Origin of the sequence: Parapedobacter luteus, from assembly GCF_900168055.1 — a bacterium.
Lineage (GTDB): Bacteria > Bacteroidota > Bacteroidia > Sphingobacteriales > Sphingobacteriaceae > Parapedobacter > Parapedobacter luteus.
Genome location: NZ_FUYS01000002.1, coordinates 462,259 through 519,153 on the forward strand (window position 1 = coordinate 462,259; position 56,895 = coordinate 519,153).

At 48.3% G+C, this 56,895-nt stretch carries 57 protein-coding genes and 3 tRNA genes (2 of these 60 cut by a window edge); 33 read left to right on the forward strand and 27 right to left on the reverse strand.

Annotation, left to right across the window (positions count from 1 at the left end; genetic code table 11):
• Positions 1-401, forward strand: partial view of a sulfatase family protein gene (locus B5X72_RS05180; RefSeq protein WP_079715761.1) — the final stretch only. The gene continues 1,036 nt to the left of window position 1, outside the view; the window shows 401 of its 1,437 coding nt (coding positions 1,037-1,437); its start codon lies off the left edge, out of view; it ends in the stop codon at positions 399-401.
• Positions 402-534: 133 nt separating this feature from the next.
• Here the strand turns inward: B5X72_RS05180 and B5X72_RS05185 are convergent, their stop codons facing one another.
• On the reverse strand, positions 535-1,125 hold the full coding sequence (locus B5X72_RS05185; RefSeq protein WP_139378544.1) for a hypothetical protein: 591 nt from the start codon (positions 1,123-1,125) through the stop codon (positions 535-537).
• Positions 1,126-1,363: 238 nt separating this feature from the next.
• Positions 1,364-2,605, reverse strand: coding sequence for a metallophosphoesterase (locus B5X72_RS05190; RefSeq protein ID WP_079715763.1), 1,242 nt, complete (start codon positions 2,603-2,605; stop codon positions 1,364-1,366).
• 108 nt (positions 2,606-2,713) lie between these two features.
• Between B5X72_RS05190 and B5X72_RS05195 the strand changes: the two genes are divergently transcribed.
• Positions 2,714-3,601 carry a DUF4886 domain-containing protein gene (locus B5X72_RS05195; RefSeq protein WP_079716024.1) on the forward strand — a complete coding sequence of 296 codons (888 nt, stop codon included), beginning with the start codon at positions 2,714-2,716 and terminating at the stop codon, positions 3,599-3,601.
• On the opposite strand, the gene B5X72_RS05200 is transcribed toward B5X72_RS05195, so the two are convergent.
• From B5X72_RS05200 to surE, 4 genes are all read right to left on the reverse strand, one after another.
• Positions 3,570-4,997: an alanine/glycine:cation symporter family protein gene (locus tag B5X72_RS05200; protein ID WP_079715764.1), complete on the reverse strand. Its 1,428-nt coding sequence runs from the start codon at positions 4,995-4,997 to the stop codon at positions 3,570-3,572. The two genes, B5X72_RS05195 and B5X72_RS05200, sit on opposite strands and share 32 nt — an antisense overlap.
• 354 nt (positions 4,998-5,351) lie before the next feature.
• Entirely contained in the window at positions 5,352-6,665 is a 1,314-nt protein-coding gene (locus tag B5X72_RS05210; protein WP_079715766.1) for a DUF389 domain-containing protein, read from the reverse strand.
• Between the two features lie 51 nt (positions 6,666-6,716).
• Positions 6,717-7,283: a YqgE/AlgH family protein gene (locus B5X72_RS05215; RefSeq protein WP_079715767.1), complete on the reverse strand. Its 567-nt coding sequence runs from the start codon at positions 7,281-7,283 to the stop codon at positions 6,717-6,719.
• A gap of 52 nt (positions 7,284-7,335) precedes the next feature.
• Positions 7,336-8,076, reverse strand: coding sequence for a 5'/3'-nucleotidase SurE (gene surE / locus B5X72_RS05220; RefSeq protein WP_079715768.1), 741 nt, complete (start codon positions 8,074-8,076; stop codon positions 7,336-7,338).
• A 110-nt stretch (positions 8,077-8,186) separates the two neighbouring features.
• Between surE and B5X72_RS05225 the strand changes: the two genes are divergently transcribed.
• Complete coding sequence (locus tag B5X72_RS05225) at positions 8,187-9,101, forward strand: diacylglycerol/lipid kinase family protein (RefSeq protein ID WP_079715769.1); 915 nt, start codon at positions 8,187-8,189, stop codon at positions 9,099-9,101.
• On the opposite strand, the gene B5X72_RS05230 is transcribed toward B5X72_RS05225, so the two are convergent.
• On the reverse strand, positions 9,098-9,724 hold the full coding sequence (locus B5X72_RS05230) for an HAD family hydrolase (protein WP_079715770.1): 627 nt from the start codon (positions 9,722-9,724) through the stop codon (positions 9,098-9,100). The two genes, B5X72_RS05225 and B5X72_RS05230, sit on opposite strands and share 4 nt — an antisense overlap.
• A 65-nt stretch (positions 9,725-9,789) precedes the next feature.
• On the opposite strand from B5X72_RS05230, the gene B5X72_RS05235 reads away from it, so the two are divergent.
• The 9 genes from B5X72_RS05235 (at position 9,790) to B5X72_RS05280 (ending at position 15,928) form a co-directional block, all read left to right on the forward strand.
• Positions 9,790-9,863, forward strand: a tRNA-Ile gene (locus B5X72_RS05235).
• Positions 9,864-10,075: 212 nt separating this feature from the next.
• Entirely contained in the window at positions 10,076-11,173 is a 1,098-nt protein-coding gene (locus B5X72_RS05240; RefSeq protein WP_079715771.1) for a helix-turn-helix domain-containing protein, read from the forward strand.
• A 286-nt stretch (positions 11,174-11,459) separates the two neighbouring features.
• Complete coding sequence (locus B5X72_RS05250; protein ID WP_139378545.1) at positions 11,460-11,831, forward strand: hypothetical protein; 372 nt, start codon at positions 11,460-11,462, stop codon at positions 11,829-11,831.
• Between the two features lie 105 nt (positions 11,832-11,936).
• Positions 11,937-12,713, forward strand: a complete 777-nt coding sequence (locus B5X72_RS05255) for an SDR family NAD(P)-dependent oxidoreductase (RefSeq protein WP_079716025.1) — start codon at positions 11,937-11,939, stop codon at positions 12,711-12,713.
• 139 nt (positions 12,714-12,852) lie between these two features.
• Complete coding sequence (gene rpsU / locus B5X72_RS05260) at positions 12,853-13,044, forward strand: 30S ribosomal protein S21 (RefSeq protein WP_079715774.1); 192 nt, start codon at positions 12,853-12,855, stop codon at positions 13,042-13,044.
• 93 nt (positions 13,045-13,137) lie between these two features.
• The gene (locus B5X72_RS05265) at positions 13,138-14,019 is read left to right on the forward strand and encodes a tyrosine-type recombinase/integrase (RefSeq protein ID WP_079715775.1); all 882 of its coding nucleotides are present in this window, start codon (positions 13,138-13,140) and stop codon (positions 14,017-14,019) included.
• Positions 14,020-14,034: 15 nt separating this feature from the next.
• Positions 14,035-14,382 carry a ribosome hibernation-promoting factor, HPF/YfiA family gene (gene hpf, locus B5X72_RS05270; RefSeq protein ID WP_079715776.1) on the forward strand — a complete coding sequence of 116 codons (348 nt, stop codon included), beginning with the start codon at positions 14,035-14,037 and terminating at the stop codon, positions 14,380-14,382.
• Between the two features lie 99 nt (positions 14,383-14,481).
• Positions 14,482-15,408, forward strand: coding sequence for a helix-hairpin-helix domain-containing protein (locus B5X72_RS05275; RefSeq protein WP_079715777.1), 927 nt, complete (start codon positions 14,482-14,484; stop codon positions 15,406-15,408).
• The gene (locus B5X72_RS05280; RefSeq protein ID WP_079715778.1) at positions 15,401-15,928 is read left to right on the forward strand and encodes an adenine phosphoribosyltransferase; all 528 of its coding nucleotides are present in this window, start codon (positions 15,401-15,403) and stop codon (positions 15,926-15,928) included. The genes B5X72_RS05275 and B5X72_RS05280 overlap by 8 nt, the downstream gene beginning before the upstream one ends.
• Here B5X72_RS05280 and B5X72_RS05285 read toward each other — a convergent pair whose 3' ends face one another.
• Both B5X72_RS05285 and B5X72_RS05290 read right to left on the reverse strand, forming a co-directional pair.
• Positions 15,929-16,858 carry a DUF6263 family protein gene (locus B5X72_RS05285; RefSeq protein WP_079715779.1) on the reverse strand — a complete coding sequence of 310 codons (930 nt, stop codon included), beginning with the start codon at positions 16,856-16,858 and terminating at the stop codon, positions 15,929-15,931.
• 86 nt (positions 16,859-16,944) lie between these two features.
• Positions 16,945-17,487, reverse strand: a complete 543-nt coding sequence (locus B5X72_RS05290; RefSeq protein WP_079715780.1) for an AAA family ATPase — start codon at positions 17,485-17,487, stop codon at positions 16,945-16,947.
• A gap of 279 nt (positions 17,488-17,766) precedes the next feature.
• On the opposite strand from B5X72_RS05290, the gene B5X72_RS05300 reads away from it, so the two are divergent.
• Both B5X72_RS05300 and B5X72_RS05305 read left to right on the forward strand, forming a co-directional pair.
• Positions 17,767-18,921: an acyl-CoA dehydrogenase family protein gene (locus tag B5X72_RS05300; RefSeq protein ID WP_394332950.1), complete on the forward strand. Its 1,155-nt coding sequence runs from the start codon at positions 17,767-17,769 to the stop codon at positions 18,919-18,921.
• A gap of 86 nt (positions 18,922-19,007) precedes the next feature.
• Positions 19,008-19,787, forward strand: a complete 780-nt coding sequence (locus tag B5X72_RS05305; RefSeq protein WP_079715783.1) for a TerC family protein — start codon at positions 19,008-19,010, stop codon at positions 19,785-19,787.
• Here the strand turns inward: B5X72_RS05305 and B5X72_RS20740 are convergent.
• Positions 19,774-19,917, reverse strand: coding sequence for a hypothetical protein (locus tag B5X72_RS20740; RefSeq protein WP_176146105.1), 144 nt, complete (start codon positions 19,915-19,917; stop codon positions 19,774-19,776). The genes B5X72_RS05305 and B5X72_RS20740 overlap by 14 nt on opposite strands.
• 100 nt (positions 19,918-20,017) lie before the next feature.
• Here B5X72_RS20740 and B5X72_RS05310 point away from each other — a divergent pair, with 100 nt between their 5' ends.
• Together B5X72_RS05310 and B5X72_RS05315 are read left to right on the forward strand one after the other, a co-directional pair.
• Positions 20,018-21,133, forward strand: a complete 1,116-nt coding sequence (locus B5X72_RS05310) for a M42 family metallopeptidase (RefSeq protein WP_079715784.1) — start codon at positions 20,018-20,020, stop codon at positions 21,131-21,133.
• Positions 21,134-21,249: 116 nt separating this feature from the next.
• The gene (locus tag B5X72_RS05315; protein WP_079716026.1) at positions 21,250-21,558 is read left to right on the forward strand and encodes a DUF3467 domain-containing protein; all 309 of its coding nucleotides are present in this window, start codon (positions 21,250-21,252) and stop codon (positions 21,556-21,558) included.
• Here the strand turns inward: B5X72_RS05315 and B5X72_RS20745 are convergent.
• Together B5X72_RS20745 and B5X72_RS05320 are read right to left on the reverse strand one after the other, a co-directional pair.
• Positions 21,555-21,710, reverse strand: coding sequence for a DUF5670 family protein (locus B5X72_RS20745; RefSeq protein WP_176146106.1), 156 nt, complete (start codon positions 21,708-21,710; stop codon positions 21,555-21,557). The two genes, B5X72_RS05315 and B5X72_RS20745, sit on opposite strands and share 4 nt — an antisense overlap.
• A gap of 342 nt (positions 21,711-22,052) precedes the next feature.
• Positions 22,053-22,140, reverse strand: a tRNA-Ser gene (locus tag B5X72_RS05320).
• A gap of 168 nt (positions 22,141-22,308) precedes the next feature.
• Between B5X72_RS05320 and B5X72_RS05325 the strand changes: the two genes are divergently transcribed.
• From B5X72_RS05325 to B5X72_RS05350, 6 genes are all read left to right on the forward strand, one after another.
• Positions 22,309-22,385, forward strand: a tRNA-Arg gene (locus B5X72_RS05325).
• Between the two features lie 97 nt (positions 22,386-22,482).
• Positions 22,483-23,490 carry an NAD(P)H-dependent glycerol-3-phosphate dehydrogenase gene (locus B5X72_RS05330; protein ID WP_079715785.1) on the forward strand — a complete coding sequence of 336 codons (1,008 nt, stop codon included), beginning with the start codon at positions 22,483-22,485 and terminating at the stop codon, positions 23,488-23,490.
• Positions 23,491-23,494: 4 nt separating this feature from the next.
• A complete protein-coding gene (gene ggt, locus B5X72_RS05335; protein ID WP_079715786.1) occupies positions 23,495-25,195 on the forward strand; it encodes a gamma-glutamyltransferase in 1,701 nt (566 codons plus the stop codon).
• An 8-nt stretch (positions 25,196-25,203) separates the two neighbouring features.
• Positions 25,204-26,106: an oxygen-dependent coproporphyrinogen oxidase gene (hemF, locus tag B5X72_RS05340; RefSeq protein WP_079716027.1), complete on the forward strand. Its 903-nt coding sequence runs from the start codon at positions 25,204-25,206 to the stop codon at positions 26,104-26,106.
• Between the two features lie 28 nt (positions 26,107-26,134).
• On the forward strand, positions 26,135-27,379 hold the full coding sequence (locus B5X72_RS05345; RefSeq protein ID WP_079715787.1) for a M16 family metallopeptidase: 1,245 nt from the start codon (positions 26,135-26,137) through the stop codon (positions 27,377-27,379).
• Positions 27,372-28,658, forward strand: coding sequence for a M16 family metallopeptidase (locus B5X72_RS05350; protein WP_079715788.1), 1,287 nt, complete (start codon positions 27,372-27,374; stop codon positions 28,656-28,658). Before B5X72_RS05345 ends, B5X72_RS05350 begins: the two co-directional genes overlap by 8 nt.
• 28 nt (positions 28,659-28,686) lie before the next feature.
• On the opposite strand, the gene B5X72_RS05355 is transcribed toward B5X72_RS05350, so the two are convergent.
• From B5X72_RS05355 to B5X72_RS05370, 4 genes are all read right to left on the reverse strand, one after another.
• On the reverse strand, positions 28,687-29,964 hold the full coding sequence (locus B5X72_RS05355; RefSeq protein ID WP_079715789.1) for an anthranilate synthase component I family protein: 1,278 nt from the start codon (positions 29,962-29,964) through the stop codon (positions 28,687-28,689).
• 15 nt (positions 29,965-29,979) lie between these two features.
• The gene (locus tag B5X72_RS05360; protein ID WP_079715790.1) at positions 29,980-31,254 is read right to left on the reverse strand and encodes an adenylosuccinate synthase; all 1,275 of its coding nucleotides are present in this window, start codon (positions 31,252-31,254) and stop codon (positions 29,980-29,982) included.
• Between the two features lie 202 nt (positions 31,255-31,456).
• Positions 31,457-31,966 (reverse strand): Fur family transcriptional regulator, encoded by a 510-nt coding sequence (locus B5X72_RS05365; RefSeq protein ID WP_079715791.1) that lies wholly within the window; start codon positions 31,964-31,966, stop codon positions 31,457-31,459.
• Positions 31,967-32,029: 63 nt separating this feature from the next.
• Positions 32,030-34,237, reverse strand: coding sequence for a RelA/SpoT family protein (locus tag B5X72_RS05370; protein WP_079715792.1), 2,208 nt, complete (start codon positions 34,235-34,237; stop codon positions 32,030-32,032).
• A gap of 110 nt (positions 34,238-34,347) precedes the next feature.
• Between B5X72_RS05370 and B5X72_RS05375 the strand changes: the two genes are divergently transcribed.
• Both B5X72_RS05375 and bshB1 read left to right on the forward strand, forming a co-directional pair.
• Entirely contained in the window at positions 34,348-34,998 is a 651-nt protein-coding gene (locus tag B5X72_RS05375; RefSeq protein WP_245826834.1) for a DUF4294 domain-containing protein, read from the forward strand.
• Positions 34,999-35,121: 123 nt separating this feature from the next.
• Positions 35,122-35,856 (forward strand): bacillithiol biosynthesis deacetylase BshB1, encoded by a 735-nt coding sequence (gene bshB1, locus B5X72_RS05380; protein WP_079715794.1) that lies wholly within the window; start codon positions 35,122-35,124, stop codon positions 35,854-35,856.
• Positions 35,857-35,920: 64 nt separating this feature from the next.
• Here the strand turns inward: bshB1 and B5X72_RS05385 are convergent, their stop codons facing one another.
• From B5X72_RS05385 to B5X72_RS05395, 3 genes are all read right to left on the reverse strand, one after another.
• The gene (locus B5X72_RS05385) at positions 35,921-36,247 is read right to left on the reverse strand and encodes a HesB/IscA family protein (protein ID WP_079715795.1); all 327 of its coding nucleotides are present in this window, start codon (positions 36,245-36,247) and stop codon (positions 35,921-35,923) included.
• 93 nt (positions 36,248-36,340) lie between these two features.
• Positions 36,341-37,351 (reverse strand): cytochrome d ubiquinol oxidase subunit II, encoded by a 1,011-nt coding sequence (locus B5X72_RS05390; RefSeq protein ID WP_079716028.1) that lies wholly within the window; start codon positions 37,349-37,351, stop codon positions 36,341-36,343.
• 16 nt (positions 37,352-37,367) lie between these two features.
• Positions 37,368-38,699, reverse strand: a complete 1,332-nt coding sequence (locus B5X72_RS05395; protein WP_079715796.1) for a cytochrome ubiquinol oxidase subunit I — start codon at positions 38,697-38,699, stop codon at positions 37,368-37,370.
• Between the two features lie 327 nt (positions 38,700-39,026).
• Between B5X72_RS05395 and B5X72_RS05400 the strand changes: the two genes are divergently transcribed.
• From B5X72_RS05400 to B5X72_RS05410, 3 genes are all read left to right on the forward strand, one after another.
• Positions 39,027-40,205 (forward strand): sensor histidine kinase, encoded by a 1,179-nt coding sequence (locus B5X72_RS05400; RefSeq protein ID WP_176146107.1) that lies wholly within the window; start codon positions 39,027-39,029, stop codon positions 40,203-40,205.
• A 90-nt stretch (positions 40,206-40,295) separates the two neighbouring features.
• Entirely contained in the window at positions 40,296-43,526 is a 3,231-nt protein-coding gene (locus B5X72_RS05405) for a S41 family peptidase (RefSeq protein WP_139378547.1), read from the forward strand.
• Position 43,527: 1 nt separating this feature from the next.
• The gene (locus tag B5X72_RS05410; protein WP_079716029.1) at positions 43,528-44,391 is read left to right on the forward strand and encodes an aminotransferase class IV; all 864 of its coding nucleotides are present in this window, start codon (positions 43,528-43,530) and stop codon (positions 44,389-44,391) included.
• 16 nt (positions 44,392-44,407) lie between these two features.
• Here B5X72_RS05410 and B5X72_RS05415 read toward each other — a convergent pair whose 3' ends face one another.
• From B5X72_RS05415 to B5X72_RS05435, 5 genes are read right to left on the reverse strand one after another with little or no spacing between them, the layout of a single operon-like run.
• Positions 44,408-45,559, reverse strand: a complete 1,152-nt coding sequence (locus B5X72_RS05415; protein ID WP_079715799.1) for a DmpA family aminopeptidase — start codon at positions 45,557-45,559, stop codon at positions 44,408-44,410.
• Positions 45,541-46,155, reverse strand: a complete 615-nt coding sequence (locus B5X72_RS05420; RefSeq protein WP_079715800.1) for a thioredoxin family protein — start codon at positions 46,153-46,155, stop codon at positions 45,541-45,543. The genes B5X72_RS05415 and B5X72_RS05420 overlap by 19 nt, the downstream gene beginning before the upstream one ends.
• A 3-nt stretch (positions 46,156-46,158) precedes the next feature.
• Entirely contained in the window at positions 46,159-46,656 is a 498-nt protein-coding gene (locus tag B5X72_RS05425; RefSeq protein ID WP_079715801.1) for a TlpA disulfide reductase family protein, read from the reverse strand.
• 56 nt (positions 46,657-46,712) lie between these two features.
• Complete coding sequence (locus B5X72_RS05430) at positions 46,713-47,330, reverse strand: C40 family peptidase (protein WP_245826840.1); 618 nt, start codon at positions 47,328-47,330, stop codon at positions 46,713-46,715.
• Entirely contained in the window at positions 47,327-48,340 is a 1,014-nt protein-coding gene (locus B5X72_RS05435) for an isoaspartyl peptidase/L-asparaginase family protein (RefSeq protein WP_079715802.1), read from the reverse strand. Before B5X72_RS05435 ends, B5X72_RS05430 begins: the two co-directional genes overlap by 4 nt.
• A 129-nt stretch (positions 48,341-48,469) precedes the next feature.
• On the opposite strand from B5X72_RS05435, the gene yihA reads away from it, so the two are divergent.
• The 5 genes from yihA to cmk all read left to right on the forward strand — a co-directional run bounded on the left by yihA (position 48,470) and on the right by cmk (position 53,506).
• Complete coding sequence (gene yihA, locus B5X72_RS05440) at positions 48,470-49,087, forward strand: ribosome biogenesis GTP-binding protein YihA/YsxC (protein WP_079715803.1); 618 nt, start codon at positions 48,470-48,472, stop codon at positions 49,085-49,087.
• A gap of 7 nt (positions 49,088-49,094) precedes the next feature.
• The gene (locus B5X72_RS05445; RefSeq protein ID WP_079715804.1) at positions 49,095-49,943 is read left to right on the forward strand and encodes a UbiA-like polyprenyltransferase; all 849 of its coding nucleotides are present in this window, start codon (positions 49,095-49,097) and stop codon (positions 49,941-49,943) included.
• Positions 49,944-50,037: 94 nt separating this feature from the next.
• On the forward strand, positions 50,038-52,368 hold the full coding sequence (gene topA / locus B5X72_RS05450; RefSeq protein WP_079715805.1) for a type I DNA topoisomerase: 2,331 nt from the start codon (positions 50,038-50,040) through the stop codon (positions 52,366-52,368).
• Between the two features lie 55 nt (positions 52,369-52,423).
• The gene (locus tag B5X72_RS05455; RefSeq protein ID WP_079715806.1) at positions 52,424-52,837 is read left to right on the forward strand and encodes a hypothetical protein; all 414 of its coding nucleotides are present in this window, start codon (positions 52,424-52,426) and stop codon (positions 52,835-52,837) included.
• 6 nt (positions 52,838-52,843) lie between these two features.
• Positions 52,844-53,506: a (d)CMP kinase gene (gene cmk, locus B5X72_RS05460; RefSeq protein WP_079715807.1), complete on the forward strand. Its 663-nt coding sequence runs from the start codon at positions 52,844-52,846 to the stop codon at positions 53,504-53,506.
• A 56-nt stretch (positions 53,507-53,562) separates the two neighbouring features.
• Here cmk and B5X72_RS05465 read toward each other — a convergent pair whose 3' ends face one another.
• From B5X72_RS05465 to B5X72_RS05475, 3 genes are all read right to left on the reverse strand, one after another.
• Positions 53,563-54,768, reverse strand: a complete 1,206-nt coding sequence (locus tag B5X72_RS05465) for a pyridoxal phosphate-dependent aminotransferase (RefSeq protein WP_079715808.1) — start codon at positions 54,766-54,768, stop codon at positions 53,563-53,565.
• A 110-nt stretch (positions 54,769-54,878) separates the two neighbouring features.
• Positions 54,879-55,262 (reverse strand): DUF1573 domain-containing protein, encoded by a 384-nt coding sequence (locus tag B5X72_RS05470; protein ID WP_079716031.1) that lies wholly within the window; start codon positions 55,260-55,262, stop codon positions 54,879-54,881.
• A 143-nt stretch (positions 55,263-55,405) separates the two neighbouring features.
• Positions 55,406-56,029, reverse strand: coding sequence for a 7-carboxy-7-deazaguanine synthase QueE (locus tag B5X72_RS05475; protein ID WP_079715809.1), 624 nt, complete (start codon positions 56,027-56,029; stop codon positions 55,406-55,408).
• Positions 56,030-56,235: 206 nt separating this feature from the next.
• On the opposite strand from B5X72_RS05475, the gene thrS reads away from it, so the two are divergent.
• A protein-coding gene (thrS, locus tag B5X72_RS05480) for a threonine--tRNA ligase (RefSeq protein ID WP_079715810.1) crosses the window boundary here: on the forward strand, positions 56,236-56,895 show its beginning. Its footprint extends 1,266 nt past the window's final position; 660 of the gene's 1,926 nt are visible here — the first part of the coding sequence; the start codon lies at positions 56,236-56,238; the stop codon falls past the right edge of the window.

Below are 56,895 nucleotides of genomic sequence, written 5' to 3' on the forward strand. Positions count from 1 at the left end.
GATCGCCGATGCGTATGCTGCGAACGCAGCGGTATAAATACATCCTGAACTTGGCTCCCCAGGTGCGCTACCATACGCACATGGACCTGGCTGATGACCACGATGGGGGCCGGGAATACTGGCCTTCATGGCGCCGCGAATCCTTTCGCGACCCGCATGCTGCCTCGGTACTCTGGCGATACCACAACCGGCCGAAAGAAGAACTGTACGATGTGCTGAATGATCCTTTCGAACAGCATAACCTTGCTGAGGATGAGCAGTACATGGCATTGATGGAAGTATTCAGGAAAGAGATGGCGGCATGGCGGAAGCGGCAGGGCGATGGCGAGACGGGGCCGGAAGAAGCAGTGGCGAAGCCCAGGAAACCGGGCGAACCGCCGATAGCACCTTATGTGTTTTGAATCTGCAACGGTATTGATGCGGCATCGGCAAGCGGCTGCCCGATATTCCTGATCTGACAATGCCCCACGCATCAGGTGGGGCATTGTGCGGCGTCGGTATGACGCCTATGGATGTCCGGGCCTTGGCAACGGATTATCGGGTGGCGATAATGGTTTTGTGCGTATCTGACAGCAACATATCGGCACGCTTGATGGATTCGTGGATGTACTGTTCAACCTCGGTGAGCATGGGCAGCGTCTTTGCAAGGCTGGCATGGGCTTCTTTCGTTTTCTTGAGCGCTTTGGCCTCGCGTTTGAGTTCCTTCTTCAACTGGGTCTGCAGCACTGCGATGTGGCGTGCTTCCTGGGCGGTCCGTTGCTCATGGGCGCGGGCGTATCGCACCTTGATTTCGGCGATGGCTTTTTGGCTTTCCTCCACGCGGATGCCGTTGTCGATGTCTTGCTGGTATACGCCTACAAAAAAGGCTTCATCGCGCGCCAGGTCGGCGTGGCTGCCTGTCTGGTTTTGGATGCGCTGTACTGCTAAGTCGTATTGCTGCCATAGAACGCTGACGTTGCGCTCATGGAAGGCGACCTGTGATTTGAAAGCTTCCAACCGCTTGGTGAGTTCGCTGACCTCGTTTGTAATGGGATGGATGGCCACGGGTTTGTCGGCAGCATGGGCAAAGCATGTGGTTCCTGCATTTGCTGTGGCAAAAAGTGTGATGATGGCTAATGTTTTCATGATGTTGTTTTTTTGATTATCAATTTTTATTTTCTCTCCTGATTTTGCCGGCTTCTGTACCGCCGGGTGTTTTCCCCGGCTTGGCATCGCCGTACTGTGCCAATACATGATATTTCTGTACCAAAATCACAATGTGTTGATATTCAGTAAAATAAATTTTGTTATAAATGGAGGGCTGTTCGATAACGGACAATCGATTGTCCGCTTGCGTACGGAATCGGGCAATACGATCGTGGTATCAGGCTTCCACCAGTTCCAGCAAGGCTATCTCTGGTGGCATCCCCAGTCGGCCAAGGTAGCCCAGAAAGCCGAATCCGCGGTTGACGTAAAGGTATTGTGACCCCCGTTGGTAAAGCCCAGCCCATTGTTTGTAAAAATATTGCACTGGACTCCACCTGAGCCACTTCGACTCGATGCCGAATTGCATGCCGTGCGTATGCCCGCTGAGGGTAAGCGCGATTTGCGGATAAGCGCCGACCACCTCGGCTTCCCAATGGGAGGGATCATGGCTGAGGAGGATGACCGGCGGCTCGCCTGATATCCCCGAAAGGGCTTTGGCGAGGTTCCCATAGCGGGAAAAGGCGGCCCGGCCGCTCCAGTTTTCGACTCCGGCGACGACGAGTGCATCGCCATTTTTCTTGATGGTCACGGATTCATTCAAGAGCACCCGCCAGCCGGCCAAACGCTGGTAATGCAGCAACGTCTGGAGGTTGTGCTGCTTGGCACTGAGCGATGGCCAGCGGACGTAATCGCCGTAGTCGTGATTGCCCAAGACGGAAAAGACGCCCAAAGGCGCGCGGAGTCTGGCGAAAATGTCGAGGTAGGGCTTAAACTCAGCTGCCCGGTTGTTAACCAGGTCACCGGAGAAGAGGATGAGATCGGGCCGCAGTGCCATGACCATATCGACTCCCTTGCTGACCGCGTCAGGATTGTCAAAACTCCCCGAGTGGATATCGGACAGCTGCACAATCCGCAGCCCATGGAATGCTTTCGGAAGACCGCGGATGGGTATTTTCACAGTTCGTACCTGATAACGGTAACGCCGGGATACGCCATACAGCAAACCGATGGTCAGCATGCCGCCGGATAGCATGGCCAATTGGCCGGCAATGGGACTGCGCGATAGGTTGGTGGTCCCGCTGGAAGGCGTAGCGGACCAGGCAGTTTGCAACACCACCCATACGGCCCTCACGCCAACGAGCAGATCACTCATGAACATCACCGATGCCATGACGATCTGCCCGAGAAGCACGGCAATTAGCGCATGTACGGTGTGCTTGAGGGCAGCGCTGGGCCAGCCGATGGACGACCAGCGGCTGAACATCACCGGGCTGACCAATGCTCCTGCACTGACCAACAGGTAGGCGGCTATCAGCACATGCCGGGTGGGCACATCCATGTCCTTCAGCCCCGTGTATACAGCGGTGAAGGCGTAGTATACCGTGCCTGCAAAAAATACCAGGAAATAAAATATCCGCATGCTGTTTGTCCCAAAGCCATAAATATCGGAAATAGAATCCGTAACCCGCTAAACAGGAGAGATTGTTTTACTTTTTTGAATATGCGCGGATTTTTGTTATCATTGGTGATGCGAAAAGTTAATCGGGCGATGTTATTGTTGGTCATGGCCGTGGCCTGTAGCGTCCATGCATGGGCCATGAATGCAGCCGATACGTTGAGAGTATTGGCTATCGGCAACAGTTTTTCGGAAGACGCTGTAGAACAATATTTATATGAACTGGCCGCGGCCGCCGGTAAGCCGGTAGTGATCGGCAATATGTACATCGGTGGGGCGCCGCTGTCACTCCATTGGGAAAATGCGCAAGGCGACAAGGATGCGTACAGCTACCGGAAAATCGATGCCAACGGAAAGAAACACACGCGCGAACAGGTGAGCATACGTACTGCACTGCGTGACGAGCCGTGGGACTACGTGTCCCTGCAACAGGCAAGTCCGCTCTCCGGCCGCTTTGACTCCTATGCGCAGCCTATCCATGCGCTGCACCGGTATATCGACAGTGTGTCCGAAGGCACGGTGAAATATAGCTGGCATCAGACCTGGGCATACGCACCGTCTTCGACACACGAGGGCTTTGCTGCCTACGGCAAAAACCAACAGACGATGTACCGCGCTATCATGGAGGCTTCCCGAAAGGCACAGGCGCTTATTCCGTTTGACTTGCTGATACCCAGTGGAACGGCTATCCAGAATGCGCGCATGACTTTCCTGGGCGATGATCTGACACGGGATGGCTACCATCTTGACCTGCATATCGGGCGGTTTATTGCGGCATGCACGTGGTTTGAAGCGTTATTCGGCCAGCAGGCTCCGGTGGACCGCTACCGTCCTGAACAGGTGACCCAGCAGGAGGCTGATGTGGCAGGTGAGGCAGCCCATGCCGCTATCCTGCAGCCGTTTGCCGTGTCGGCAATCGCTGCTTCCACTACTTCTCATTCCAATGCTCGGCACCGGTAATGCCGTGTTCTGCCGCGTTAAATACGGGATCCTTGCCGGCTTTTTTCTGCTTACGGTAGTCTTTCAACGCCTGTAAAGCGGGCTTGCGAAGCAATAGAATTGCGATAAGGTTGAGCCACGCCATGAGACCTACGCCGATATCGCCCAGTGTCCAGGCTGCTTCGGCGGTTTTCACGGTGCCGTAGTACGTGGCAAATAAAATGAGTACGCGTAGCACCCAAATTGCCCACCGATGGCGCCCTTTGCTATCCAGGTAGCTCAAATTGGTCTCGGCCATGTAGTAATAGGCCATGATGGTGGTAAAAGCAAAAAACAGCAGCGCAATAGCCACAGCAGGCCCGCCGATGGTAGGGAAATGCGCTGCAATAGCATGCTGAGTATATGCAGGGCCGATTTCTACGCCGGGAAGGTTTTCGACAAGGTATCCGCCATCGGGATGCTGGACATTGTATTGGCCTGTGAAAAGAATCATGAAAGCCGTCGCTGTGCAGACAAATAGGGTATCCACATATACGGAAAATGCCTGCACAAGCCCCTGCTTGGCCGGGTGGCTTACCTCCGCTGCCGCCGCCGCGTGGGGTGCTGTGCCTTGTCCGGCTTCATTGGAATAAATGCCCCGCTTGACGCCCCATGCGACCGCCGCACCGATAACTGCGGCAAATGCGGGTTCAAGGTTGAATGCGGATTCTACAATCAACAGGAGTACATCAGGCACCTGCCTGAAATGAAAGGCAATGATGATGAGCGCAAGTAGGATATATCCGCCGGCCATGAACGGTACTACAACTTCAGCTACTTTGGCGATACGCTTGACCCCGCCGATAATGATCAATCCGAGCAGCAGCACCAACGCTATGCCCGTGTATTCCACGGGAATGGAAAATGCCGTAAGGCTGCTTAATGCGATGCTGTTGCTTTGCACGCTGGGAAGAAATAAAGCGGTGCTTAATATCGTGGCCACGGCGAATACGATGGCATACCACTTGACGCCAAGCCCTTTTTCAATATAGAAAGCAGGCCCGCCGCGGTATTGGCCGTCTTTTACCTCTTTATAGATTTGTCCAAGGGTTGCTTCGACATAAGCGGATGCACTGCCAAGGAATGCAATGATCCACATCCAGAAGACTGCGCCGGGCCCGCCCATGGCGATAGCGGTGGCGACGCCGGCGATGTTGCCGGTGCCAATCCGCCCCGACAGCGCGATGGCGAAGGCCTGGAATGAAGAAACTCCTTTTGTTGATGACCCGCCAGTAATCAGAAGCTTGACCATGTCTTTGAAATACCTGACTTGCACAAATCCCGTGGCAAAAGAAAAATAGACGCCTGCTGCCAGGCATAATAGTACTAAAGCATTGCTCCAAATAACGTTATTGATGGCGTTTATCGCTTGTTCCATGTATGGTAAGGTTTGTATCTTGTTGTTGTTTATCTTATCTGCATGAAGTTAGGTAGACCGTTGTACCGGATGTCTTAACGGGGGCGTACCGGCAAGCTTTCCATGCTCCCGTCGAAAAATCGGCAGGTGCCGAAATACTGGACCGTAGATGCCTGCCGACACGGGCAAAGCCGTGGCATTAAACATGGAAAGAATGGTACATCCAATAAAATTACTGATTAAATTCGGCAAAGGGATTGCTGACATCCCGCAAATCTATAGTTTTTTGCAAGAAATATTGTCCTTTGTCCTGTTTTTTTTACGGCAAGTTTGTATTGCACAGCCCATGCAACATCAACCGGGCGTAAACGGAGGTTAGTCGATATAAATTTTTACAGAATCGGTAGCCAATCGTGAGCGAAGCCAGTTTTCAAGCTTGGGTTGGTTGTTAATTGTTCTTTTTCTGTCAGACGTTTCCAGGAAAAGCGTCAGGTAGTTGCGTGAACGCAGCGAATCGTCATAGACCACTTGGTCGGCAGTGCCGCACGCAATAATTTCTGGGAATAGGGGCTTCAACTCCTGCAGCAATTGCCGGCCTAAATGTTGCCGCTGGACGACGCTGTCTTGCGCGTGCAGGGCTTTGGCCAGATCAGCCCGTAAGCGATTGATCTCAGACTGCTGGGTATTGAGCGCCAACAGGTTTTCGCTGGCCTCTTCATCGGCTAATGAGAAGCCTTGCTGGATGATGATGTTTTCCTCATCAAGGCCATAATGCCTTGCCTTTGCAATGACTTCTTGCTTGGTGTGCTCAGGGATAAGACGGCCGCCATAGATGAGGCGTATGCCCCGCTTAACCGGATCGATCTCGGACTTCAACAGGTAATCGCCTTCGATATAGGTTTCGTTGCGGATGTAAGCGTTGGCTTGCTGCGTAAATCGCTCCTGTTTGACTAATAGGTAGCCGAAATATAGACTGGGAAGGATGGTGACGGTAGCAATAACGCTGACCCACCGGTTGGCAATCTTCTTCGTGCTTTCATCGACACCGTGCCAAATGGGATAGTTCAGAAAGCGGACGGTCATCAGCGTCGCTACTGCAATGAATACCGTATTAATGGTAAATAGGTAAAATGCACCGAAAAAATAATTCCACGTGCCGGTGGCCAGCCCGTATCCTGCTGTGCACAGTGGCGGCATCAACGCCGTGGCAATGGCCACTCCGGGTATGACGTTGCCTTTTTGTTTGCTTGAGAGTGCCACGATACCTGCCAGCCCGCCCACCAGCGCGATGATGACGTCATAGATGTTGGGCTGCGTGCGGGCAAGCAACTCCGAGTGGGCTTCGCTGAGTGGCGTGGCCAGGAAATAAAGCGTGGAGGCGGCCAGACTGGATCCGACGGCAAAGCCGAAATTGGTCAACGACCTACGTAACAGCCGGAAATCATAGGTGGCCAAGCTGTAGCCGACGCCTAAAATAGGCCCCATTAACGGGGAAATTAACATGGCTCCGATGATTACCGCGGTGGAGTTTACGTTTAGCCCAACGCAGGCAATGACGATGGCAAAGATGAGAATCCAGAGATTGGTTCCTTTGAAATAGATCCCTTTCTCGACGGTGTCGTGTATGATATCAAAATCTTCCTGTTCGGATTTTATATTGAATTTCTCCGAGAGCCGTTGAATATTCATGGCTCGAAGATACGATTTTTTTGATATCAGGGCTTACGGGCAGCCCCGTATCTAGTTCCACATCGGGTTTTGCGGGAAATTGGCGACGTGCGCATACTTGGGTCCAAGGGAGACAATAGCTTCCTTCCAAAGGTTTTCGCCGTCGTTGCCCAATGTAATGTCGGGATGATAGTGGTTGCTGATAACCCATGCATTCTCTTTCAGCTCGTCGTCCAGTTGGCCGGGGCTCCATCCTGAGTAGCCGATAAAAAACTTAATTTCATCTTGCTGTATGTCGCCATTGCGGATAAGGATTTGCAGGCTTTCGAAATTGCCCCCCCAATAGATGCCGTTGCCCAAACCTATACCGCTGTGCAGCTTGTCGTAGCACTTGTGGATAAAATGAATACTTTCCTGGGCTACCGGACCTCCGAAAAACAGCGGGAAATCTGCTTCGGGAAAACCGTCCATGACATCTTTAAGCTGTACGGAGGCAGGCTGATTGAGCACATAACCGATGGTTCCATCTTCGGCGTTGTGTTCGCACAGCAGGATGACGGCCCGCTGAAAATTGGGATCGAGCATAAAAGGCTCTGATATCAGCAAACTGGCTATCTGGGGTATGTTTTTGTTGAACATGGCTAATCTGTTTATGATACTGTAAATGTAGTGAAAAAAGTTTTATCTAAATTTACGGCCATGTGTTTGTTGCCACCAATTTGGTCAATTTGTTTTCGTCTGTGAGATCGAGCCGCAATGGCGTTACGGAAACAAATCCATTCTCTACCGCCCACCTATCGGTGCCTTTTTCGGCCGGTTCCAGCGGACTTACCGTAAACCAATAATGCTTCCGACCCATGGGATCTTTGCCGGGCTCGATTTTACCATCGTAAAGCCTTACGGATTGCCTCGTCCAGCGGATGCCTGTGGGCTCCGGCGGATAGTTTACGTTGTACAGGGCGATTTCCGTGGGATCTTGAAGCAGCCGGTCCAGCGTTTTTTCGACATAGGGAGTGAGGAGCTCAAAGTTTGGCTCGGTATTGCCTACCGGGGTGCTTAGCGCGATACCTTTTTTGCCGAGTAGCACGGCTTGTTTTGCGGCTGCCAATGTGCCTGAATGCCACATGGAATTGCCGAGATTCGGGCCCATGTTGATGCCGGACAGTACTACTTGGATATTGTTGCGCAAATGCGTGCCCAACGCTACGCAGTCGGCCGGTGTGCCGTTGACACGGTATGCCTCTATACCCGGGAAATCAATGGGAGACTTTTTGTAGGACAACGGTCGGGAATGGGTCACAGCGTGGCCCATAGACGACTGCTCGACATCGGGAGCCACGACGACCACTTCCCCGAATTTGGCCGCAATCTTTGCCAATGTGTTGATACCCGGACTGTAAATGCCATCATCGTTGGTCACTAAAATACGCATAAGTAATTGAATTAATAAGCACCAAAGTGGTGCGATATGAACGTTGCTATGTTACAAACAAGTCTTCGCGATTTTTTGTTTTGTCCAAAAATGAGAAGGAACTATCGAACATGGAAGTTAGCAGACATGCACACTTGTTGCATAACCCCAAGGCTGGGGACGGGGATCATATGAAAGAAGAATTGATGCAGACGATAGTGTCCTGTGGATTTACCTGCCAATACAGCTCCACCAAGGAAAAGCAATGGGGGCGCTTGAAGGCTAAGACGGCGCTGGTGGTCATTGCCGGGGGTGACGGTACGGTACGGCAGGTGATGAAGCGCTTACTTGCGCGCCGGCTATTGGACAAACGTTTGACCGTGGCCATCTTGCCTGCCGGTACGGCAAATAATTTTGCAAAGACATTAGGGGCTTCCTCGGCATTGGCAGGCCTGAGCCGCACAATTGCCGAGTGGAATGTGAAGAAAATCGATGTGGGGGCGATAAGCAACGTGCCTGATGCTAATTTTTTCCTGGAAGGTGCCGGGATGGGGATTTTTCCCAAACTGATCAAGGAAATGAAGGAAACCGACCACAACGAAGTGGAGACGGCGGACGACGAATTGGATGTGGCGTTGGACAAGTTAATCGAAATAACGGAGCGATACACGCCGAAATGGGCGAGAATCACCGTCGATGGTGTACTATATGAAGGTGATTACCTCCTCGTGGAAGTGTTGAACATCAAGTCCGTCGGGCCCAACCTGGAGCTTGCGCCCCAAGCGGATCCTACGGACGGGAAGTTTCAGGTCGCTTTGTTGAAGGAAGCTGATCGGGATGCATTCCTTAAGTACCTGCACGCCTTGAAAAAGCCAACCAGTAAAAAACGTTTGAACCTGCCCCTGCAATTGATAGAAGCCCGTCAGGAAATCACGATTACCGCTGACAACCGGTTGATCCATGTCGATGACGAGCTGATAGCGATAAAGCGCCGCCGTCTCATCAAAGTGGAGGTAAGACCCGGTATTATCGATGTGATTGTTTAGCGCATTCGGCTCAAAAATGCAGGTAGCGTGTCGCCCGGCAAGAGCAGGTGCGTCTGGATCCCAAGCGCCTTGGCGGTGTCGATGTGCTGCGGGCTGTCATCGATGAAAAGCGTTTGTGCTGGCAACAGGCCATGGGTTTGTAGCACAAATTCGAAAATTTTTTTGTCTGGCTTGCGCATCCCAAGCAAGTGGGAGTAATAGTCTTTTTCGAAAAATGCCGAATTGTCTGTAAGTCCAAATTCGCGTTTGAGATAAGCCATAATCCAGCGATAATGGATCTCGTTGTTGTTGCTCAACAAAAATGTGCGGTATTGTTTTTTTAGTTCAAGAAGCAATTCGTGATGACCGGGCCGTACACCAAGGAGCAGACTATTCCATGCGGCATCTATTGCTTCATCTGGCAAGGTTTCGTTTCGGGCAGCTTTTCGGATCTCATGACGGAACTGCGCGGCCGTGATAATGCCCTTGTCAAACGCGTCAAAAAGCGCATGCTGTGCTCTATGGCCATAAAATTCATCGACATCTTTGATGCCCAAATCAATAAAAGATTGCCTTAATACAGCGAAGTCAATATCAAACAATACGTTGCCGTAATCCAGGATGATGTTCTTAATATTTTGCATAAAAATTTCGCGATGTATATGCAAATATGTAAATTTGCACCCGCAAAACAATAATGATTTGTACTGCGCCTATAGCTCAGTTGGTTAGAGTAGAAGACTCATAATCTTTTGGTCCCTGGTTCGAGCCCAGGTGGGCGCACTAGACAAAAATGGCTTTTTTCGTAAGGAAAAAGCCATTTTTTGTTTACTGGCAACGGTGGGATGGGATTCACTTGGCATTTTTGTTGAATGCGAGCAGTGGGTTTGATTTTGCATAGTACAATTAGCTGTATCGGGAATGAAAAGGACAAAATCGGATAGGTGAGCGAGTTGTTATTTGGCGATGTCCCTTTTTAGTGTAACTTTAGGATTATGGACACAGATTTTTTTATCACCGTATTGATAGTCGGAGGACTACTATTGTTATCGTTTCTACATTTAACGAACGTCACCTCTGTTAATCGGCGAGCTAACCTATTGTTTGGTATTTTTACATTTCAATGGTCGACTTTTTGGCTTGATGAGCTCTTGTTTGCAGAATACCTCAACACGACAAATGCCGTGTTCGTCATATTCAGGTTGTTCCAGTTTTTAGTTCCTATATCGTTTATCTTAAGTGTTAAGTTTTATACCGAACCGGATACGAGGTTGGCTTGGAGACACGCGTGGATAGCTGTTGCGCCTGTGGTATTTTTAGTGTTTCTTTTATCTCCGGAAAGCATCAAAACGGAATCGTTCGAGCTCAGTGCTATCATGTTTTTCTTAGGACATTCCATTTTTTATACGATATGGGCTCACATAAAAATTTTAAAACACCAACGCATTATTAAGTCCATTCATTCTTATACTGAAAATATAGATTTGCGTTGGATTAAATACATTACGTATTCTTTTATCGGGTCAGCGATTGTGGTTGCGGCATACAACTTTTTAACGAAAGCGGAACCACTGAATATTTACATCAATCTGTTTTTTGTTGCGGTTGTTTACCTGGTCGCATTTTACTCGCTTCGACAAAAGGAGATATTTCCCCGGGGAATGGAGCTTTCTGACGTGGTCAGCGGAAATACGCTTATCGAGAAAGCGCAAGATGCGCCTAAGACCAAGGTGGTAGAAGACTCGGAATTGTACATACTGAAGGAGCGGTTGCTCCAGCTGATGGAAAATGAACAACCCTATCTGAATAGCGAGTTGAACCTGGTTAAGTTGGCCGGGCAAACGGGTTTATCTACTCACCAGCTTTCTTACGTAATAAACACGGCATTTGGGGAGAATTTCTTCAATTTCATTAATAGATACAGGGTCCGTAAAGCTAAGGAATTGTTGAAGAACCCAGCGTATGATCGTTTCAATATCTTGGTGATCGGGTATGAATCAGGGTTTAATTCGAAGACATCTTTCAACACCACGTTCAAAAAAATGACAGATTATACGCCCTCAGAATATAGAAGGAAGCGTATTCAGACCTGATTATGTATCGAATCAAACGGAGCTTGGTATATTCAAAATGCTATTTTTTTCATTCTTAGACCTTGCCTGGTCGATAGCCACGAGGGCAAGATGCTTTTCGTTCGTCTTTATAAGTGCGGACGTGTAAGTGTTTGTTTTGTAGTACTTTATTTGTTTGATGAAAGGTTGTTCGACTTGATAATGGAGGGCGTTTAACACGCGCTTTGCTTTTAGTTTTGTTGCGGAAATTAAAATGTACTGGGCTTGACTGATGAGCAAAGCATTCACAAAACAAAACGTAGCTATAATGACTGATTTCGTTAAAGGTTCGATTTCAATTGGAGCAGATGTGACTATCATTCAACAGGTACTAATCCAATACAAATACATTAAAGAATGGGAAAAGGGATTTGATTCATTTAAGGAACTTCATGTTTCTGACGGATTGAAATCAATTGTGCATTGGGATATCGAACATGATATAGACTATGTCTTTAGCCTGGCAGAAAATAAAAACGGCGTTTCGTTGGAAATTATGGTAGGTGACTTAACTCGGCGTCACGGCGAAAAATACAAGTTGGATGAGATAAAATACTACGTTGATACCGTCCTATGCCGTATCAAAGGGTTGTCCGAAAGTCTACATATTGATTTACGGCATCGCTCGGAGGCTCGGTAGGGGCTAAGCCATATCTTCACCCTATCACGTGATAAACAATTCTCCGAGCGTTATCAGGGTTTTGCGAATGGGCCACTTTTGACCACAAGAATGATACTTCAGATGATGGAAGGAAAATATGCTGTAATTACGGGTTCAAGTCAGGGATTGGGCAAATCCTTTGCCTACGAATTGGCAAAGAACGGTTGGAATCTGATCTTGATCAGTCTGCCGGATGAGAATCTACAAACGATAAGCAAGCGTCTCCATAGCCTTTTTGGCATACGTGCGTTTTATTATGAAACCGACTTGGCCATAAAGGAAAACGTGATGGCGGCGTCTGATTGGATAAACGGGAATTTCGATGTCCAAATGTTGATCAATAATGCCGGGATCGGTGGTACCAAACGGTTTGATGAAGCCTCTTCCGCATATATAGAAAAAATTATTCAACTTAACGTACTTGCCACCACATTACTCACGCATCAGCTTTTGCCGAATTTAAAACGGCAAGAAAAATCATACGTGTTGAATGTTTCAAGTCTTGCGGCATTTTCGCCCATTGCCTACAAAACGGTGTACCCGGCATCGAAAGCGTTTATCCATTCTTTTTCCCGCGGGCTTTACCAAGAGCTTAAAGATACCAGCGTTTTCGTTAGCGTGGTAAACCCGGGTCCTATGCGTACTAACCCCGACGCGACTAAACGAATCAACGAGCAAGGAATCTTCGCGAATTTAACCGCGCTGGATCCGGACAGGCTGGCTCGCTACTGCATTCGTCAACTAACGAAAAGAGACACGGTGATCATGGTTAATCCCTTAAGCTGGCTGTTTCTGAAAATCTTGCCAGTTTGGATTCGGCTACCTTTATTATCAAATAAAATAAAAAAGGAACTGCGATAACATGTCGCTGTTATGTTTCGGGATGCATGCGCATTCGGCACATCGATTGGGATACCTATGCAGTTTTATTTTATATTTCAAATAATTATACTACCTTTGCAATCCACAAATTTTCGTACGAAAGGAGGTATAACAGGACATGATTATAGTAAATGTAAAAGAAGGTGAATCACTTGATAGGGCGTTGAAGCGTTTTAAGAAGAAGTTTGAAAAGACCGGTGTGTTGCGCGAACTGCGGGCCCGTCAAGCTTATGAAAAAAAATCTGTTGCCCGCCGTACGCAAATAAAAAAGGCTATTTACAAGCAGAGCCTTAACCAAGATACCATCTAAGGATTTTTATCCGGTATAGATAAAAAGCAATTTATTTGCAACATCAGAAAACTATCTGTATATTCAGCATGTAGAATATAAGGGTAGTTTTCGATGTTTATAGACCGTTTTGCCAAATTCCTCCGCTATGAAAAGCGCTATTCGGCGCATACACTTACTGCATATGACCATGAGGTCAATCGTTATATCGAATACCTCGGCGAAGCGGGCATCGACGTCAATGCGGTGACCAACCGCCAGGCAAGGACTTATTTGGCTAACCTGCTGGAAAGTGGCCAGAGCCCGGTAAGCGTCAACAGAAGCCTTTCCGCGCTTCGCACGTATTACAGATTCCTGATGCGCGAAGGGCTGGCATTGCAAAACCCTTTTACATTGATAAAGGCACTTAAAACGCCCAAGAAACTACCCGTAGTAGTCGATAAGGAAAAGCTATCGGCACTGCTGGATGCGGAAGGCGTATTCGCCGATACCTTTGAAGGGCTCCGTGATAAGGTCGTCATGGAACTGCTGTTTGGTACGGGAATCCGGCTTGCTGAGCTGTTGCAAATCTGCGAAGGACATATCGACTTCTACAACAGGAATGTCCTTATCTTTGGTAAACGGAACAAGGAACGGCTCGTTCCGCTCAACCAAACATTAGGTACATTACTTCAACATTACATTGACGTAAAAAAAACGCAACGTTTTGATAACATTTCATCCCGTCTGATCGTTACTAAAGAAGGGAAGGATGCTTATCCCAAATTGATCTATGACATCGTAACGCATTACCTCAGCGCTATATCTTCGCAACAAAAAAGGAGTCCACATGTATTACGGCATACATTTGCCACCGCGCTGCTTGACAACGGAGCGGATTTAAATGCAATTAAAGAACTATTGGGACACGCGGGGTTAGCTGCTACGCAAGTATATACACACAATTCAGTAGAACGCCTTAAATCGATTTATAAACAAGCCCATCCAAAGGCTTAAAAAAAAGGAGGAAATATGAATATTATTGTGCAATCTATCCGGTTTGATGCAGACAGGAAGTTAATCAAATTTATCCAAAAAAAGGTAAACAAGTTGGACCTGTTCTTTGATCAGATTATTGACGGGGAGTGCTACCTGAAATTGGAGAATGTGGAAGACGAAGCCAATAAAATTACGGAGTTCAAGCTCAATATCCCCGGTAGCCAATTGTTCGCTAAAGCACAGGCGAAATCCTTCGAAGAGGCCACTGACTTGGCTGTGGAATCGCTGCGTAGGCAGATTAATAAACATAAGACTAAAACGCGGACCAAAGCGAGTAATCACAAGGCATTGCTGTCTTTGATCGATGAGCGAGTGGCATAAAATACGTCGCGTATATCAAAAAGCCCGGTAAATCAGCGAATTTGCCGGGCTTTTTTATTGTTTTTGCTATCTTGCGGTGCTGGAACCTTACACGTTGTCATGTCGAGCTGGTTTGAAAAGTTTTTTGCTTTCAGTCGTAGCGAATTAAGGGGAATAGGTGTACTTGCCGTGCTGCTTCTGGCCATGGGAGTAGGCGCGCATATATACCGTAGCAGGGAGGTCCGGGAAAATGAGACGTTTCCGGCTTATATAGACACGATTGAGCGTTTTTTGGCGTCGGTAGATAGGCGCACCGAAACGGACAGCCCGGCTGAAACGGCTTCGTCCGAAATTGCATATCAGCTGGCGGAAGTAGACTACTTTCCGTTCGATCCCAATGGTTTGGCTGTGGTAGCATGGAAACGATTGGGGCTTTCCGACAGGCAGATACGCATGATCAAGAACTACGAAGCGAAGGGCGGCCGATTTCGTAAAAAAGAAGACCTGAAAAAAATCTATGCCATCAGTGAATCGGACTATGCCCGCCTTGAGCCGTATATCCATATCCGGCCCGCGACTGCTGAGCGGCCTGCGACTGCCGGGCGGCCTGCCATACCCATTGAAAAAACCGCCCCGGAAGCGCTGTACCTCGACTTGAATACGGCCGATTCACTGGCATTGCAGGCATTGCCGGGCATCGGGCCGGTGTACGCCTCGCGCATTGTGCGGTTTCGGGACAGACTGGGTGGTTTTCATCAGGTCTCGCAGCTCATGGACGTTTATGGGTTTGACACACTCCGGTTTGACGGACTGAAAGACCACGTTTTTGTGGACACCGCGAAAGTGGCTAAAATAGCGCTTAACATGGCGGACTATGCACAGCTGAGCAGTCATCCCCTGATCGGGGCTAAGCTGGCAAACCTCATTGTCCAATACAGAAAGCAGCATGGACCTTATCGCACGCTCACGGATTTATTAGATATTGCCATTATTGATGAAGAGATTTTCCGTAAAATTGTACCTTATTTAACCATAGCTAATGATTGACCAACGACTGAAATCTGTCGTACGCGACGTATATGACTTTCCTCAACCGGGGATTGTCTTTAAAGATATCACCCCAATCCTCAAAGACCCGGCGCTCTGCAAGGCAATAGTGGATGCGTTTGAAGCGCGATTGCAAGCGGATACAATTGATGTGGTAGCCGGTATTGAAAGCCGGGGCTTCCTGTTTGGGCTGATGCTGGCCCAGCGGTTGGGAAAGCCGTTTGTGCCTATCCGAAAGCAAGGGAAGCTGCCATACCGTACTGTTGCACAGTCATATGCCCTTGAATACGGGGAGGCAACGATTGAGGTCCATGAAGATGCTTTCAATGCCGGCGCCCGGATACTCATTCACGATGACCTGCTGGCCACAGGCGGCACGGTGGCGGCGACTAGCCAGCTCGTACAGCGGCTTGGTGGACTTGTCGCGGGTTATGCGTTTATCATCAGCCTCGATTTCCTTAAGGGTAAGGAACGGTTGGCTGATTACAGTACGCAGGTTGTCTCCTTGGCGGCGTATTAGCTATAATTTTTTACCCGTAATCGTGATGTCTGAAACAATGGACATCGGTATCTGCATGCCCTGTATTTCGATGTCGCCACCGATATCTTGTTTGAGGTTGGTCTGTATCGGGAGTCCGGACTCGACATCTACTTGCAAGGTGCCTTCTTGTGTGCCCTTCAGTTTGAACTCGGCGCCTTGCAACATGGGATTGCCGCCGTTTTGCAGCTTTGAAAAATTCATCTGACCGGCTACCGTCAGGGTAGCCACGTTGCCTTCGGTCTTGGAGAGGACAAACGTGGAGGTTGCTTCGGATTGCATCATGCCGGCAATAGGGCCTGTGAATGCTTTGACCCAGCTGTCGCCGATTTCCACTTGGTTGGCTGGATAAATATTAGTCATCTGATTCATGCTGAGAATCATGGAAGAATCGCCAAAGCTTTGCTTCAGCAGTTCGGCCTGCTGCCCACCGGCCGCATCGATGATGTCGGCCAGACCTTCCACTTTTTCTACGTTTCCTTCTTCATTGATGTACATCTGAAAAGACTTACCGACGAGATTGGAGATTGCGCTTAATTCGTTTGAACTTGCTTCAGGGTTTTCGGAATCAAATGTGATTCTTTGCATGCCAGCGACGTCTGTATCCATTTTTATCCTGCTGAAGGTCACGTTGATGGCAGTGATGCCATTTTGTACCGACTGGATATCATAGATGTATTCGGAAAGGATATCCTGTGTGGTGGCCATCTGCTGGCCCATGAAGCTTTGTGTAATGTTTTGCTTGGTTGCTGACGAAAAAAAATACTGCTCGCCTGGCTTGAGATTGAATTTTAATGTCAATGCCCGGTTATCCGGCAGCACATCTTCTTTTTGGGGTAATGGTAGATCGGAGGATCCCTTGGCAGTGGTAAAAAAGGCTACCAATAAGCCTAATGCGACAGCATGTTTCATAATGTGTTCTTTTTAATGATATGCGTTTCCCTCAAAGGTATACTTTATGAAGGTTCGTTGTGTTTATTTTTTTAAAAAATACCGGGTCACCCCTTTATATGGCTTAACACAAATTCCTTCCGTTTGTCAATAGCGCCTTTGGGCACATCTACCACGTCATAACCGTATTGATGATAGGTTTTTTTCATCCGATAATAGGTATATTCGGCTTCTTTCCATGATTGTTTCCGTTCTTTATCCGTTTTATAAATTTCCGGCCAAGGCGGTAGCATAAACACCACCTTGTTGTATCGGCAGGAAAGGGCCGCTTTCATTAGGGATGCGTCAATGGTATAACCAATCATCGTTGCATAACAGATGGCATCGAAAACACTTCGGTCGAAAAAAATGCTGCCGGTGTGGTTCTCGACCGCTTGCTTATAATCTCGGATGGCGGCTTCCAGCATCAGATTTGTATATTTTTCCTTGTTTTTCCAAGGTAAGCCGTCGCCGTTAATTGCCATTTGCTGCTGGATAATGATTCTCGCTGCTTCCGGAACCGCCGGATATCCTGCATTTTCCAATGCCTGCACCAGTGTGGTTTTTCCGACTCCAGGTCCTCCGGTTATCACATAAAAACTGAGACGCATATGGTGATTTCTTTTTTTAATTTTATCTTGTAAAGTTAGCGGTTTGCAGTTGCAAAACTATGTCCTTTCGGCGTGCCGTTTGCCCTTGCCGTTTTTTTTCTGAAAAATATATCATGGTCGGGCCATGTCATAAACCATCTCGGTAATCCAGTGGATAAAAAATTCATACCAGAAACTATTTTATTCTATATTATACCGTATTTTCTTTGGTTTGCTTTTCTTTTTAGATTGTTTATCATTGTGCAAAACCCATTATGATAACGCATTAAACCAATGAATATGCATAGACAATCCGCAATGCACGAAGAAGAAAACCGTGAAATGGTACGCCAGATGGTGCGCGAATTTGTGGCGAAACACATCCAACCGCATATGATGGAGTGGGATGAAGGACAGTATTTTCCTGTGGACACCTTTAAAGCAATGGGCGAGCTCGGCGTCATGGGGACCCTGGTGCCCGTTGAGTACGGAGGCGCAGGCTTAGGCTACCATGAATATGTAGACATTATTGTGGAGATAGCGAAGGTCTGCGGGGGCATAGGCCTTTCGTTCGCGGCGCATAACTCGCTGTGCACCGGGCACATCATGACCTTTGGCAACGATAGTCAAAAGCAGCGTTGGCTGCCCAAGCTGGCAGCAGGCGAATGGCTAGGCGCATGGGCACTGACCGAGGCCAATACTGGGTCGGACGCCCTGCGCATGGGGACGACGGCGGTGCTGGATGGAGATGAATATGTGATAAATGGATCAAAAAACTGGATAACACATGGCCAAAGCGGCGACATTGCCGTGGTTATGGTACGTACCGGCGAAAAGGACCGGTCGCATGGCATTTCTGCGCTTGTGGTAGAGAAAGGTACACCGGGTTATAGTTCGGGAAAAAAGGAGAATAAGCTGGGTATGCGAGCGTCGGAAACCACGGAACTCATTTTTGATAATTGCCGGGTACCACGGGAAAACCTACTCGGTACGGAAGGGGAAGGCTTCAGGCAAGCCATGTCGGTGCTGGACGGCGGACGCATTTCCATTGCGGCATTAGCCTTGGGCATTGCTAAAGGTGCATGGGAAGCTGCCGCCAAGTATGCAAAGGAACGCCATCAATTCGGCCAGCCGATAGCGAATTTCCAGGGTATATCTTTCAAACTGGCGGATATGGCCACGGATATCGAAGCGGCAGAGCTGCTCATCAGGAAGGCTTGCGAACTGAAAAATCAGGGCAGGGAGGTGACCAAAAACTCGGCAATGGCAAAGTACTATGCATCGGAGGTGGCTGTACGCTGTGCGACGGAAGCTGTGCAGATCTTCGGCGGATACGGGTATACCAAGGATTTTCCAGTGGAAAAATTCTACCGGGACGCCAAGTTGTGCACCATCGGCGAAGGTACTTCGGAAATCCAGAAACTAATCATTGCACGTGAAGTGCTGAAAGCTTGAGGCCGGGCCAACCGAATATCAAAAAAAATGGAAGACTGCATCGGCAATGAAAAACAATGCGTACGTTTGCATGTTAATTGGTTAATATGGAATGGCTCTTAAACCCGGAGGTCTGGATATCCCTCCTGACCCTTACCGTATTGGAAATCGTCCTCGGTATTGATAATATCGTTTTTATCTCGATTTTAAGTGGTAAACTGCCGGGTGAGCAGCAGCAGAAAGCCCGCCAGCTGGGCCTTTTTCTTGCACTGATCATGCGGGTGGGGCTGTTGTTTTCGATAAAGTGGATCATGTCATTGACGGAACCATTCCTGACCATCGGTGAGTGGCTGGGCATTCAAAACGGCAATATCAATCATTACCTGAACCTCTCGGGGCGGGATCTGATCTTATTGCTTGGCGGTTTGTTTTTGATTTATAAGGCGACGTCCGAAATACATACCAAATTGGAAGGCGAGGAGCACCGCCATGAACTGAAAGGGAAACCCGTCACGTTTGGCAATGTGATTGCCCAGATTGTCGTTTTGGACATTGTGTTTTCTTTGGATTCGGTCATTACAGCCGTTGGGATGGTCGATCGGATAGAAGTCATGATTGCAGCAGTAATTATAGCAGTGGGGGTTATGATGCTTTCCGCTGCATCGATCAGCCGTTTTGTAAACCAGCATCCAACAGTAAAGATGCTTGCGCTGGCGTTCCTGCTGTTGATAGGGGTGTCACTAACGGCGGAAGCTTTTGAACAGCACATACCGAAGGGATACATCTATTTCGCAATGGCATTCTCCGTGCTGGTAGAGTTCCTCAACCTTCGGGCCCAGAAAAAAAATACGAAACCCGCTGCACCAGGAGAAATCAAAGTGAATTGATGAGCACCCAATAACGGTATCCCAAAATCGCACGTTGGGCTTTGGTAAGCATAGCAGGATCCTTGCCTGCGTATTTGGGCAGCAATGCGTTGTTGAGCTTGACAAGCAACTTGAATAAGCTTTTTTTCATACCTCAGAACTTTGTATTTTGATTTGTGTCGCCATGGCCATAATAATTTCCTAAATTTGGCGGCGGCTAATTTATCCGTAACATAAAAACCAACTATAGTATGGCTAAAGCAAAAAAAGAACCAAAACAACATACCGCGGTCGTCACGCCTAAATCGTTGAATTTTTTTGAGCAGTATATCAATAATCCATCGCCTACTGGTTTTGAATGGGAGGGCCAGCGCCTGTGGCTGGATTATCTGAGGCCTTACGTCGACGAGACATTTACGGATCATTACGGGACAGCGGTGGGGGTGATTAATCCCAACGCGGATTTTAAGGTGGTTATCGAAGCACATGCCGATGAGATATCGTGGTTTGTCAACTACATTACGAAAGAGGGGCTGATCTATGTCATCCGCAACGGCGGCTCAGATCACCAGATTGCGCCGTCGAAGCGGGTAAATATCCATACGGATAAGGGAGTGGTGAAGGCTGTATTCGGGTGGCCCGCTATCCATACGCGATCGGGCGAAAAGGAAGAAAGCCCGACATTGAAAAATATCTTTTTGGACTGCGGCTGTGCCAGCAAGGAAGAGGTGGAAGCGCTTGGAATACATGTGGGCTGTGTGGTGACCTATGAAGATCAGTTCATGGTGTTGAATGACCGCTACTATGTGGGGCGAGCATTGGATAACAGGGCGGGGGGCTTTATGATCGCAGAAGTGGCCCGCTTGCTGAAGGAAAACAAAAAGGAACTTCCCTTCGGCTTGTACATCGTTAATTCGGTGCAGGAAGAAATTGGCTTGCGTGGAGCGGAAATGATTGCCCATCGGATCAAGCCTAACCTGGCTATCATCACGGATGTGACCCACGATACCCAAACACCCATGATCAATAAGGTCACGCAAGGCGATCTCGCATGTGGTAACGGCCCCGTGGTTTCCTATGCGCCTTCCGTACAGATAAACTTCAATAGGCTCCTGATCGACACAGCGATGAAGAAAAACATTCCTTTCCAACGGCAGGCCTCTTCACGGTGGACAGGCACAGATACGGATGCGTTTGCGTATTCAAATGAAGGGGTACCTTCGGTATTGGTGTCGCTGCCGCTACGCTATATGCATACGACCGTAGAAATGATTCATAAAGAAGACGTAGACAACGTCATCCGCCTGATTTACGAGACGTTGCTGTCCATCAAATCAGCACATGATTTCCGTACCTTCGCACAATAACGAACCGTCGGCTTCGCGGAAAACAGGCTGAAGCCGATGGTTTCTCGTTTTTCATGCATTATTGGAAAATTCTTCGCACTTTTGTCTAAAGCTACATTATAAACGATGGCATGAGCATGGTAGAAAAGAACGAAAACCAATTGAATATAGAGCTTACGGAGGACATAGCGGAAGGGATTTATTCCAACTTGGCTATCATAACCCATTCCAACACGGAATTTGTAATCGATTTTATCCGCGTTATGCCGGGCATTCCGAAGGCCAAAGTGAAGTCCAGGATAATCTTGACGCCGGAACATGCCAAAAGGCTATTGCGTGCACTTGATGACAATATTGCCAAATATGAATCTGTCAATGGCAATATCGATGCGCATGACGACCCGCCCTTTCCGATGAATTTCGGGGGGCCTACGGCTCAGGCCTAAGTCCGCTTGGGCTTGCTGAAAATAGCCATGATAAACGCGATGGCGGCCAGTATGATGACAATATTAAACAGGCCCTTCAACGCGTATAAAAATATGCCTATTCCCCAGACAGCCAGCAGAATGAGTGCTAATATAAAAAGGAATCCTCTCATACGGTGTTTTTTTCAATACAACGGTTTATGTGCGGATTTGTTTGAATAATGAATTAAATAAAGGATGACGGGGGGGAAGAACGTTCCCTTTTTTGGAGCCATTTCGACCTTTGTGCCCAAACTGGTATCCCGCTTGTTGCAGACAGGCGCACAAATTCCTTTGTAGCGGAGAGTGAGGGATTACCTTCATCTCGTTTCGGTGATCCCTTGGAGGGGGGGCTGCTCAAGCAAATGAAGCCATTCGCTTCGCTCATTCCTTTTTCCGTTTATCGCTGCATCGCACAAGCAAGCTTGGCTTGCCTGCAAACGAAAAAACCCCGCTATTGCGGGGCTTCATTTGCTTGGCGGAGAGTGAGGGATTCGAACCCCCGGTCCGGTTAAGGACAACGGTTTTCAAGACCGCCGCATTCGACCACTCTGCCAACTCTCCGCCGCAAAAGTACAAACTCTACCACATTTTGCAAATTCAATTATGCTTTTTTTGTTAAGCCTAACATTTTCAGTTGAATATTTTTTACGGACCCCAGAAAAAGGGAATGGGAATGAATATTGTTTTTTATATGGACAATTTTAGCTAAGTTTGCAGCGAAAAAAGGGAGCGCCCATAGCTCAGTTGGATAGAGCAACGGTTTTCTAAACCGTCGGTCTTAGGTTCGAATCCTAATGGGCGTACCAAGAGCCTCTTGATGTTCAAATTGAGGGGCTTTTTTGTTAGCTTACCATGCAAAAGCTAACTTACCAATTGGGTGATAGGTATCGTGAAATATAGGTTATGAACGTGATTAAGCAAACAGTTGGAATGGTGGGCAGCGGCAGCTGGGCGACAGCGATCGTAAAAATGCTGGAAGACAATAATGCGAATAAATCCGTGTTTTGGTGGGTGCGCAACCGCGAGACGGCTGATTACATCCGCCGGTTCAGGCATAATCCGAACTATTTGAGCGCGGTGACCATAAAAATCCCTAAACGTCATATTCATACCGATGTACGTTTGGTGTTTGACCATGCCGATATCATTATCCTTAACACCCCCGCGGCGTTTTTAAAGGCTGCGCTGGCTCAGGTCCCCCCCGAGGCTTTTCGGAATAAAATAATTGTATCTGCGATTAAAGGCATCATACCGGATGAAAACCAAATCGTGGGCGACTATCTTCAGGAACATTACCAGATACCTATCGAAAATATCGCGGTCATCAGTGGGCCTTGCCACGCAGAGGAAGTATCGCTGGAGAAGCTATCGTACCTGACCGTGGCATCGAAAAACACGGATGTGGCTGCATTGGTGGCCTCTTTGATTGGTACCCGTTACATCAAAACCAACGTTTCCGACGATATATACGGGACGGAGTATGCTGCGGTATTGAAAAACATTTACGCTGTCGCTGGAGGAATGTGCCATGGCGTGGGGTTCGGGGATAATTTTCAGGCAGTCTTGGTCTCCAATGCTATTAGGGAAATGGCTTATTTTGTGGATACCGTTCATCCGATTGAGCGTGATATCAAGGAATCTGCCTATTTGGGCGATTTGCTGGTGACGGCCTATTCGCAGTTTAGCCGCAATCGTACATTTGGAAATATGATTGGCAAGGGCTATTCGGTCAGATCGGCCCAACTGGAAATGAATATGATCGCCGAGGGGTACTATGCGTCAAATTGCATCCAGCAAATTTGCACGAAATATGCCATTGACTTGCCGATTTGTAACGCGGTGTATAACGTGCTTTACCAGCACCGATCGCCAGTTGCGGAAATGAAAGCTTTGGCGGAAAAATTAACCTGATAACATGAATAGACGAACCTGGATCACTTATCTATTATCTTTTTTCTTGATAGCAACGGCTGTTTCATGCGGTACATTCAAGAAGGAACGGCCAACACCCGTTTATCGCAATGGCATGGTCGTGACTGCCCACCCGGAGGCTTCGGGGGTGGGGTTGCAAATTCTTAAAGCCGGCGGGAATGCCGTTGACGCGGCCGTTGCCGTACAGTTTGCTCTTGCGGTGGTATATCCCAATGCGGGGAATATCGGCGGTGGCGGATTTATGGTATATCGGAGTGCTGGGGGCGACTTTGCCGCGCTTGACTTCAGGGAGGCTGCACCTGCGGCAGCGACGCGAGATATGTTCCTGGATGAAACAGGCAATCCCATTGCCGAGCTCAGCCTGCGCGGACAACTGGCTTCTGGTGTCCCAGGTGTGGTAGATGGTATGATCAAAGCGCATACAAGGTTTGGAAAGCTGGATTGGGAAGCACTGCTGCAACCGGCCATCCATTTGGCGAGGCAGGGCTTTCCGCTTACGGAGATGCAGGCCAAGGAGCTCAATAACAGGAGGGAGAGTTTCCAGAAGTACAATCCTGAAGGGACTGCTTTGATCAATGATGGAGAATGGAAGGCGGGAGATACATTGGTGCAGCCCGAATTGGCACATACGTTGTCGTTGATTAGCCAGAAGGGAAGGGCTGGATTCTATGAGGGGGAGGTAGCAGACCGTATCGTCGCAGAAATGGCCAGCGGCAACGGCATCATCAGTTATGCCGATCTCAAAAATTATGAAGCAAAATGGCGGGAACCCGTGATGTCGACCTACCGTGGGCTCAAAATAGTATCCATGCCGCCGCCTTCAAGTGGCGGGATTGCATTGATTTCCATGCTGAAATCCGTGGAGGCGTATCCGCTGTCGAAATGGGGGTTCCAAAAGGACTCGACCATGCGTGTGATGATAGAGGCTGAGCGCCGGGTTTATGCCGACAGGGCGACCCATCTCGGCGACCCGGACTATTATGAGGTGCCGCAAGCGATGTTGATTGACTCGGCGTATAATGCCGAACGGATGCGCAATTTTAGTTTTGGTCATGCCTCGTTCAGCAGCGATATTCATGCCGGCAGCTTGCCGAAAATCGAACATGAGGAAACTACTCATTTTTCCATCGTAGATAAAGCGGGAAATGCGGTGGCCATCACCACGACGATCAATGGTTCATACGGTTCGTATGTGGTGGTTGCCGGGGCTGGTTTCTTGTTGAATAATGAGATGGACGATTTTTCGGTAAAACCCGGCGCCCCCAATATGTACGGTTTGATTGGCGGCACTGCCAACGCCATCGAGCCGGGGAAACGTATGCTCAGTTCGATGACTCCCACCATACTGGAGAAGGAGGGGCGGTTGTTTATGGTCGTGGGCACACCGGGAGGGTCTACCATTATGACGTCAGTGTTTCAAACCATTCTCAATGTTGTGGACTTCGGCATGGATATGCAAGAAGCTGTTGCGGCGCCGAGATTTCATCATCAGTGGTTGCCGGATGAAGTTGCACTTGAACGCGATGCAGTAAGTAAGGTTGTCCGCCATTCGCTATCCACGACAGGTTATAAGTTGGTAGATCGAGCAAGTATCGGCCGTGTGGATGCCATACTGATGTTGCCCGATGGTGCCATGCATGGGGGAGCCGATCCTCGGGGTGATGATTTAGCAATGGGGTATTAATGGACAAAATGATGGATAAACAACAGATTGCCAACCAGTATAAATCCATTCAGGATATCATAACCCGAGGGTTGGAAGCTTTGGATGGAAAATCGACTTTTCAGGAGGAGCTTTGGCAGCGTGAGGGAGGCGGTGGGGGCCGTACGCGGATTATCCAGCAAGGCGCTGCCATCGAAAAGGGAGGAGTCAATTTTTCGGCTGTACACGGTGTATTGCCCGAACCGGTGAGAAAGGCGTTTCAGGTGGACAAAACCAACTTTTTTGCTACCGGTGTTTCCATTGTTATCCATCCCAATAATCCGTTTGTGCCGATCATCCACATGAATATCCGGTATTTTGAGTTGGACGACCGGGTTAAATGGTTCGGAGGGGGAATAGATCTTACGCCGCATTATGTTCAAACGGAAGATGCCGTCTATTTTCACGGCCAGCTCAAAAACATCTGCGACCGGTTCAGTCCGGCGTTTTACCCGGAATTTAAAGCGCATGCAGATCGTTATTTCTATATTAAACACCGGCAGGAAACACGCGGCATCGGTGGTATCTTTTATGACCGGCTTACGCCTGAAAAAACACAGGTGTCTTGGGAAACCATTTTTGACTTTTCCGCGGCGTTGGGACACGCGTTCGTACCCATATACTCCGAACTGGTGAACCGGAACCGCCATCGGGAGTTTACTGCCGCCAACAAGCGCTGGCAACATCTTCGCCGGGGACGGTATGCGGAGTTTAATCTCGTATACGATGCGGGGACAAAGTTCGGCTTGGAAACCAACGGCCGCATAGAGTCCATTTTAATGAGCCTGCCGCCGCATGCGGAGTGGGCGTATGATTTCAGGCCTGAGCCAGGAAGTGCTGAAGCACAAACGTTGTCTTTGCTCAAGCAGGATATCGACTGGCTGGCACTATAACGGATTCAACGATTATATATAGGTAAGAATGGTTACATTCAATCGATTCACATTGGCTAACGGGTTGCGGGTGTTGGTGCACGAAGATGCGGCTACCCCCATGGCTGTGGTCAACTTATTGTACAATGTGGGAGCACGGGACGAACATCCCGATCAGACGGGCTTCGCGCACTTATTTGAACACTTGATGTTCGGCGGATCCATCCACATCCCAAATTATGACGCGCCATCGCAGGCTGTGGGTGCACAGAACAATGCTTTCACGAGCAACGATATTACGAATTATTACATCACCTTGCCTGCGGCTAACCTCGAAACGGCTTTCTGGCTGGAGAGTGATCGGATGCTTGGGCTGGCATTTAGCGAAAAAAGTCTGGAAGTGCAACGAAACGTCGTGTGTGAAGAGTTTAAGCAGCGCTATCTTAATCAACCTTACGGCGATGCGTGGCTGAGGCTACGCCCGCTGGCTTATAAAGTGCATCCCTATCGCTGGGCGACGATCGGCAAGGAACTTGCGCATATCGAGCAAGCGAACATGGCAGATGTCAAAGCTTTTTTTGCGAAACACTATCATCCAGGCAATGCAATCCTGGTGGTGGCTGGCAACGTGGGGACGGATCAGGTAAAGGAGTTGGCAACGAAATGGTTTGGTCCCATCCCGGCAGGCCGTGTTTATGCGCGCAATCTCCCGGCAGAACCGAAACAAGAGGAAGCCCGACGGGAGGTGGTGAAGGCCGATGTGCCGCTGAATAGTATTTATATAGCCTTTCATGGACCGGCACGCTTGGATGAAGGGTATTATGCCATGGATTTGATTTCCGATATGCTATCGCGTGGATCTTCTTCACGGTTATACAGGCGGCTGGTAAAAGAAGAGGAATTATTCAGCGAGATCAATGCTTACCAAACGGGAAGCTTGGACGCCAACCTGTTTGTCATCGAGGGAAAACCGCTGCCGCATGTTGCCATTGAGGCGGCCGAGCAGGTCATCTGGTCAGAATTGGATAGATTGAGGATGGAGCAGGTAGAACCTTACGAATTGAATAAGGTCAAAAACCGGATAGAATCGACGATGGTTTTCGCAGAATTGGCTATTCTCGAAAAAGCAATGAATTTGGCTTATTTTGAGTTGCTCGGCGACGCGGAGAAGTTCAACCATGAAGTCGAACGTTACCTCGCTGTTTCTGCTGCCGATATTCAGCAGCAGGCTCAACAATTGTTTAGAAAAGAAAATTCGTCAACGCTCATTTATATTGCCAAATCCCATGCTTGATAGAACATTGCCGCCGGCATATCATCCAGTAACTGACTTCAAACTGCTCAAACCTCTGCATATCCCGTTTCCGAATGGGGTGCAAACCTTCGTGTTCAATGCTGGTGACCAGGATCTTGTACGCATCGAGTGGATTTTTGGGAATGTGTTTGCCCAGGAAGATCAGTCGTTGTTGAATAGCTGCGCGAGCGAGCTCCTGCTCGAAGGGACTACCAAATACAGTAGCAAACAGATTGCTGAATTGGTGGATTTTCATGGTGCATTCCTCGTTCCAGAGTACGGCTACGATCAATCAGCCTTAACATTGTTTTCGCTGAACAAACACCTGGATCAGTTGTTGCCCTTGGTCAAGAATATTCTTACAGACGCTATTTTTCCTGAAAGGGAATTGGCTACCTATATCCGCAATAATAAACAGAAGCTTCAGGTATCGTTGAAGAAAAATAGTTTCGTGGCGCGTAGGCTTTTTAACAAGACATTGTTCGGGCCGACGCGCTATGGTTACATTCCTGATGTGCCCGACTACGATCGCATTGCCCGGGAGGCCTTATTGGCGCTGTTCAAGCAGCAATATACGCCCGCCAACTGCACGTTGATTGTCTCCGGTAAGGTCACCGACGGGGTCATTGACGCATTGAGGCAATTGTTTGGGGACAGCTGGCAATTGGCGGATAAGGCAATACCGGTGGATCCGGCACCAAAATTTGCGCCGACGGAAGGGCTGTTGGTCGTAGACGAGCGAAAAGATGCTTTGCAATCGGCTATCCGCTTGGGGAGCCAGAGCATCCAGCGATCGCACCCCGACTTTCCCGGCCTGCAGGTGTTAAATACCTTGTTGGGGGGGTATTTCGGCTCGCGCTTGATGACAAACATCCGTGAAGAGAAGGGATATACTTATAGCATCGGTTCGGGGCTGGCATCACTCCGCCATAGTGCCTTTTTTACCATCAGCTCCGAGGTAGGGGTTGCTGTAACCAAGGCCACATTGGCCGAGATTGAAAAAGAGATTCAGCGGCTTCGGGAAGAGCCGGTAGAGGAATCCGAACTGGCCTTGGTAAAGAATTACCTGATGGGCTCGATGCTGGGTAGCTTGGAAAATGTATTTTCGCATGCCGATAAATTTAAGACCGTGTATTTTTCAGGACTCGGCTTGGAATACTACGACTACTATTCCGATACCATCAATAGCATCACGGCGGAAGAAATAGCGAGGCTGGCCAACACATACCTGAATTACCAGAATATGATCAAAGTAATCGTTGGGAAATACGAAAGCTGATGCAGGCAACTTTGGCAATAGGGTGCAATTATTGGCTTTTAAGCACTTCAAACAATGCTTTCCCTTTCAGTAGGCACTCATTGTATTCCTTTTCAGGATCGGCATGGTGGGTGATGGCCCCGCCGGTATGGAACGATAGGTAACCATTTTCCGCATTGTATAGTAGGGTACGGATAACGACACTAAAATCATAATTGCCTTGGGGGCTGAAATATCCGAGCGCACCGGAATATACACCCCGGCGACTGTTTTCATAGCGATCGATCAGCTTCATGGCACTGATTTTTGGTGCTCCGGTCATCGAACCGGGAGGGAAGGTATTCCGGATTGTTTCTGTGGCGTTCATTCTTTCCTGTATCTGGCACGTGATGGTTGAAATCAGTTGATGCACTTGTTTGAAGCTGTGTATCTGCAACAACTCCGAAGCCTTCACCGTGCCCGGCTTGGCGCTCCTGGTCAGATCGTTCCTGACCAAGTCTACAATCATGATGTTCTCACTGATTTCCTTGGGATTGGCAGCAAGTGTAGCTTTCAACTGTTCGTCTTCAGCTGCGGTTTTGCCCCTTGGTGCGGTACCTTTAATGGGCTGGGATAACAAGGTGTTACCGCTTTTGGACAGGAACCGCTCCGGCGAGGCTGAAAGGATATATTTTTGCCCAAATTTGAAAAAGCATGAAAACGGCGTAGGTGAAACCTCATTGAGCCTTCTGTAAGCACTCAACGGATTGAGTGACACCTCTTCGGCAAAAAACTCCTGGCAGAGGTTTACTTCATAAATATCGCCTTGCTGGATGTAGCGTTGTAAGGCGGAAAAGGCAGAAAAATAAGCAGACCGGTTCATTCGGGATTTCAAGTGTCCTTTGAATTCCAACGGCTCTTCGCTTATTTCGATCGCTTCGATTTGCTTGATGATAGCTTGCGGATCAGGGCCTTTGATTTCGGCGTTATATTGACCAATGAGCAAGGTGTATTGCGGAACAAAAAAATAGGCATCGGGAAAGTCGGTGTAATTCGGGTGGGTAGAATGTAGATCCTCGATTTCGTTTTTTAGGTCATACCCCAAATAGCCGGGAATCCACGTATTCGGATGGCGATCGATGAATCGTTGCAGCCTTCCAAACGTATCTGCGCCAGTTGATGTAAACGATTCGACGCACCCCACGGCAATGAATACGTCAATGTTGCCGTAGTTGTCGCGATACCCATTGGAATCGAGATAGCACACATTATCAAACTGCGCGGCCCACTGTAACGCCTGCTGAGTGAATGTATCACTATCGTCAAGATGACATGCTAATGATACCATAAACAAAAAACAAAATCAGCTCAATACCAAAGTCTGCTTACGATCGGGCCCCACGGAAAGGTACTTTATGGGTACGCCGAGATGTTGTTCCAGGTAATGGATATACGCTCGCAGCGTCTCGGGAATTTGGTCCTCACGGGTAATACCGCATAAGTCGGCGTTCCATCCCTTGAGTTGCTCATATACCGGCTGCGGTTTGACGGTCACGATATCGTAGGGCATGTAATCGATTTTCTCGCCGTCCTGGATGTAATGGGTACAAACGTTGATGGTCTCAAACCCGCTCAATACGTCGGCCTTGGTCATTACCAGTTCCGTAACGCCATTGAGCATAATGGCATATTTGAGCGCTGGCAGGTCAATCCACCCCGTACGGCGCGGACGCCCGGTGGTTGCACCAAATTCATGCCCCAACTGGCGGAGCCGCTCTCCGGTCTCATCATCGAGTTCGGTAGGGAACGGGCCGCCCCCCACACGGGTGCAGTAAGCTTTAAAAATACCGATAACTTGGCCAATCCGGGCAGGAGCAACACCCAAACCGGTGCAGGCGCCGGCCGTGGTCGTCGTAGATGATGTCACAAAAGGATAAGAGCCGAAGTCGATATCCAACAGCGTGCCTTGTGCACCTTCGGCAAGTATGCGTTTGCCTCCCCTTAAATATTGGTTGACCAAATGCTCACTATCGACATGCGGGATAGTTTTCAGGAACTCGATAGCCTCCATGAAAGCCTGCTCACGTTCGCTAAAATCAGGGATTTCGCCATAATGGGATAAAATCGATTTATGCTTTTCTACAAGCCGCTGGTAGCGCTCCATAAAATCAGGCAAGGTCGTATCACCCACACGAAGTCCATTGCGCCCAGTTTTATCCATGTATGTAGGGCCGATACCTTTGAGGGTCGAACCAATTTTACCGGCACCCATATTGCTCTCCGAGGCCGCATCCAACAGTTGATGAGTAGGCAGAATGAGGTGAGCTTTGCGGGCGATGACCAATTTCCCTGTTGACACCGGATCAAAGCCGCTTTTCTTCAACGTGTCGAGTTCCCGCTTGAGAATGATAGGGTCTATCACCACCCCGTTGCCAATGAGATTGAGCGTGTCTTTATTGAAAATTCCGGAAGGGATGGTATTCAATACATATTTCTGGTTGTCAAATTCCAAGGTATGTCCTGCATTCGGCCCCCCTTGGAAACGGGCAATCAAGTCATATTGGGGGCAGAGCACATCCACAATTTTGCCCTTACCCTCGTCGCCCCATTGCAGGCCCAAAAGCACATCAACTTGCATAGTTTAATTAGCGTTGAAAAATTGAAATCATTTAATAATCAGTGAAAGATGGTAAGCGTATTAACCGACGACGCGGATTGCCGGAACATCAATTTCGTGGCAAATCTAACATAATTTTGATATTCTCCGACTTTAAAATCGAAAAGGCAGGCGGTATCCGCTTGTCGCTGCTCTTGAAAATAAATGCTGGCGCAAATCAAGTTCAATGGGTCTCGGCTAATTCTCTTTTCTTTGTGGAGAAGGACGGTTCGGGTAATTCCGCTTTCTTGGCCGAACAATCGCTGCATACGCCGTATAAATTCAGGGAATGATGTTTGATGTCGAATTTGAGCAGTTCGCCCATCATGCTCTGTATTTGATGGATACGCGGGTCGCAAAACTCAACAACTTTGCCGCACTCAATGCAAATGATATGGTCATGTTGCTTGTACCCGTACGACTTTTCAAACTGCGCCATGTTTTTGCCAAATTGGTGTTTGGTCACCAAATCGCAGGAAACCAGCAGTTCCAAGGTGTTGTATACCGTGGCGCGGCTAACGCGGTACTTTTTATTTTTCATGTGGATATACAACGATTCCACATCGAAATGGTCGTTTCGGGAATAAATTTCTTCAAGAATAGCGTAGCGCTCCGGCGTCTTGCGGAGGCTTTTGTTTTCGAGGTAAGCCTCAAAAATTTTTTTTACTGTTTGGTAGTTTTCCGTTTGAGTCATCATCCGAAAGTTAAACGTACAAATTTACATTAAATTGCGTAGAAATACAAATCGCATGGCATCTCAATTGGCTGAGTCAAACCGTGTAATACCGGTGATCCCTTTAATCTGTTTAAGGTGCTTGATGAGATTTTCAAGATGCGCCGTGTCGTTGACGAAAATCATAATGGAGCCCTCAAAGATGCCATCATTGCTTGAAATCGTGATGGAACGGATATTCACCTTGAAGTCATGGGAGATCACTTTCGTGATCTTATTGACAAGCCCTACGTCATCTATGCCTACGATGTGCAAACCTGTAAGGAACGCGAGTTCTTTTTGGGATGTCCATTTTGCTTTGACGATGCGATATCCGTAATTGGCCATGAGTTTGGCGGCATTGGGGCAATTGGTGCGGTGTATCTTGATGCCATCATTTATCGTGATAAAGCCAAAAACGTCATCGCCCGGAATGGGGTTGCAGCATGGCGAAAGCGTATAATCGATCTTTTGCAGGTCATCACCAATCAGCAGCGTTTCGTAATCCTTTTTATTGATCTTGTCAACCAGGCCACTGATGTGCGAATTGAATTGCTGTCCATTTTGCTGCTCGGTAGTTTTTTCGCTCAGCGCAAACTCCTTTAAATTTTTAATGTCAATGGCTCCTTTCGCCACGTTGTAAAACAAATCTTGCGACGAAGGAAATTTAAAAAACGAGGTTAGCTTATTGATGTTTTCGGTATTATACGTGATTTTCAGCGATTTGAGCTTTCGCTCAAGGATTTCCTTTCCGTCTTCTGCTACACGCCGCTTCTCTTCCTTCAGGGCAGATTTTATCTTCGACTTGGCCTTGGCGGTCACCACAAAACTAAGCCAGTCTTCTTTTGGGGTTTGCTTACTGGAAGTGATGATTTCCACCTGATCACCGTTTTGTAGCTTATGGCTGAGCGGCACCAACTTATGATTCACCTTGGCCCCGATACAACTGGCGCCGAGGTCAGAGTGTATTTCAAATGCAAAATCAAGTGCTGTCGCATTGTTCGGCAACTGGATCAGTGCCCCTTTAGGGGTAAAGATAAAGATCTCGTCCGAAAACAGGTTCATTTTGAAATCATCGAGAAAGTCCATGGCATTTGGCTCAGGATTGCTCAATATTTCCCGGACCTTCTGTATCCATTGGTCAAGCCCACTGTCCGAATTTGATTCCTTGTATTTCCAGTGGGCGGCAAACCCTTTTTCGGCGATTTCATTCATCCGTATTGTTCGGATTTGCACTTCTACCCATTGGCCTTTAGGTCCCATCACCGTGGTGTGCAGGGACTCGTATCCGTTGGCTTTAGGCGAGGAAACCCAATCGCGCAGCCTATCTGGATTAGGGCGGTACAGGTCTGTCACGATCGAGTAAGCTTTCCAGCATTCAGCCTTTTCGTTTTCCTGGACCGTGTCAATGATGATACGGATGGCAAACAGATCGTATACTTCTTCAAAGGGAATGGACTTTTTGCGCATTTTATTCCAAATGGAATAGATCGATTTGGGTCTGCCGAATACCTGTGCCTTGATGCCCTGTTCATGCAGTATCTCCTTGATAGGCTCGATGAAGTTATGGATAAAACGCTCTCGCTCAGCCTTTTTTTCGTTCAACTTCCGAGCAATGAATTTATACGTGTCAGGGTCTGTATACTTCATGGAAAGATCTTCCAATTCGGACTTGATTGCGTATAGGCCAAGGCGATGCGCGAGCGGCGCATAGAGGTAAGAGGTTTCCGAGGCAATTTTCAGCTGCTTATCCCTTGGCATGAAATCCATGGTGCGCATGTTGTGCAAGCGGTCGGCCAGCTTGATGAGAATAACACGGACATCGTCGGCAAGCGTGAGCAGCATCTTGCGGAAATTCTCCGCCTGCATGGAACTGTTTGGATCAAATATGCCAGATATCTTGGTAAGGCCGTCGATAATGCGCGCTACTTTTTTACCAAATTCACGTTCGATGTCTTCCAGCGTAATGGTCGTATCCTCCACGACGTCGTGCAGTAAGGCGCAAACGATCGATGTGGTGCCCAAGCCTATTTCCTCTGCTGCGATCTGGGCAACGGCTATCGGATGATAAATGTAAGGCTCCCCTGATTTGCGGCGCATGTCCTTGTGGCTTTCCAGGGCCATATCAAACGCTTTGCGTATCATTTGTTTATCGCCGCGCTGCAAGGTAGGCTTGCAAGCCCGGAGCAACGCACGATACCGTTTACGTATTTCTTTGCTTTCTGCTTCTAAATCGATCACTAATTCTTTCATATATATTGCCTTACGCTTTATTGTAAGAATTTTTATATTTGTATATCCGTAAATGAATATTGGACGGGCTGGATACCGTTTCGTTTAATGTATAAATATACGGAAATTTTTTGGGATTAGGCATGGGCTATCTGCGTGTATTATTTTTTTTAGGTGTTGTAACGTTTGCAAGCAGGGCGGTGGGCCAGCAGGATACAACGGCTTCGGCGTCGGGGAAGGGCTCTCGCCCCGAAGGCCGTATGGTGCTTACCACGATCATCGACGGGGAGCGGATGCCTTGGATGCTCATCCCAGAAGTGGAGGTCACCCGTAGGCGGGTATTTAAGAGCCCGGAAGATAAGGCCCGTTACATGCGGCTCCGGTACAATGTAATGAAGGTTTTACCTTATGCCAAATATGCCCAAAGCAAATATCAGCAGCTTTACCGTGATTTGGCGTTGACGGATAGCAAGCGCGAGCAGAAACGGCTGGTAAAAGCCTGTGAGAAAGAGATCAAGGATATGTTCAATAGGGAGGTCAAGAAACTGACCATTTCACAAGGTGAGATTCTCATTAAACTGATTGATCGCCAAACAGGGAGCTCCAGTTATGATGTAGTGAAGGATCTAAGGGGTGGTTTTACTGCATTTTTTTACCAATCTATCGCAAAGGTGTTTGGACACAATCTTAAGAATACCTACCATCCGGAAGAAGATTTTGAGATTGAAAACATCATCCGAAGTTTAGAACGGCCTGGTGTTGCAACTGCCCGTTATTTCTGATATGCACGGCGTTGGCCGGTTCCAGGGCAAAGCGCCGGCATATGGCCCAAATCGCGGCCTTGGCGCCTCGGCCAACCGTAAATCCGATACATTTTTTATCTTTGTGCCTATAAAGACCTGCACATGGAAGAAAACAACAAGCTTGATATATTGGTTGTCGCGGTACATCCGGACGATGCCGAACTGGGTTGTGGTGGCACAATCCTCAAACACGTAGCGATGGGTAGAAAGGTCGGAATCGTTGACTTGACGCGCGGTGAACTGGGTACGAGGGGGACACCGGAATCACGGGCTGCGGAAGCCCGCCGTGCTGCCGAACTGCTCGGGCTATCGATACGCGAAAATCTCGGAATGCGCGATGGTTTTTTCCGCAATGATGAGTCCCATCAATTGCAGGTGGTGCAAACCATCCGTAAATATCGTCCCGATATCGTGATCGCCAATGCGCTGTTTGATAGGCATCCTGACCACGGGAGAGCCGGAGATTTGATTAATGACGCTGTTTTTTTAGCAGGCTTGCGTAAAATAGAGACCACCGATGCAGGTGAAGTACAAGCGCCGCATCGCCCAAGGCTGTTGCTCCAGCTTATCCAAGACTACTACATCAAACCAGATATCGTATTGGATATCAGTGAATATTGGGAAGGAAAAATCAATGCCATCAGAGCCTTCCGGTCGCAGTTTCATAATGAAACATACGCGAGCAACGAACCGGAAACATACATTTCGAGACCTGACTTCTTGGAATATATCGAAGGAAGGGCAAGAGAATACGGCAAATATATCGGGGCCAAATATGCCGAAGGTTTCACATGCCGCAGACTGCTGGGAGTAGATGATTTGTTTGCATTGAGGTAGTCGAACCGGATTAAAGTTGAATTGTTTCAATCCGGTTCAACAGCATAGCTTCAATGCATCGGCGCTATACGGCGAAGCTTTCGCCGCATGCACAGGTACGCGACGCGTTTGGATTATGAAATTCAAACCCTTTTCCCGAGAGGCCATCCGAATAATCGAGCTCCGTACCTGCCAGATAGAGGTAGGACTTAATGTCAAGGCAGATTTTAACACCATTATCTTCGAAAAACTGATCGCCTTTTTTTTCCTCGTTGTCGAAATCAAGTTTGTAGCTTAATCCTGAACAGCCGCCACTTTCCACTGCTACCCGAACGAAATAGGTGTTGTCGTAATTTTCCTCGCGCATGATGTTGAGGATACGTTGTTTTGCTTTCTCTGTTACCGTTACCATATGTTCTTAGACGTTAGCGATCCGACTTCAAGATACAAATATCGCAATATAACTCCATTGTACAAAGTGCCAAACGTTTGCCGGGTGTCATATTTATGGATAAGGCGACCGTTTGCTGAATACGCGCATCAGGTGAAATAAAAATGGTAAGATAAAGACGCTTCCCAATAGTAGTGCCCAAGCAAGCGACGTTACGGTTTTGGCATTTCCGGCGTGCTCAATCAATGATAGCCCTCCGCCATTCTTGAAAAGCACCAATTCGGGATAATGCTGGTACGTGGCAGCCAATAGGATCATCGTTACTTGGAAGCCCGCCAGTATGCGGGCGGCTATCGCCCTTCGTTTTTTAAAGGCGATAAAGGTCAAGATCAAAGAGACCGTTGCTAGAAAAATCGCCGCGCGTCCAATAAAATCACCGAATATCCATTCGATTAGCGGAATATCCGATAAAGAGGCCGACAGGAAGACCAGTGCACCCGAACCGACTACGAGATAAATAAACCGCCTGGCAAGGTGAATCATCAGCGTGCAGTCGTATTCATTTTCAACAGCGCCGATGGCGTAGGTCGCCGCGAGGTATCCGCAGATGCTCGTCGTAAAAACGCCAATCGCTACGCCAAACCAACTCAACCAACTGTTTACATAGGCAGCGATAAAGTCATTGGCCTCGACGTCGATAGTGCGGGCCACCGTGGCGGCGGCAATAATGCCTAAGAAAAAGGGCGTAATAACGCTGGACCACGTGTAAATGGAGGTGTAGACGCGCTGCCACTCATCGGCTACGGCATCATAGCTGCGGAAAACAAATGCGGTGCCCCTCGCCATGATGCCCAACAACATGGCCACCAGCGGAATATGCATATAAATCGACATTGTCGTATAGATCGCAGGAAATCCGACAAATAGAATAACGATGGCAATGATCAGCCACATGTGGTTGGCTTCCCAAATTGGGCCGATAGCATGTGACATGATGGTCCGTACCCGCAATTTATGCTTACGGCGTACAAGCAATTCGACGATGCCCGCACCGAAATCAGCTCCGCCAAGGAGAAGATACAAACAGATGGAAGCCCAAAGGAATACGATGACAACGTATAACATGATAGTAGAATAACGATTAATTGGATTGATAAGCCGGATCAGTCGTGTCATAAAGCCTGCCGACCATCGTCATTTGGCGATAAAGCAGGAAAACAACAATCGCAGAAAGGGAGATAAACACGGCAGTAAATAAATAGAACGAATAGACGATACCTGGCATAGGGGTGACGGCGTCAGCAGTGCGCATAATACCATAGATGATCCAGGGCTGACGGCCCACTTCCGTGACAACCCATCCCGCCTCTAAGGCGATATAGCCCATCGGCGTGGCGATGACAAATAACCGAAGCAGCCATTTGCTATCGAGCCATTTCTTCCGTGTAAAAAGAGCCGCAAAATAAATCAGGGCTAGCACCACCAGAAGCATGCCTAAGCCAATCATGAGCTGGAAGGCATAGTGCGTGATGGCTACCGGAGGCCAATGCTCTTTCGGGATGTCATTCAGACCCGTGACGGGCTTTTCGGGATCGCCATGGGCAAGGAAACTCAACAAGCCCGGTATCTTGATTGCATGTTTCACCGTTTTTTTATCCTCGTCAGGTATGCCGCCAATGACAAATGACGCGTTGGCTTCGGTTTCAAAATGCGCTTCCATCGCGGCAAGTTTTGCCGGTTGGCGCTGCGCGACATCCTTGGCCGATATATCTCCGCTCACGGGCTGTAAAAGTGCCGCGACGCAGGCGCTTAATGCTGTAATCCGAAAAGCTGTCGTGTGGAAAATGACATTTCTTTGTTTAAGGATCATCAAGGCGTGAATGCCTGACACGGCAAACCCGGTGGCTACAAACGCGGCTATGGTCATGTGCAACGCCTGTGAAAACCAGGCATCATTAAACATGGCTTGTATGGGATCCACATTTAAGTACTGGCCATCGACGAAATCAAAACCAGCGGGGCTGTTCATCCAGGCGTTGGCAGCGACAACCAATATCCCCGAGGCCAGTCCACTTAGTCCGACAATTAGACCGGTAACCCAGTGAAACCAGGGCTTCAGCCGGTCCCAACCATACAGAAAGAAGCCAAGCGCAATCGCTTCGATAAAAAAAGCCGTGCCCTCCAAAGAGAACGGCATACCGAATATCGGACCTGCATGTTCCATAAAGGTAGGCCAGAGTAAACCCAGCTCAAACGAAAGCATGGTGCCGGACACCGCTCCCGTAGCGAATAATATGGCTACACCCTTACTCCAAGCTTTGGTCAGCCCCTTGTAAATCGCATTGCCCGTCTTTAAGTAGATGAAATGTGATATGGCCATAAAAAATGGCATAACCATGCCAACGCATGCAAATATGATATGGAATCCGAGGGATACGGCCATTTGCGATCGTGCAGCGATAAAATCATCCATGATATAAACAGTTGGTTGTTTAAAAATGCTTAAAGTTACCAGTTTAGCAAACATGCTGTTCCGGTGATTAACGGATTAATTTGTAAGGGTCGCAATTTGTATTCTTTCTAAATAAATTGTGCCGTGGATTGGTGACGCGGGGTTGATATCCATTAAATAAATAAATTTTCGCTGTACTTTATGTACTTTTGTATTATGACCGTTAGGCTCTTCCAAAAAATTAAAATTTATACCAAGCGATGCATAAGTTTCTTAATCGGAGACGGAACCGCCCTGACCTTGGAAAACAAATTGTTTAATTCCGTTTGTCTGATTGCTATTTTTATCATGGTCTTTAATATTCCCTTCAACTATTTTTCTGGGTTGAAGGTTACGGCTTTAATTTTTTTTATCCTGACGGCTTTTCTCAGTTATATCTATTATGCAGCCCGGTTCAAAAAGCGTTTGGTATTTAGTTTAGTCGTATCATCCATACTGGTCATTCTGTTATTTGCTGTGAACTATTTTTACAGCGCAGGGATAAGGGGTGCATCGCTCTTGTCTTTCATGCTGACTTTTATACTCATTATTATTGTTTCACCCAAAAAACTTTATTGGCTGTGGGTGCCGCTTTGCTTACTTGTCGTCGTCGGACTGATCACTATTGAATATTATTTTCCTGCTTCGGTGCGGGTTTCGTATGTAGACGACAAGGCACTGTTTGTGGATATCGCTTTTACATACGGTACTGGTATTATTGTCAGCTTCTTCAGCTTGTTTTACTTGAAAGAAGCGTATAACAAGGAAAAGAAATCGTCTGACCAGAAAGCGATTGAATTAGCGCAATTGAACGATGAGAAGTTGAAGCTATTTTCGATAATTTCGCATGATTTACAGGCTCCGTTGTCTTCTTTGCATAGCTATATCCGGCTCGTAGCCAATGAGCGGCTTACCGCCGATGAACGGAAACAGGTGGAACGCGGGTTGGCCAATGCGTTGCACGGGACGCAGGAAATGCTTTCTAATATGTTGGTCTGGTCTCAGAGCCAATTGCGTGGTCTTCATGTTGATTTATTGCCGAATAATATCAGCGAAATACTAACACCTGTTATTGATATTCAAAAAATCTACGCTGCTCAAAAAGGAATTTCGCTGGAAACACATCTTGATCATTCGTTGCGTGCCCTGGTAGATCGCGATATGTTGCAGTTGATTGTCCGCAATTTGATTAACAACGCCATTAAATTTACATTGCCGGGTGGACGTATCTGTGTATCGGTGGATAAAAACGGCGCGAATTGCAAGATTGTAGTAGCAGACAATGGTATTGGGATGTCAAAGGACCAACAGGCCGAGCTGTTTTCTTTGAAGACACGTTCTACCTATGGTACAAATAACGAGCGTGGAATAGGCTTGGGATTGTTTTTATGCAAAGAGTACACACTGGCCCAAAATGGGAGCATATCGTTCGACAGCGAGCCGGGCAAGGGTACAAAGTTCAGCCTGCTGTTGCCTTCAGTGATTTGATGTAATTTTCCGGCTACAAGTGGGGTTCCCTGCACAGGTGATGTTTAAAAACGATATATTGGCGGCCTTAAAAACGTTAACTTGATTCTCATGAGACAACTGTTACTGCTTACCATTAGTATTTTCTTAGCCCCGGTTATCCATGCACAAATAACGCCCAAATGGGCACGTTACCCCGCGATTTCTCCGGATGGGAGCACGATTGCTTTTACCTATAAGGGCGACCTGTACCGCGTACCTGCCTCGGGTGGAAGAGCGACGCAATTGACATTTCACAGCGCTCATGATTTTATGCCCGTATGGAGTAAAGATGGGCAAAAGATCGCTTTCGCATCCGATAGGTACGGCAATTTTGACGTGTTTGTAATGGCGGCTGAAGGCGGCGAAGCTTCGCGACTGACGTATCACTCCAATGATGAATTTCCATATACATTCAGCGCTGATGGGTCGGCTATTCTCTTTGGCGGAAATAGACAGGATTTAGCGAGCCATCGCCAGTATCCCACGGCCTCACAACCGGAGCTCTACTCGGTGCCGGTAACAGGGGGGCGCGTGCAATTGCTGTTGACCACGCCGGCTGAATATGTGCAGGTCAGCAAAGATGGCAGCATGTGGCTATATCACGATAAAAAAGGTGGAGAGAATGAATGGCGCAAGCATCACCAGTCATCCATCGCCCGTGATGTTTGGTCGTATGACGCAATAACAGGCAAGCATACCAAAGTAACCTCGTTTTACGGGGAAGATCGCAATCCGGTGTTTGCGGCAGATGGGGAGAGTATCTTTTATCTTTCGGAGGCGAGTGGTACATTCAACATCCATAAGCTGTCACTCGCTAATCCTGCACAGCAGGTGCAGGTGACCAAGCTCGCGACGCATCCCGTGCGTTCCCTGACTATTGCCGATAATGGATTGATGAGCTTTTCGTACGATGGTGAATTGTACACCGTGAAGGAAGGCGAAGAACCGCGTAAGGTGGGCGTAACCTTGTACACGCAAGACCAAGCTAACAATGATAGCTATATTGCGGTCAACGGTGGCGTGCGGGAGATGGATATTTCTCCCGATGGGAAAGAGGTTGCCTTCATTGCAAGAGGCGAAGTTTTTGTGTCTTCGGTGGATGGTAAACTGACCAAGCGCGTGACCAGCACGCCTGAACAGGAGCGATTCGTTAAATTCGCGCCGGATGGGAAGTCACTGCTCTACGCCAGCGAACGCGACGGCCGGTGGCAGATCTTCCAAACAAAGAAAGCCAGGCCCGAAGAGCCGTTTTTCTTTGCTTCCACCCTGCTGGAAGAGACGCCGTTGGTCAGCAATGCGCACGATAATTATTTGCCGGAGTTGTCGCCCGACGGCAAGAAACTGGCTTTCATCGAGAATAGAAAGACGCTTCGGGTGCTCCGCTTGGATACAAAGGATACGCTGACATTACTTACACCGGAACAATTGTTTCACATGCAGGATGGCGACCAGTACTTCACCTGGAGCCCGGATAGTAAATGGTTATTGGCAACATATCGTCCCACCATGGTGAATAGTGAAGTGGTATTGCTGGACACCGACGGAAAACGTCCGATGGTGAACCTTACACAAAGCGGATATAGCGACCGTTCGCCGAAATGGGTAAATGGTGGCAAGCAATTATTATGGTTCAGCAACCGCGATGGATTAAAAAGCCATGCGACAAGCGGTGCTACCCAGATGGATGTGTATGCCCTGTTTTTTACAAAAGAGGCGTGGGATCGGTTTAATCTGGACAAGGATGACTTCAACCTGCTGAAAGAGCTGGAAAAGGCAAACAAAAAAGACGATAAAGATAAAAAGGACGAGGGAAAGGATAACGCCGAAGCAGTTACGCCCGCGACGCCACTGGTGATGGATTGGGCGGGGTTGCACGACCGGAAAGCGCGGTTGACCATCCATTCGTCATCGCTGAGCGATGCGGTGCTTTCCAAGGACGGCGAAAAACTTTATTACTTGGCACGCTTTGAAAAAGACGCCAACTTGTGGAGTACTGATTTGCGGACAAAGGAGACGAAGATGGAGATAGCACTCAACGCCTCGGGAGGAAGTCTCATGTGGGACAAAGCAATGAAAAACCTCTACCTGCTGAGCGGTGGCCGGATTACTAAAATCACACCTGAAAATAATAAGCGCGAACAAATCAATGTGGCGGGTGAAATGCTGTATGATGCCGCCGCCGAACGGCAGCATATGTTTGAGCATGTATGGCTGCGTACCAAAAAGATGTTTTACACGCCGGATATGCACGGGGCGGATTGGGACGGCCTAAGGGAAAGCTATGCAAAATACCTTCCGCACATCGGCAACAGCTATGAATTTGCCGAGATGCTTTCTGAATTACTGGGCGAATTAAATGTTTCGCACGCGGGCGCTCGCTACAGCAGCAATATGGAAAATGGTGACGAAACGGCGTCATTGGGCATCTTCATGGACTACGGTCACCAAGGCCACGGTATCCGTATCGCAGAAATTATTCAAGGTGGACCGCTCGATAAGGCAAACCTTGATGTAAAAGCGGGAATGATCATCGAAAAAATCGATGGGGATACCATTGCGCCAAATCGAGACGTCGCGCGTTACCTGAACCGGAAGGCGGCTAAATTCGTTTTGATAGAGGTCATTGATCCCGCTACGAACAAACGCCAACAGCTGACCATCAAGCCTGTGACATTAGCGGAGGAAAACAGATTGCTTTACCGCCGTTGGGTGAAACGGAATCAAGAAGAAGTGGATAGCCTGAGCGGGGGGAAGCTGGGTTACGTGCATATTTCGGGGATGAACGACGGGCAATACCGCAACACTTATGAAGAAATGATGGGCAAATATGCCGATCGCAAAGGGGTGATCGTAGACACGCGCTTCAACGGCGGTGGCGATTTGGTGGCAGACTTAGCGATGTTTTTCACCGGTGAGCAATTCTTGGATTACGCGACGGCGGATCGTTCGGTGGGGTATGAGCCCACGTTCCGCTGGACGAAACCCACGTTGGCCATGTTCAATGAAGCCAACTACAGTGACGGTCATTGTTTTTCTTGTGGATATACAGATTTGAAAATCGGTAAAACCGTCGGTATGCCGGTGCCCGGTACGTGTAGTTTCGCCGGTTGGGAAATGTTGCCTGATGGGGTTCGTTGGGGCGCTGTGCCCATCAGTGCAAAAAACAAGGCCGGTGAATGGCTCGAAAATAACGAGACCAAACCTATGTTTGAAGTAAAAAATATGCCCGATGTCATTGCCAAGGGAAAGGACCAACAGTTGGAGAAGGCAATCGAAGAGCTGCTAAAAGATGTTGAATAATATGCTTGGAAAAACGGGATATCCAAACGAAGTACTTTTGAATGGGCAGTGGCTGCCCGCTGCCCAGGCGACCGTATCGGTATTCGACCGTGGATTCATGCTGGGGGATGGGATCTATGAAGTGATTCCGTTTTATCGGCGTAAGCTTTTTGCTTTTGAACAGCATTTACAGCGGCTTCGGCAGGGACTTGAGTCGGTAGGTATTGATTACGGCACCGACCAGCTTCGGGAGCGGACAGCGGAAGCTATCGCCCGCTCCGACTATGAGGACGGTGCGGTATATATGCAGGTGACACGCGGTGTTGCACCACGTAAGCATCACTTCCCGGCTGACACTGAGCCGACCGTATTGCTTTATGCGTATCCATTTCGTTTTGATGGGTTTGAGCAAAAGCTGGCGCATGTGCTTCTCTCGGAAGATTTCAGATGGCACCGCTGTAATATCAAGTCCATCTCGTTGATGGGTAATATACTGGCTAATCAAGCAGCGCACCAAGCTGATAAGACCGAAAATGTGCTCCATCGGCAAGGGTGGATTACCGAAGGTTCGCACACCTCGGTGTTCTTTGTGAAAGATAATATTTTATACACCCACCCCAATGGCCCCTACATTCTTCCTGGTGTCACCCGGGATGTCGTGCTTTCCATTGCGGACGAACTGGGCATGGCCGTTAGGGAAGAAGCTGTCGCTGTTGCCGACCTGAGGCTCGTAACCGAGGCGTTCCTGACCGGCACGACCGTGCAAGTAACCGCAATAGGCTCGTTCTTGAGCGACGACAGGCGGTTGGTCATAGGAAGTGGAAGTGCAGGGCCGGTTACCCGCCGTATACAGACTGCTTTTGCCGGTCGTACGAAAGCGTTGTAGGTGCGTTAGGCGGTTTTCAGTCATCCGGGTGGAGGAGGGGAAGGATTCGATCGACCGGGAGTGCTTCTATCTTCCGTCCGGCTTTTCCGACCATTGTTTCGGCAGCGAAGAGGGAATTGATAATCGCTTCCTCGGTCGCCTCAATGGCCGCCATGAACAGGGGAGACATCAGGTCATTAGGCACCAACGCCATGGAATGCAACGCGGTATCCACACGGAAGGGGATACGGACCTGGGAAGCCGTAGAAAACGAAATGACATAATCACCACTACCGTTGGAAGCGATGCCACCCGTTTTTGCCAGGCCCATGAAAGCGCGTTTGGCCAAACGTTCCAAGTTGCGGCTATCCAAGGGGGCGTCCGTTGCGACAATAATCATGCAAGATCCATCTACATTGTTGAGCAACTGGTTACTGTATTCAAATTTCCCTAAATGCTTGCCTACCTGTAGGCCATTGACTTGCAGTACGCCGCCAAAATTGGTTTGTACGAGCACACCAATGGAATAACCGCCGAGATGGACGGGCAGCTGACGGGAGGCTGTGCCGATGCCGCCTTTGAAACCGAAACACACGGTGCCTGTGCCGGCGCCTACGCTACCCTCCAATGGCCGTTGTTCGCTTGCCCCGTGGATCGCGGCCAGTACATCTTCCTTTTTAACATGACGCCCGCGTATATCATTAAGGTAACCATCATTGGTTTCACCAACGACTGCGTTGACCGATTGGACATTTTCGTTGCCTGGCAGCGCCAGTATATAGTCGATTACAGCGTCCATAGCCGTGGGGACGCTAAGCGTGTTGGTGAGAATGATGGGCGTTTCCAGGTTGCCTAATTCGGTCAATTGGGTGCTGCCGGCAAGTTTGCCAAAGCCGTTTCCGGCAAACACTGCTGCCGGAACTTTTTGCTGGAATATATTGCCGCTATGCGGAAGTATGGCCGTTACACCCGTCCTAACCGAATCGCCCTTAAGCACCGTGGTATGGCCGACCTTCACCCCGGATACATCCGTGATGGAATTGGACGCACCGGTGGGTAAGACGCCTATCATAATTCCCAGTTCGCGAGGGCTTTTGGTTTGCCCTTGGATTGATAATACAACCAAGCAAGTAAGCAGCCAGGTGCATGAGGCGTGAATAAAGAGCCTACTCACGAGGCTTTTTTCCATTTAATGGTGCAACCAATAGCCTTCGTCATATTAGGATTGGGGGTACTCCCCCCGTTCAATGCTGCGATGGCATCCTCTACGAATTTCGTTTGGGGATTTCCGCCCCGGCTATCGTCGTCTATAGCACCAATATACTGCAATACGTTGCCCTGGCTTGTCTTTTGCAGTAAAAAAGTATGCGGCGTGTGCGTTGCGGCGAAACGTTTGGTCACGACGTGATCAGGATCAAGGAGATAAGGAAATGTAAATCCTTTTTCTTTTGCACGTTGTTGCATTTGTTCAAATGACTCCCGAGGCTCAACGCCGGCATCGTTCGGATTGATGGCAATCACCGGATAGCCTTGCGCTTTGTATTTCTTGTCTAAAGCGATGATCCGATCTTCATATCCTTTGGCGACCGGACATGTATTGCACGTAAAAATCAGGATAAATCCTTTTGCGTCGCTATAGTCTGCTAAAGATACCTTATTTCCATCGACGTTTTTGAGGCTGAAGTCTTCCACAACATCGCCTATCTGGTATCCTTCATTGAATACAGGGGCATTGGCCGCTATGACGACGGACAACACCATGCACAGTAAACTGATTGTTTTCATGGCTTATTGGTTTTGTTGTACAATGGCTAAATAATCACGCTCTAATTGTTGGTAGTCAAACTCCTGTTCGCTGAAAATCCGCACTCCTTTGCTCGTATTGACGAACAGCGTTGCTGGTATCGCTCCTGACCATTCTTCGCTGATTAGGGGGATAAAATGCTGTTCGTTTTTTTCATCAAGTATCCACACTTCGTTTTTTAATCCCTTGGCATCGACAAACCTGCGCACAGCGTCATGATATTTGGCGGCATCTAAACTAACAAAAATAACGCGCAAAGGTTTTAATCGGTATTCTGCTTGTAATCGCTCGAAATGCGGCATTTCAGCAACGCAAGGTGCACACCAAGTAGCCCAAAGATTGACCACGAACGTTGTATCTCCGCCATTTTGCAGGCGTTTTTCCAGCTCATTCAAGGTAACCAAGGGCACCCGTTCCTGCGCCGTCGCCAAATCAGTGGAAAGCACAGCAATTGCAAACGCACATATCCATGCCGTTTTCATAATGTAAAAATAAAGAAATAGCCATTAAGCTTGTCGTTTGGTAACGCAATAATTACTTACCTTACGCTTCCGGCTCTTTTGAAATATTTATAATACCAAGTGTCATGAAGGTCGCTGATGATCACGCCTTTGCTGGTGGATACATGCACAAATTTGTTGTTGTGCAGGTAGATTCCTACGTGGTCAATATCCCTGCGGCCGAAGGAAAAAAAGACGAGGTCGCCTTCCTGCAACTGGCGTTCGTATTTGCGTTTGATTTGTGCAGCCATTTCTCTTGATATCCGGGGCACCGACTTACCATATACATCGCGCATGACCATCCCCACGAAAGCCGAGCAGTCAAGCCCACGTTTATCGGCCCCGCCGGGCCGATGGGGAATGCCCATCCATTCGTCGATGTAGGCATATAGCGTAGTGTTCTGCAATTCATGGGGGCGGACGCCAAGTACCTGCGCATAGCTGTCAATCAACCGTCCTGCGGTGCGCACGTCTTTTGGGGCGGACGAGGCATCGGTAAGAATCGTATTGCCCGGTACCTTCTTAGTTCGCGGCGCGGTCATAACCCTATCAGGAGGAAGCGCATTTTTGCGGGTAAGGCATCCGCTAAGCAAGAAGATGCCCAACGTCAAGAAAAACAGCGTATATATTTTGTAGGGTATTGGCAAGCTAATCATTTATAGATGGCGATTTCGATTTCCCCGGATTCGGTGACGGCCCCCCGGTACATGCCCGCTGTGTTGAATGGCATGGCCATATTTCCAGCACTGTCCAAGGCTATCATTCCACCATCTCCGCCCATTTTACCAATTTTTTCGATTACGGCAGAGGCTGCTTGAACCACAGGCGTATTGCCGTACTCCATTTGGGCGGCCACATCATATGCGGCTATCCCTCTGATGAAAAACTCACCCCACCCTGTACAAGAGATGGCCACCCGTTGATTGGCATAAGTGCCTGCACCAATGATAGGCGCATCGCCGATGCGGCCGTATTGCTTGTTGGTCATCCCGCCAGTAGATGTGCCGGCAGCGAGGCGGCCGGCCTTGTCGAGCGCCACGGCTCCTACGGTACCGTATTTATAGTCATTGGTGAGTGCTATGTTCGACGATTGGTTATTTCCATCGTGATCAAGCTGAGTTTTGAGGGAGTCCCGTCTCAAAACACGTTCCAGTGCCTTCCAACGGCTTTCCGTCCAAAAATAGCTTGGTTCGACGATTTCCAGCCCTTTGGACGCGGCAAAAACTTCGGCGCCTCTGCCCGTCAGCATGACGTGTTCAGATTGTTCCATCACAGCACGCGCTGCTTTGATGGGATTGCGGATGGTGGTTACCCCGGCAATTGCCCCAGCGGCTTGGGTCGGCCCCCACATTACAGCAGCATCCAACTCATTTTTGCCTTCATGAGTAAAGACAGCCCCTTTACCTGCATTGAATAACGGATTGTCTTCCATGACCAGAATCGCAGCTTCAACGGCGTCCAGACTACTTTTTCCTGCCTGGAGCTGGCTGTACCCGGCTTGCAGGGCTTGCGTCAGTGCCTCGCGGAACGCACGCTCCTGATCAGGTGTCATGTTTTCTTTTAAGATGGTACCCGCGCCGCCATGAATAACCATAACGTAACGTGCCTGGCCAAAAGCCATTGAATTCATGGCAAGTACAAGTATTAGTGTGTATAAATAGTTCATTAGGTAAAGTTTAATTACGCGACTAATTTAAACATTTCTCCTGTAATTGACGAAGGTAACTCCTGAACAGCGACGATGTTTCTGAATGATTCGTTCAACAAAACTAACCAATTGTATTACCTTTGCACCATGGTCATCAAGACGGCAACGTTTGTTAGCAGTAATACCCGCATCGATAAATTGCCTGCACCGGAGATGCCGGAATATGCTTTTATCGGCCGTTCTAATGTTGGGAAGTCTTCCCTTATCAATGCACTTACCGGACGTCGTCATTTGGCTAAAACTTCGCAGACGCCCGGCAAAACCCAGGTGATTAACCACTTTCTGATTAATGATGCGTGGTATTTGGTTGATCTGCCCGGCTATGGTTTCGCAAAGACATCCAAAAGTAATCGCGTGGCTTGGGAAAAGTTTATCCGCCGCTACCTATTACAGCGTGAAAGCCTACAATGTGTGTTTGTACTGATAGATAGTCGTCATGATCCGCAGCGAATCGACTTGGATTTTTGTTACTGGCTCGGCGAAAACGGCATTCCGTTTATGTTGGTGTTTACTAAAGCAGATAAACAAACACGGACTAAGTCGGATGCCAACATCGATAAATTCCGGAAAGCACTGCTGCAATGGTTTGAGGAAGTGCCGCAGCATTTCCTTACATCTGCTGAGACACGGATGGGATGCGAACCGTTGTTGGACACGATTGATGACATCAATCGCAATTTCCGTCCCATAGCTATGAATCGTTGATAACGTTATGAAGAAATATTTTTCACTCGTCCTCTTTGCCCACAGCGTCTTTGCGCTTCCTTTTGCTATCATCGGTTTTTTTCTGGCCATCAATACTACACCGTATCCCTTTGATTGGTTTAAACTGGCGCTCATGCTGGCCTGCATGGTTTTTGCACGTAATGCTGCCATGGCGTTCAATCGTTATTTGGATCGCGATATTGATGCCGCAAATCCGCGTACCGCCATGCGTGATATTCCGGCGGGGCGGGTAAGTCCCCGTCAAGCATTGGTGTTTACAATCGTCAACTGCCTATTATTCATTATTGCCACCTGGTTTATCAACCGTATATGCTTTTATCTTGCTCCCGTAGCCTTGGCCGTGGTATTGGGATATAGTTACATGAAACGGTTTACCCCCCTTTGCCATTTAGTGCTGGGATTAGGGCTTGGTTTGGCACCGCTGGGTGCCTACCTGGTGGTGACCGGCGCATTTGATGTAGTTCCTGTCTTTTACTCCTTAGCGGTATTGTTTTGGGTAGGTGGGTTTGACATCATTTATGCCCTGCAGGATGAGGAGTTCGACCGCCAGCATCAGCTCAACTCTATTCCCGCATGGTTGGGAAAACGAAGAGCATTGCGTGTATCGGAAGCGTGCCACGTCCTTTCGGCGATCTTTGTTGTCTCGCCCATGTTTTTTGTTCCGTTGAGCTGGATTTACCTTCTCGGAGTCGCTTTCTATTGCGGGCTGCTTGTTTATCAGCATCGGATCGTGAGCCCGGCCGATTTGAGCAGGGTAGACCGGGCTTTTATGACAACAAATGGTGTCGCCTCGGTAGTGTTCGCTTGTTTTTTCCTGCTGGACATGGTTTTTTAGTTTGGCATGCGGGAAGTGGGCGAGCCTATTGTTTTAAAAAACGTTTTGTCATTCCCTGAATAAATCCCTTTATTTGCAAAAATCTAAAAAATCAATGGCGAAAAACTTACTGATTGTAGAGTCACCGGCGAAAGCGAAAACGATAGAAGGATATTTAGGCAAGGACTTCCTGGTCAAATCCAGTTATGGTCATATTCGTGATTTGGTGAAGACCGACGACGCAATAGATACGGCAGATAATTTTAAACAAAAATATGAAGTGCCGGCTGATAAAAAAGCTGTAGTCAGTGAGTTAAAGAAGTTAGCTAAAGAAGCGGAGACCGTTTGGCTCGCATCCGATGAAGACCGGGAGGGGGAGGCGATATCGTGGCATTTGTATGAAACTTTAGGGCTTCGCGACGACAAGACCAAGCGGATAGTTTTTCATGAAATTACCAAGCCGGCTATCTTAAAGGCCATTGAAACCCCACGGGGAATTGACTTTAACCTGGTGAACGCACAGCAGGCGCGGCGTGTACTTGACCGATTGGTCGGCTTTGAGCTTTCTCCGGTACTGTGGAAAAAAGTGAAACCGGCGCTTTCGGCAGGGCGGGTTCAGTCTGTCGCTGTAAGGTTAATTGTCGATAGGGAACGGGAAATCAACCGATTTAAGGCTGAGGCTGCGTTCAAGGTGGTGGCCATTTTCCACACCGACAATCCTAAAGAATTGTTCAAGGCGGAGCTGCCGCAGCGTTTTGCCACTGTCGCTGATGCCGAACGCTTTCTTGCGGATTGTATCAATGCGACCTTTGTGGTCAACAGCTTAGAGACCAAACCCGCTAAGCGAAACCCCGCGGCACCCTTCACCACGTCGACCTTGCAGCAGGAAGCAAGCCGCAAGCTTGGCTTCTCCGTGGCACGTACCATGGCGGTGGCACAGCGTCTCTATGAGGCTGGCCGTATTACCTATATGCGTACGGATTCGGTCAACTTAAGTGATACGGCATTGCAGGGAGCTGAACAGGAGATTAAAACCGCATACGGCGAAAAATATCATAAGCGTAGGCAATACCGTACAAAGTCTGCCGGAGCGCAAGAAGCCCATGAAGCCATCAGGCCCACCTATTTTGATCGTCATACCATCGATGGTGATAACGCTGAAAAGCGACTTTATGAACTGATATGGAAACGGGCGATTGCTTCACAAATGAGTGAAGCAGAGTTTGAAAAGACTACGGCAAAAATCGGGATTTCGACCCGATCGGAAGAATTGGTGGCCAGCGGCGAGGTCATGCGTTTTGACGGATTTCTCAAAGTTTATTTTGAGTCGACAGATGAAGACCAGGAACCTAATCTTGACGGTGATAGCGATAATACATTGTTGCCTCCGTTACAACAGGAACAGCAGGTGAAATTGCAGCGTATGACCGCTACCGAACGTTTTTCGCGACCACCGGCCCGGTATACAGAAGCAAGTCTTGTTAAAAAGTTGGAAGAGCTGGGAATCGGCCGTCCTTCGACTTATGCGCCTACGATATCGACCATCCAAAACCGCGGTTATGTCGTCAAAGAAGAGCGGGATGGAAAACCTCGGGATTATCGGGTGCTGGAACTTACGGAAGGAAAGCTCACGATGCAGACCAAAACCGAAATCACGGGAGCCGAAAAGGCTAAGTTATTTCCTACCGATATTGGCGTGGTGGTCAACGATTTTCTTGTAGAACACTTCAAAGGAATCGTCGACTTTAATTTCACGGCAAAGGTGGAAAAAGAATTCGATGAAATCGCCCAGGGAATGAAAGAGTGGACGGATATGCTGCATAGTTTTTATGGGCCGTTCCACAATGAGGTCGAAACTACTATCAAGACGGCAGATCGGGCAACCAACGAACGGGAGTTGGGTACGGATCCCGAAACAGGCAAACGCGTAAGTGTTCGCATCGGCCGCTTCGGACCCATGGTACAAATCGGATCGGCGGATGACGAAGAGAAACCGCGTTTTGCAAGCCTGAGGCCAGGACAGATGATAGAGACGATTACATTCGAGGAAGCGCTGGACTTATTTAAACTGCCCAAAAAAGTTGGCGAATTTGAAGGGAAGGAGATGACCGTGGCCATTGGCCGGTTTGGCCCTTACATTCGCCATGACAACGCGTTTTATTCTTTGCCAAAAGATGTGGATCCCCATAATGTGACAACGGAGTCGGCCATTCAAATCATTCAGGATAAACGGCGGAAAGACAGCGAGAAAGTCATTAAAGTATTTGACGAGAATCCGGAGGCACGTATTGAAAATGGTCGTTGGGGACCTTTCATCCGCTTCGGCAAGCAGAATATCAAGATACCGAAAGGCACCGACATACAATCTATCACTTACGACAATGTGCTCCAGTGGGCAGAAGCAGATGACAAGAAACCAAAGAAAAAAGCACGGGGGCGCAAGTAGGCCAAGCTGATAGCATAGCGCTTAAAGCCTATACTTTAAGCTAAAGCAGCATGATATGAAAAAAGATTTGCCTGAAAATATTGTTCAAGATATTTCTATCGCGGTAGTACTGGAAAGCGACTCGCCGTCGGGTAAAGTGTGGAATGTATACCTCATCAATGAAAAGACGGTACCTATCAAGAATGTGATGGTGAGCTCTAAAGGATACGGATTAAAGAATGAGAAGGAAGTGCGGACAACCACATTACGGCATTTCATCGGCGATATAGACCCGAATGACTACGCCAAGATAGAGGCCATAGATGAACAGGTTTTCGGATTGACCAATGAGTATTGGCTTAGTTATTATATCGAGGGTACGATATATGATAAGAAGTATATTTTTCTTCCGGAGAGCATTATCGACGAAAATCTTATCAAAATTCCGGTATTGAACAAACCGGGTGTTTTGATTGGTGGAAACAATTAATCACAAATGGCCAGAACGAATACGATCATTGCCATAGACGGCTATTCTTCCTGCGGAAAAAGTACGTTGGCCAAAGCCTTAGCTAAGAAACTCCATTACCTCTATATAGACAGCGGGGCGATGTATCGCGCCGTAACCTTGTATTTTATTCGCCATGCTGTTCCGCTTGATGACGAACAAAAGGTTGCAGCGGCATTGGCGGCCATCCATATTGATTTCCATACGGCCGCTGGCCAGACGTGCATTTCGTTGAACGGTGAAGATGTCTCGGAGGAGATCAGGCAGATGTTTATCTCGGATTACGTCAGCGAGGTGAGTGCGGTCAAGGCGGTGCGCTCGGCAATGGTAGCCCAGCAACAGCGGATGGGCCGAAACAAGAATATCGTCATGGACGGCCGCGATATCGGTACTACCGTTTTTCCGGACGCGGACCTGAAAATCTTCATGACCGCTGATCCGAAAGTGCGGGCGGAGCGCCGTTACCTGGAATTAAAAAACAAAGGCGAAGATATAACCCTGGAAGAGGTATTTGAAAATTTGGCCCACCGTGATTACATTGATACTACCCGGGAAGAAAGTCCACTGGTGCGTGCAAATGACGCGCTTATCTTAGACAATACCGATCTTAATGAAGAGGAGCAGCTGCAGTTTGTACTCGACAGACTGTAGGATAACCACTTGGTGACGCATGCCGCGTGAAGCTTTAATGGTGTAACTGGGCTATATCATGCTGTGGCCGTCCTGCCGGGATATGCTTCCAACCCTTTCTCGAGGCATAGCAAAGCCTTATTCAGATCGTTGGCGTTTAAAACGTAAGCCAGCCTTACCTCATTCCGTCCGGCATTCGAAGTGCTGTAAAAACCACTGGCGGGAGCCATCATGACAGTCTGGTTTTGATATTCGAAATGTTCCAGAATCCATTGGCAAAACGAATCCGCATCATCAATCGGAAGCTGAGCCACCACATAAAATGCGCCACCGGGATTGGGGCAATAGACACCTTTGATGCCGTTAAGACCAGCGACCAACACATCCCTTCTGGCCGTATACTCTGCTTTCACCGCGTCAAAATAGCTTTGCGGTGTGTCAATGGCTGCTTCCGCGGCGATTTGGGCCACCGCAGGTGGGCTGAGCCTCGCCTGGGCAAATTTCAAAGCCGTGCGCCAAACCTCCTTGTTCTTGGTAATCATACAGCCTAGCCTTGCGCCACAGGCACTGTATCGCTTGGATACGGTGTCCAGCACGATGACATGTTGTTCGAGCCCCGCCAAATGCATCGGCGAGATAAACTCCCGTCCATCGTAGCAAAACTCCCGATAAGCCTCGTCAGATAGCAAAAACAGATCATATTTGAGGCATAGGTCACGAAGGGCTTCCAGCTCCTGTCGTGAATAAAGGTACCCCGTTGGGTTATTGGGATTGCAGATGGCGATAGCCTTGGTGTTCTTCGTAATTAGTGCTTCAAATTCAGAAATCGGCGGCAATGCAAAACCATCGGCAATATAAGATAGGATTGGCTTTATCTTAATGCCGGCCGAACAGGCAAAACCATTATAATTGGCATAAAAAGGTTCGGGAATAATAATTTCCTCGCCGGGGTTAATGCACGCCTGCATGGCGATAGTAATGGCCTCGGACCCGCCGTTGGTAACCAGGATATCATTGGGTGTAATCGCATATCCCAGTTTGTTGTAATAACTGCTCAATTTGCCTCGGTATGAGGCGGTTCCTTCCGAGGGTGTATAAGCCCAAACCTTGAAATCGATATTTTTAATTGCATCAAGCATGATTTGGGGCGTATCAATATCGGGCTGCCCGATATTTAAGTGGTAGATGTGTTTACCCTCCTGTTTAGCTTTATCGGCATAAGGTGTAAGCTTACGGATAGGTGAGGGAGGCATCTCAAGGCCCTTATTGGATACTGAAGGCATACGATTCGTGCTATTTTGCTGCAATATTAAGCATAGCATTTGATTTAAATGTACAAAAAAAACCGCCAGTTAATTGGCGGTTTTCCTGCATTTTTGCAACGCGCTGTCGGTTAGCCGGTTACCTCTCCTTTGATGTAAAGGGTTTTTACGGGGGTTTTGGTGTTGGAGCGAACCGTAAAATTTTTGGTAAATGGCTGCTTTACTTTCGCGTCATAGGTCACTTTAATGGAGCCTGTTTCGCCGGGTTTGACAGGTGTCTTTGTAAATTCAGCGACCGAGCAACCGCAAGAAGGCTTCACCTCGCTGATGATAATCGGCTCAGTGCCTACATTGGTAAACGTAAATTCGTATGAAACCGGTTGATTCTGGGGAACTTGCCCAAAATCATGGGTTTCTTTTTCGAATTTAAACTCCGCTTTACTGTTTTGCTGGGCCAACGCAGCCGAACCAACAAAGGCAACTAACAGCATGCATATTGTCGTAATCTTTTTCATCATTGTTTATTTGTTTTAGTATGACACATTGAAAATGGTATACAAATTTACTGTTTTAGATGAGAGGGTCAAAAAATGTTCCAAAAACTGATGGCTTTGCAACGAATTTGCTACATTGGAGGGCGATAGCGGGTCATACCTGTCTATGGAATATTCAGGTATTTATGGGTTTGAAGGGAAATCTCCCACTTCGGATGTTGCTTTACATAATCTACTATCAATGGGGTGATCTCCGCTGCTTTGGACCATTCTGGCTGCAAATATAGTCGGCAGGCGGGTGGCACGAGCGAAGCGTGCTTTTCTGCCCAAGCGAAATCGCTTTTGTTAAACACGATGACTTTTAACTCGCCGGCTGCAGCAATAACATCGGGCAATGGCCATTTGAATTTCTTTGGAGAAAGGCAAATCCAATCCCAATGGCCGCTCAAGGGATAGGCTCCGGAGGTTTCAATGAATGTCTTAATGCCTGCTGCTTGTAAGCCCCGTGTCAGGTAATCCAGGTTATAAAGCAAAGGTTCGCCCCCGGTGACCACGACCGTTTTGGATGGATACTGCTTGGCATGTTCAATGATTGTATCCGCAGCGGTGAGGGGGTGTAATGCAGCATCCCAACTTTCTTTAACATCACACCAATGGCACCCCACATCGCATCCGCCTAAACGAATGAAGTAAGCCGCTTTACCTGTGTGATACCCTTCGCCCTGAATGGTGTAAAACTCTTCCATTAGGGGTAATAATGAGCCGTCTTCTGGTACCTGATGCGCCATATTGTTTAAAGAGGTTGCAAAATTACGGAAAATTATGGAGATAAATTGAGCGCGGTGGTGTTGGGGTATTTCAAATGCCGGTGCGACGTCCAATTTTTGTTTCGTATTTCGTGTTCGATTTCGTTACCTTTGTGTCCGAAAAAGAAGTCACACCTTGTATTGTGATTTGTTGAGCTATTTTAATTAACATAAAATCATAGTTGTAAGTGATTAACATTACCCTACCCGATGGTTCGGTACGGCAGTTTGCACGAGGAACCACAGCGATGAAAATCGCACAATCCATTTCAGAAGGTTTAGCCCGAAACGTATTGGCTGCAGAGGTTAACGGTGAGGTATGGGATGCGTCGCGCCCTATTGAGGAAGACGCTACTGTACGCTTGCTAACTTGGAACGACAACCAAGGAAAAGCGACGTTTTGGCATTCCTCGGCACACTTAATGGCCGAAGCATTGGAAGCCTTATACCCCGGAATCCAATTCGGTATTGGACCCGCCATTGAAACAGGATTCTACTACGATGTCGACTTTGGCGACCGTGAATTTTCCTCAGATGACTTCAAGCAAATTGAAGATAAGATGGTCGAACTTGCTCGTACAAAGGCTGAATATCTGCGTAAACCGGTAAGCAAAGCAGAGGCCGTCGCTTACTTTACGGCGAAAGGTGACGAGTACAAGCTGGATCTGATTAAGGATCTGCCAGATGGTAGTATCACCTTCTATACGCAGGGAAATTTTACTGACCTCTGCCGTGGTCCGCATATACCGAACACCGGATTTATCAAAGCGGTTAAATTAACTAATGTGGCTGGTGCATATTGGCGGGGTGATGAAACCCGCAAGCAACTTACCAGGATTTATGGAGTC

Bases quoted from the DNA above. Each gene is read 5' to 3' on its own strand.
- B5X72_RS05185 (WP_139378544.1), bottom strand. From the start codon at position 1,125: ATGAAAACATTAGCCATCATCACACTTTTTGCCACAGCAAATGCAGGA.
- B5X72_RS05190 (WP_079715763.1), bottom strand. From the start codon at position 2,605: ATGCGGATATTTTATTTCCTGGTATTTTTTGCAGGCACGGTATACTAC.
- B5X72_RS05195 (WP_079716024.1), top strand. From the start codon at position 2,714: ATGCGAAAAGTTAATCGGGCGATGTTATTGTTGGTCATGGCCGTGGCC.
- B5X72_RS05200 (WP_079715764.1), bottom strand. From the start codon at position 4,997: ATGGAACAAGCGATAAACGCCATCAATAACGTTATTTGGAGCAATGCT.
- B5X72_RS05210 (WP_079715766.1), bottom strand. From the start codon at position 6,665: ATGAATATTCAACGGCTCTCGGAGAAATTCAATATAAAATCCGAACAG.
- B5X72_RS05215 (WP_079715767.1), bottom strand. From the start codon at position 7,283: ATGTTCAACAAAAACATACCCCAGATAGCCAGTTTGCTGATATCAGAG.
- surE (WP_079715768.1), bottom strand. From the start codon at position 8,076: ATGCGTATTTTAGTGACCAACGATGATGGCATTTACAGTCCGGGTATC.
- B5X72_RS05225 (WP_079715769.1), top strand. From the start codon at position 8,187: ATGGAAGTTAGCAGACATGCACACTTGTTGCATAACCCCAAGGCTGGG.
- B5X72_RS05230 (WP_079715770.1), bottom strand. From the start codon at position 9,724: ATGCAAAATATTAAGAACATCATCCTGGATTACGGCAACGTATTGTTT.
- B5X72_RS05240 (WP_079715771.1), top strand. From the start codon at position 10,076: ATGGACACAGATTTTTTTATCACCGTATTGATAGTCGGAGGACTACTA.
- B5X72_RS05250 (WP_139378545.1), top strand. From the start codon at position 11,460: ATGACTGATTTCGTTAAAGGTTCGATTTCAATTGGAGCAGATGTGACT.
- B5X72_RS05255 (WP_079716025.1), top strand. From the start codon at position 11,937: ATGGAAGGAAAATATGCTGTAATTACGGGTTCAAGTCAGGGATTGGGC.
- rpsU (WP_079715774.1), top strand. From the start codon at position 12,853: ATGATTATAGTAAATGTAAAAGAAGGTGAATCACTTGATAGGGCGTTG.
- B5X72_RS05265 (WP_079715775.1), top strand. From the start codon at position 13,138: ATGTTTATAGACCGTTTTGCCAAATTCCTCCGCTATGAAAAGCGCTAT.
- hpf (WP_079715776.1), top strand. From the start codon at position 14,035: ATGAATATTATTGTGCAATCTATCCGGTTTGATGCAGACAGGAAGTTA.
- B5X72_RS05275 (WP_079715777.1), top strand. From the start codon at position 14,482: ATGTCGAGCTGGTTTGAAAAGTTTTTTGCTTTCAGTCGTAGCGAATTA.
- B5X72_RS05280 (WP_079715778.1), top strand. From the start codon at position 15,401: ATGATTGACCAACGACTGAAATCTGTCGTACGCGACGTATATGACTTT.
- B5X72_RS05285 (WP_079715779.1), bottom strand. From the start codon at position 16,858: ATGAAACATGCTGTCGCATTAGGCTTATTGGTAGCCTTTTTTACCACT.
- B5X72_RS05290 (WP_079715780.1), bottom strand. From the start codon at position 17,487: ATGCGTCTCAGTTTTTATGTGATAACCGGAGGACCTGGAGTCGGAAAA.
- B5X72_RS05300 (WP_394332950.1), top strand. From the start codon at position 17,767: ATGCATAGACAATCCGCAATGCACGAAGAAGAAAACCGTGAAATGGTA.
- B5X72_RS05305 (WP_079715783.1), top strand. From the start codon at position 19,008: ATGGAATGGCTCTTAAACCCGGAGGTCTGGATATCCCTCCTGACCCTT.
- B5X72_RS20740 (WP_176146105.1), bottom strand. From the start codon at position 19,917: ATGAAAAAAAGCTTATTCAAGTTGCTTGTCAAGCTCAACAACGCATTG.
- B5X72_RS05310 (WP_079715784.1), top strand. From the start codon at position 20,018: ATGGCTAAAGCAAAAAAAGAACCAAAACAACATACCGCGGTCGTCACG.
- B5X72_RS05315 (WP_079716026.1), top strand. From the start codon at position 21,250: ATGGTAGAAAAGAACGAAAACCAATTGAATATAGAGCTTACGGAGGAC.
- B5X72_RS20745 (WP_176146106.1), bottom strand. From the start codon at position 21,710: ATGAGAGGATTCCTTTTTATATTAGCACTCATTCTGCTGGCTGTCTGG.
- B5X72_RS05330 (WP_079715785.1), top strand. From the start codon at position 22,483: ATGAACGTGATTAAGCAAACAGTTGGAATGGTGGGCAGCGGCAGCTGG.
- ggt (WP_079715786.1), top strand. From the start codon at position 23,495: ATGAATAGACGAACCTGGATCACTTATCTATTATCTTTTTTCTTGATA.
- hemF (WP_079716027.1), top strand. From the start codon at position 25,204: ATGATGGATAAACAACAGATTGCCAACCAGTATAAATCCATTCAGGAT.
- B5X72_RS05345 (WP_079715787.1), top strand. From the start codon at position 26,135: ATGGTTACATTCAATCGATTCACATTGGCTAACGGGTTGCGGGTGTTG.
- B5X72_RS05350 (WP_079715788.1), top strand. From the start codon at position 27,372: ATGCTTGATAGAACATTGCCGCCGGCATATCATCCAGTAACTGACTTC.
- B5X72_RS05355 (WP_079715789.1), bottom strand. From the start codon at position 29,964: ATGGTATCATTAGCATGTCATCTTGACGATAGTGATACATTCACTCAG.
- B5X72_RS05360 (WP_079715790.1), bottom strand. From the start codon at position 31,254: ATGCAAGTTGATGTGCTTTTGGGCCTGCAATGGGGCGACGAGGGTAAG.
- B5X72_RS05365 (WP_079715791.1), bottom strand. From the start codon at position 31,966: ATGACTCAAACGGAAAACTACCAAACAGTAAAAAAAATTTTTGAGGCT.
- B5X72_RS05370 (WP_079715792.1), bottom strand. From the start codon at position 34,237: ATGAAAGAATTAGTGATCGATTTAGAAGCAGAAAGCAAAGAAATACGT.
- bshB1 (WP_079715794.1), top strand. From the start codon at position 35,122: ATGGAAGAAAACAACAAGCTTGATATATTGGTTGTCGCGGTACATCCG.
- B5X72_RS05385 (WP_079715795.1), bottom strand. From the start codon at position 36,247: ATGGTAACGGTAACAGAGAAAGCAAAACAACGTATCCTCAACATCATG.
- B5X72_RS05390 (WP_079716028.1), bottom strand. From the start codon at position 37,351: ATGTTATACGTTGTCATCGTATTCCTTTGGGCTTCCATCTGTTTGTAT.
- B5X72_RS05395 (WP_079715796.1), bottom strand. From the start codon at position 38,699: ATGGATGATTTTATCGCTGCACGATCGCAAATGGCCGTATCCCTCGGA.
- B5X72_RS05400 (WP_176146107.1), top strand. From the start codon at position 39,027: ATGGTCTTTAATATTCCCTTCAACTATTTTTCTGGGTTGAAGGTTACG.
- B5X72_RS05405 (WP_139378547.1), top strand. From the start codon at position 40,296: ATGAGACAACTGTTACTGCTTACCATTAGTATTTTCTTAGCCCCGGTT.
- B5X72_RS05410 (WP_079716029.1), top strand. From the start codon at position 43,528: ATGCTTGGAAAAACGGGATATCCAAACGAAGTACTTTTGAATGGGCAG.
- B5X72_RS05415 (WP_079715799.1), bottom strand. From the start codon at position 45,559: ATGGAAAAAAGCCTCGTGAGTAGGCTCTTTATTCACGCCTCATGCACC.
- B5X72_RS05420 (WP_079715800.1), bottom strand. From the start codon at position 46,155: ATGAAAACAATCAGTTTACTGTGCATGGTGTTGTCCGTCGTCATAGCG.
- B5X72_RS05425 (WP_079715801.1), bottom strand. From the start codon at position 46,656: ATGAAAACGGCATGGATATGTGCGTTTGCAATTGCTGTGCTTTCCACT.
- B5X72_RS05430 (WP_245826840.1), bottom strand. From the start codon at position 47,330: ATGATTAGCTTGCCAATACCCTACAAAATATATACGCTGTTTTTCTTG.
- B5X72_RS05435 (WP_079715802.1), bottom strand. From the start codon at position 48,340: ATGAACTATTTATACACACTAATACTTGTACTTGCCATGAATTCAATG.
- yihA (WP_079715803.1), top strand. From the start codon at position 48,470: ATGGTCATCAAGACGGCAACGTTTGTTAGCAGTAATACCCGCATCGAT.
- B5X72_RS05445 (WP_079715804.1), top strand. From the start codon at position 49,095: ATGAAGAAATATTTTTCACTCGTCCTCTTTGCCCACAGCGTCTTTGCG.
- topA (WP_079715805.1), top strand. From the start codon at position 50,038: ATGGCGAAAAACTTACTGATTGTAGAGTCACCGGCGAAAGCGAAAACG.
- B5X72_RS05455 (WP_079715806.1), top strand. From the start codon at position 52,424: ATGAAAAAAGATTTGCCTGAAAATATTGTTCAAGATATTTCTATCGCG.
- cmk (WP_079715807.1), top strand. From the start codon at position 52,844: ATGGCCAGAACGAATACGATCATTGCCATAGACGGCTATTCTTCCTGC.
- B5X72_RS05465 (WP_079715808.1), bottom strand. From the start codon at position 54,768: ATGCCTTCAGTATCCAATAAGGGCCTTGAGATGCCTCCCTCACCTATC.
- B5X72_RS05470 (WP_079716031.1), bottom strand. From the start codon at position 55,262: ATGAAAAAGATTACGACAATATGCATGCTGTTAGTTGCCTTTGTTGGT.
- B5X72_RS05475 (WP_079715809.1), bottom strand. From the start codon at position 56,029: ATGGCGCATCAGGTACCAGAAGACGGCTCATTATTACCCCTAATGGAA.